Here is a 57,671-nt window from a genome sequence, read left to right as displayed (position 1 = left end):
ACATGATCGGGTCCGAGCTACCGTGCGTGATCGTGAACGTGGTCCGCGGCGGTCCGGGCCTGGGGAACATCGCTCCGGCCCAGTCAGACTACTTCCTGACCACCCGCGGCTGCGGCCATGGCGATGGCTCGGGCCTCAGCTTCGCACCCTACAGCGTGCAGGAACTGCACGACTGGACCGGCAAGGCGTTCGACATCGCCTTCCGCTACCGCACCCCGGTCACGATCCTGGCCGACGCCATCCTGGGCCAGATGCAGGAGCCCTGCACCCGGGCGCCCTGGGGCGACCCGCCGCCGGTCGAGGCCGACTGGTGCGTGGGTGGGGTCCGGGGCGACCGGCCACGGAACATCATCAACTCGCTCTACACCGTGCCCGACGAGATGGAAGCCAAGAACCTGACCATCTTCGAGCGCTACCGCGAGGCCGCCGCGCGCGAGACGGTGTGGGAAGAGTACGGGCACGACGAGCCGGACATCTTGCTGTGCGCGTATGGGATCAGCGCCCGCGTGTGCGAAACGGCCGCTGACTGGGCCGGCGAGGTCGGTCTGAAGGCCCGCTTGCTGCGCCCCGTCAGCCTCTACCCGTTCCCCGCGGCTCCCCTGCGGGCGTGGTCCGAGCGCGTCAAGATGATCCTGGTGGCCGAAATGTCCATGGGCCAGTTCATCCAGGACGTGCAACTGGTGGTGGAGGGCCGCTGCCCGGTCGAGCTGGTGTCCCGCACCGGGGGGAACTTCCTGACGCCCGAGGAAGTGCTGGCGAAGATACAGGCGCTGCTGCAGTAACAGACCCATGCCGCTGACAGGAACTACGCGATGAGCACAACATATGCCGCAGACGCGCAGGTGATCTACGAGCGTCCGAGCAGTCTGTGCGATGTCCAGATGCGCTACTGCCCCGGGTGCACCCATCCCATCGCCCACCGGCTGGTGGCCGAGGTGATAGACGAGTTGGGCCTGGGCGACCGGACGGTGGCCATTGCCAGCGTCGGCTGCTCGGTGTTCGGCTACGAGTACTTCAACCTGGATTCCGTGCAGGCCTCCCACGGCCGCTCCCCGGCGGTCGCCACGGGGATCAAGCGGGTGCGGCCGGACACGATCGTGTTCACCTACCAGGGCGACGGCGACCTGGCCGCCATCGGGATGGGGGAACTGATCCACGCCGCCAGCCGCAGTGAGAACATCACGGTCATCTTCATCAACAACGCCGTGTTCGGCATGACCCAGGGGCAGATGGCGCCGACGACGCTGCTGGGCATGAAAACCACGACCACGCCGCTGGGCCGCACGCCGCAGGTGGACGGCCTGCCCATGCAGATCTGCGAACTCCTGCGGACGCTGCCGGGGGTGAGCTACCTGGCGCGGGCCACGATGATTGATCCGAAGGCCATCCGCAACGCCAAGCGGCGCATCCGGCGGGGCTTCGAGACGCAGGTGGCGGGCAAGGGCTTCTCCCTGGTCGAGTTGGTCAGCACCTGCCCGACCTGGTGGCAGAAGCCGCCGCTCGAGGCGATGGAATGGCTGCGCGACCACATGCTGCCGGTCTATCCGCCGGGCGTCTTCAAGGACTGGGGAGAGGGGGATGGCCATGCGCAATGAGGTCTTCATGGCGGGCACCGGCGGGCAGGGCGTCCTGCTCATCGGCCAGCTTCTGGTGCAGGCCGCCAGCGAGCAAGGCCTGCAGGTGTCGTACTTCCCGATCTACAGCCCCGAGGTGCGTGGGGGCTCGACAACCTGCACGGTCGTGGCCTCCGACGGCGTGGTCGGCAGCCCGATCTCGGGCCGCCCGGCCTCCATGCTGCTGATGGACCAGCTCTCGGTGGATGGGAACCTGGCCCGGCTGAAGGACGGTGGGCTGGTGGTCCTCAACGCGACGCTGGTGCGCCAGGTGCCGCGTGAGGATGTGCACGCCGTGTGGATTCCGGCCACTGACAAGGCGATCGAGATCGGCAACGAGCGCATCGCCAACATGGTGATGCTGGGGGCCTACGTGGCGGCCTCCGGGATGGTGCCGGTCGAGGCCCTGGAGCGAGCCCTGAGCACCGTGCTCCCGGAACGCCACCACAAGTACCTGCCGCTGAATGTTCAGGCCATTCGCCTGGGTGCTGAGCTGGCCCGGTAGGGGCGCGATTCATCGCGCTGGACGTTGGGCCACACTGGACCGGGCGCGATGAACCGCGCCGCTACGAGGTGGACATGCTATCACGACTGGACGAGATTGTTGACGGGCTGCGCGAGTACTGCGATGCCCTGGACCATGCGCGCGAGCAGGCCTATGTGCTGTCGCGGCAAGTGGTGCGGGCATCGTCAGTGGCCATCAAGCACGCCCACCGGCAGGAGATGCCGCAGGCGCGCGAGCAGCTCGCCGAGGCGCGGAAGCTGACCCATGAGATGCTCGCCGCCGTGGCCGACTCGCCGGAGTTGCGTTTCGGCGGCTTCGTCCACGACTCGGAGAAGGAGTACTGCGAGGCGGCCATGGTGCTGGCGGCGCTGAGTGATGAGGCGCTGCCGACGCCCGAGGAGTTGGGCGTCTACCCCGTGGCCTGGATCAACGGCCTGGCCGAAGTCGTGGGGGAGCTGCGACGGCACGTGCTCGATCTGGTCCGCATGGACCGTGTCGAGGAGGCCGAGCGGTACCTCGAGGCCATGGACAGCATCTATCAGACGATCATGAGCTTCGACTACCCGAACGCGATCTCACAGGGATTGCGGGGTCGGTCGGACGCGGCGCGGGGGCTGATCGAGCGCACGCGCGGGGACCTGACGAACGCCCTACGGGGCAGCAGGCTTGAGCGCCGGATGAGGGAATTGCAGGAAAAGCTGGAACAATAGTGCCCATTTGGGAGTAAAATGGGGACGAGGGACAGAGCCTTCCCGGCGGCCTGGTGCGGACGTCAGCCGACGTTCGTCACGGGAAGTGTCTCTGCCCCTCATTCGTTTGCGGCTCTGGCGAGCCGCGCTCCTAACGGCTCCAGCGCGCCGGTGGCGGCGGCATGGCCGGGAAGGCCGCGTGCGGCTCGGACTGGTACCAGTATCGTACCGAGGCGATGTCATCGGTCAGCGGCTGGAACTGCCCGTTGGGCCACCAGCCCAGCTCCTGCATCGTGACCTTCAGGTCCTCGTCGAAGCGGATCGGGTCCATGACGTGCCAGCGGTACAGGCCATGCTTGGGGACCCGTCCCGGCTCCTTCTGCCACAGCGGGTAGCCCAGGAAGGCCGTGCTGAAGGTGTCCCCGAAGCCCCAGGCTCCCCCGAAGTAGTCCTCCGTGCCGGTACCGCAGATCGTCGGGAACTGCGTGTCGCCATCGAGATAGAACTTGATCTCCCCCTCGCCCCACCACCCGTCGGAAAGCTGCGTCCAGGCCAGATATGTGCCGACATACTGCCCCCGGCCGCGGATGCCGTCGAGGATGACATGCTCGGGGACCTCGCGCGTGCCCATGGAGCGGCGCCACTGGGCGTGGAAGGTCGCGGCCTCATCGGGCACGGGCGTCTCGGCCCACGTGATCTGGTAGAAGAAGCCCCCGATGTCCTCCCAGCGCTGGTTCTCGACCGTGACGCGCGCGCCCCGGCCGAAGGGCATGGGCCAGTAGCTGTTCATCCCGCCCGAGGGGTTCACGGCGATGGGGAGGGAGTTGACCTTCGCCCGCAGGCTGTGGCCGCAGCAGAACAGGTCGCCCAGGGGGATTTCGACCGAGGGGGTGTCCTCTCCGTCCCAGTACATGCGCAGCAGGCAGTCGCGATAGGCCTTCTCGCTGACGGTGATCCAGATGTGCTGGATCACACCCGGGCCGGCGATGTCGGCCAAAGTCACGGTCTCGCCGGCCTTGACGGTGATGCACGGGCGGACCTTCCAGCCCTGGCCGAGGGCTGCGGCAGCGCCCCCGTCGGGGATGGCCTGGGCCCCGGCCCCGGGGGCGCCAGCGGGATTCTCCGCCGAGATGGACCGGGTCTTGCCCGGGTGCAACATGTAGACCGCGCCGAGCCCGCAGTTGAAGGGTAGCCAGGACATGGCAGTTGGCTCCTTGGTCGCCGGAATGGGCGGAGGTTCGCCGCCGTTTGGCGGGCTCCTGCCTGTGGCGGCCCTCGGGTGAGGGCTGGCCTGTCAACCGCGGTTCGGGAGCACCTGCGGCTCACGGGCCACTGTGCCCCAAACATGCCGCCACGGCACGACTGGTGCACCTTGCGTTTGTATGTGACCTCTGGTATCATCACCTTGGTTTCAATGCGCTTCCCGCCATGGCGTCTCGTGGTCGGGGAGCCAACGCGTGCAGCCGAACTGACGCCCCGGCAGCGCCCATGCCGGAGTTGGGGAGATGACCATGCGTCACTGTTTGCCGCTGATGTGCCTCCTGCTCGTTGCACTCTGTCTACCCCCTGTGCTCGCCCGGCCCAGCCAGGACGGCCTGCTCACCCAGATCGCCAGCCACGCGCAGGCAGGGGAGCGAGTCCTGGTGGATGTCTATGATCCGGGCACCCGGCAGTTGCGCCAGGTGGACATGAGCGGCTTGACGGCGTATGCCATGGCAAACGCCGGTCGTGGGGGAGGGCCGGAGCTCATGCCGCCCCACCCGCGGTTGCTGCGAGATGGAGCGGTGGGCACCCGGGCTCTGGCTACGTACCGTCGGCTGGTCAAGAAGCCGGGGCTGGAGGCGCCCGGTTGGGGCCCCGGTGCCGCAGATCGACTGCATCCCCTGGCGGCCGGCGCGCAACCGGTGGCGGGGACATGGCGCGCGTTGGTCCTGCTCGTGGACTTCTCTGACAAGACGCCGACGCTCTACCCGGGCACGGCGGGCGCGACGCACTTCAACTCCATGCTGTTCGATAGCCCCGCGTATACCAATAGCCTGCAGGACTACTACAGGGAGGTCTCCCGCCAGGCCTTCACGCTCAACGGCAGCGCCGTAGGCGGCACTGCCGGTTGGTACCGCGCCCCCCAGACGAATGCCTACTACGTGAACAACAATGCTGGCCTGGGCACGTACCCACAGAACAGCCAGAAGCTCGTGGAAGACGTGGCCGCCCTGGCGGACCCGGATGTGGACTTCTCGCAGTACGCCAATGACGGCAGCGACTACATCAACGCGCTGTTCGTGGTGCACGCGGGGATGGGGCAGGAGGAGTCGGGCGACGCGACGGACATCTGGTCGCACAAGTGGCAGACCTACACCCAGCCGGTCCTCGATGGCAAGACGCTGAGCGTCTACAGCATCGAGCCGGAGAACGGTCTCGTAGGCGTGTTCGCCCATGAGTTCGGGCATGTACTCGGGCTCCCCGACCTGTACGACTATGGCTACGATTCGACGGGCGTCGGCGACTGGAGCCTGATGGCGTTCGGGTCATGGGGCGGCGGCGGAGCGCTGCCGACGCAGTTGGATGCGTTCTGCCGCGTGGAGTTGGGGTGGGTGGACCCCGTCGTGCCGACGAGCTCGCAGATCAACGTGTCCTTCCCGCAAATCGAGGGGAACCCCGTCGGGTCGTCAAGCGGGGTCATCTACAAGCTGTGGTGCGGCACCCCGACCAACGAGTACTGGCTCGTCGAGAACCGACAGCAGGTGGGCTTTGACGTCTCGCTCCCGAGCAGCGGCCTGCTGATCTGGCACATAGACGAGGACATGCCGGACAACGACACCCAGTGGTACCCGGGGCTGAACGCGCTCCTGGGGCACTACCTGGTGGCGCTCGAACAGGCGGACGGGCTCTGGGAACTGGAGCATTACTACAGTTTCGGGGATAGCGGCGACCCCTATCACGACAGCATCACGGGGTTTGGTCCCCTGACCACGCCGAACTCGAACACGTACGAGAGCCTCGATAGCCTCATTGGGGTCCGCAACATCAGCTCCTCGGGCACCGTCATGACCGCTGACCTGGACATCAGCGACCCCGCGCCGGGGGCGCCTCGTTCACCCATTGCCGCCGATACCGCTGGTGACAGCGGCGGCAGCATCACCGTGTCGTGGAGCAAGTCCACCGACGACGGGCGCGGGTACAACGATGTGGTGAAGTACGAGGTGTGGCGCAGCACTGCGGCCGACGGGACCTTCGAGTACCTGGGCGACGTGCTCGTGGGCGGGCGGACGTATGTGGACCTGGTGCCGGCGAACTACGTGGATTACTACTACAAGATCTTCGCCTGCGATGCGGTGAACAAGACTCCCTCGAAGGTCACATCGGCGGCACAGGCGCGCGACGACATCGCGCCTGATGCGGTGACCTGCACGGCGGCGGACACGCCGACCGACGACGGGGGCTCGATCACCATCTCCTGGAGCAGCTACGCGCCGCCGGCGGACTTCCTGCAGTATCGTGTCTACCGGTCGGAGAGTGACTTCGAGAACGTCACGGCCGACGGTGTGACGCTGCTGAAGACGTTCACCAGCGCCGGTACGAAGGGCTGTCTGGACGCGACCACCGAGGATGACAAGGACTACTACTACGCCGTCACCTGTGTGGACACGTCCATCCCAGGCAACGAGCGGACGGCCGTGGAGGCCGCCGGGCCGGCACGCTCCAACCCGAACTACGGCTTCTCCTTCCCCTCAGGCCTCTCCCTCATCGGGATCGGCCTGACGCTGCAGAACAACCAGCTTAGCGACGTCTTCGACCTGAGCACCGGCCTGCAGTTCGCACGCTGGAACCCGGCGCTGGGGACGGACGGGCAGTATGTGGTCTACACGTCCGGCTCAACGGACAGCTTCCTGCGTGTGTCGCCGGGGCGTGGGTTCTGGATGCGCGGCACCAGTCCGGTGGCCCTGAGCCTCAGCGGCTCGGCGGCCACGAGCGACGTGCGCGTGGACTTCAGCGTGGGCTGGAACCAACTGGGTAACCCTTACGTCAGCGATGTGGATGTGTCCGCCGAGGGCACTGGCGTGCGCATCGGCGGAACGTTTTACACGCTGACGGAGTCGAACGAGCGGAAGTACACCCGCGACTTCTTCTGGATCTATGACACTTCGGCCAACAGCTACAAGCTGGTCAGCCCGAACATGACCCTGGCCACCAAGGTCATCAAGAAGGGCGCGGGGTTCTTCTTCCTGTCCCAGCGGGCCGGGCAACTGGTCCTCAAGAAGCCGGACGCAGCGAGCGCCGCCGCGGTCGCGACGACAAGCACCCAGGCGCCGGCCGATGAGTGGTCCCTGCGCCTGGCAGCGGCGATTGACGGGGCGGCGGACACAGACAACTTCCTGGGCGTGAGCAGCCGGGCGGCGGCCCTGACGAACGTTGTCAGCCCGCCCGCCGCGGGGGACGGCCCTGACCTGTACTTCTCGGGCAGCGGTGGACGCACCGCAACCGACTATGTGGAGAGCCTGGGCGCGGGACACACCTGGACGGTGGACGTCGCCTGCGCCCGACCTGAGGCAGCCATCAAGCTGACCTGGCCCGACCTGTCAGCTTTGCCCAGAGACGTGCGGCCTGTCCTCACCGACACGGTGACTGGCCGCAGTATCTACATGCGAACCGTGAGCAGCTATGTCTTCACACTGGCGTCGAGCGAAACCAGCCGACGGCTCAACATCACAATCGGCGCTGGCGCGGGGAGCGCACTTGTCCTCCGGAGCACCTGCACCCAGGGCGCTTCGGGCAACGTGCGCGTTGCCTATACCCTCACCACCCCGGCGACGGTGGGTGTCGAGGTCCGCAATGTGGCGGGGCGACTGGTGCGGCAGTTGGGCGGCAGTTCCGTCAGCCCCGCTGGCAGCAGCGAGATCCTGTGGAACTGCACCTCAGCCAGCGGGCAGAGGGTGCCGGCCGGCCAGTACCTGGTGTGCGTCACCGGCACTGCCGAGGACGGACAGGTTGTCCGCGCGATCCAGACGGTGCAGGTGCGCCGCTAGCGAGACAATGATGACGCATGAACGCAGACTGCGCCGAACGCCGCCGTGGGCGGTGTTCGGCGTGTTGCTTGTGTGGGCCCTGGCCACGGCGACGTGGGCCGCTCCGGTACGGCTGAAGACGGTGATGGTGGGCCCGGTGCGGACCGTGCACACTCCGCACGGGATCATCCTGCGCGCTCAGGAAGCGGTGGCGGACCGGATCGTGGTGCAGTGGGCACCCAGCGTGCAGGCTGGCGCGGCCCAGGCGGCGGTGGCCCGGGTGAACGGCAACGTCGGCAGGCGCGTGGGCCGCAGGACGCAGATCATCGAGTTGCCGACCGGCGCCGACGTGGTGGCGGCCGCGGCCGCCCTACGGGCGCAGACGGGGGTAACAGCGGCGGAGCCGGACCTGCTAGTGTACCCGGCGCTCGTCCCGGACGATCCGAACTACAGCAGCCAGTACCATCTGCCGCTGATCGCCGCGCCGGCAGCCTGGGACGTGACCACGGGCAGCAGCAGCGTCGTGATCGCCATCATCGACTCGGGCGTGGACCAGGACCACCCGGACCTGGCCGCCAAGACCTGGTACAACAGCGACGAGATCGCCGGCAACCACAAGGACGACGATGGCAACGGCTTCGTGGACGACTGGCGGGGGTGGGACTTCCGCTACGAGGACAACGACCCGAGTCCCGTACCCAACGGCATTGATGAAGACGGGAAGTATGGCGCCGACGATAACGTGAACCATGGGACTCTGGTAGCCGGCACGGCGGCCGCCGTGGGCAACAACGCCTACGGCGTGGCCGGCGTGGACTGGGGCGCCAGGATCATGGCCCTGCAGGTCTTTCCCGATGACGGGAGCGCGTATCTGAGCGCCGTGATCGAGGCGATGTACTACGCCATCGAGAACGGGGCCAACATCATCAACCTGAGCATCGGCACGGCGTACACCAGCATCTTCACCGCGCCCGTCACGGACGCCTACGATGCCGGGGTCCTGGTGGTGTGCGCCGGAGGGAACGAGAGCACGGAGCTGACGGACTCCTCGGCGACCTGGGAATCGCCGGTGTGCAACGACGGCACCGACGTGTACTCGCAGAACCACATCCTGGGTGTCGGGGCGACGGACCGCTACGACGTCAAGTCCTACTACAGCAACTTTGACAGCAGCTCGGCCCATTTCATTGATGTGATGGCGCCGGGCGACGCGATCTACGGGACCTTCGTGTACTTCCCGACGGTCTCGGGCTTCGGCAGCTACTTCGGCACCATGAGCGGGACGTCGTTCTCATCGCCGATGATGGCAGGTCTGGCGGCGCTGGTCAAGAGTCAGCGGCCCACAGCGACGCCGGCTGACCTGATAGACGCCATCTGCACCGGCGCCGACAACATAGACGCCGCGAACCCCGGGTATGTCGGCATGCTGGGGGCGGGGCGCGCCAACTGTGCCGGGGCGCTCGGCGTGTCGGTGGCGCCGTCCGCGCCGACGAACTTCACGGCCGAGGACACGCCCGATGACGAGGGGGGCAGCGTCACCCTGACGTGGAAGAGGTCCAACGACGACGGCGGCGGCTCGGACACGGTAACGGGGTACGGGGTGTGGCGCCGCCAGGGGAGCACGGGAAGCTTCACCCAGATTGCCACGCTGCCCAGGGGCAGCGAAGGGTACGTGGACACGGACGTGACCACCGGCCTGAGCTACTACTACAAGGTGAGCGTCACCGACGGGACACTGACGAGCGAGACGAGCGTGGTCGGGCCGGTGCAGCCGCTCAACGATAGCCCCCCGCCGACCGTCAGCAACGTCATGGCGGTGGACCGCGAGGACGACAGCGGTGGGGCCATCGTCGTGTCGTGGAATCCCTATGTCGCGCCGGCTGACTTCTACGCCTTCGTGGTCTACCGCAGCACCCACAGCTTCACCAGCGTGAGCGGTATGACGCCCGTGGCGATGCTGGCCGACCCGAGCGCCGTGTCGCATGTGGACGCGACGGTGGGTGACGGGGTGGACTACTACTACGCCGTCGGCGTCCGGGACACGGCGGGCAATGAGACCAAGAGCCTGACGAGCTATGGGCCCGTGGAGGCCTACCCGAACACGCCAGTGAGCTTCGCGGCGGGAACGTACTTCATGGCGACCCCGGCGGCACCCACCGACGGCGACCCGGCCACGCTGTTTGGTATGGCGGCAGGTTCCTTCGCCTATGCGCGCTGGTCGCCGAGCACCGGCGTGTATCTGTATGATGCCGGGGCCAGGCCGCTGGCAGACGGGCTGAAGGTCGAGGTGGGGGGCGGGTTCTGGGTGAAGCTGCCGCAGGACGTCAGCGTCATGCCCAACGGCGTGTCCGCCCCGGCGGGCGATTTCGACCTGGCCCTGACGCCGGGCTGGCATCAGATCGGTAACCCCTTCTTCTCCACGACCAACCTGTCCGAGGCAACCGTGACGTACAACGGGGCTGCCATGGACCTGGAGAGCGCCGATAGCTCCGGGATCATGGCCGCCTACGCCTGGGTGTACGACCGGGCTGAGGGGGCGTACGTGCTGGCTTACCCGCAGTTGAGCAGCACGACGACGGTATTGGCGCCCTGGCAGGGCGCCTGGGTGCTCGTATACAAGGACTGCACCCTGACCCTGGCTCGACCGGTGGAGAACGCCAGCGTCAGCGCGACGACGGCCTCGGCCGTGCGCACCAAGGCGGTGCGGACGGCGGATTGGCAGGTCAACTGGTCAGTGCCGGTGCGGGTGAGCTCGGCGGGCGTCAGCGACAGCGCGTGCTACATCGGCACGGCCTCGCACAAGATGACGGGGGCCCGGCCTCCGGCCATCGCGGACGCACCGCGGCTGAGTCTCGCTGCCGCCGGCACGGCGGGGACAGGCAATTATGCGGTTTCCCTTGCACAGTCCGGCCAGACGAATATAATCTGGAACATGAGGGTGGAGAACCTTCACGAGGGGCAGGCGGTGGTCGTCACGACACCGGACCTGTCGGCGTTGCCGCGTGACTCGGTGGCGTTGCTGGAGGACCTGGCGACGGGCCGCACGGTGTACCTGCGGACCGTGAGCCAGTACTCATTCACGCCGGCCTCGGGGGAGACGAGCCGAAGCCTGCGGCTGACCGTGTCGCCCAGGTCGTCCGGGATGCTGACGGTGCAGGCCCTCAGCGCGCAGACTGTGCGGTCGGGCGGGGCCACGGTGAGTTTCACGCTGTCGAACGCGGCCACGTGCTCGGTGTCAGTCATGAACATCGCGGGCCGGATCGTCCGTATCGTCGAGCAGGAAAAGGTGCGGGCCGCGGGGAACAACAGTGTGTTGTGGGACGGGCGCAGCACCGCCGGGACGCTGGTGCCGGCGGGCACGTACTTGGTGCGGGTAACCGCGAACGGAACGTCGGGTGAGAGCGTGCAGGCGATGGGCACGCTCCATGTGCAGCGCTGACGGTGGACGGCCATCCCGGGCCCGGCTGCCGCGGTACGGTACATCCCGGCGCCGGCCGCAGGCACCTGTGCAGACACAGCCAGAAGGGATCAACCATCCATGACCCGATTGCTCGCCAGGCGTTCGCGCAGTGAAGTCAGCGCCCTATTCGCCGCTCTCGCGGTGCTGTGCTTGCTCTGCGGCTGCGGTGGGGGTGGCGACGGTGGCGGCGGGACGCCTGAGCCCGTGGTGGACACCGCCACGGTGCGGGGCACGGTCGTCGAAGCGGACAATGTGGCCATGGGCCTGGGTGGAGCGACGGTTCAGGCTCTGCAGCCTGTGGTTGCCGCCGGTGTCAGCCCGGCGGCCAGCACAGTGGTGGCCCAGACCACCACCGACTCCGGGGGCAACTTCGTCCTGCGCAACATCCCCGTCGGCACCGTGAGCATCCTCGTCGAGACCCCGGAAGAGGCCAGCTACGGCTCCCAGAGCATCACTGGGCTGCAACTGAACAAGGGCGATGATGTGCGACTGACGATCACCGTGCTGCCAGGCACGTCGGCCACGCCCACGGGCCTGAGCATCACACCGGCCGAGGCCGAGACGGACCTGCACGGCGAGCTGACCTTCACCAGCAGCGTGACCGGGTCCACGGGGGCGCTGGATGTGTCGCCCAGCTACTACGTCACCGGCGGGATCGGTGTGGTGAACAGGAGCGGCGTGTTCACCGCCACTCAGGCCGGAGCCGGGACGCTCGTCGCGGCGTGCGGCACGGCCCGCGCCTCGTCCAACATCACCGTCACGGCCCCCCGTGCCCCGGTCATCACGTTCTTCTCCCTGACCCCCGAGGAACTGGAAGCGACTGGCGGCAAGGTGAACATCACTGTGGCTGCCCGGGATGGCGACGGCATCGCGCAGGTGGTCGCGCGAGTATACAAGCCCGACTCAACCATCGAGACCGTCATCATGGAGCTCGACACGCGCACCGCAGGCACCTACTGGCTGCCCGAGGTACAGGATAGCGAGGGCGAGACCGGGCACTGGCTGATCTTGCCCGGCAACACCAACGCCTACGACGCTGACGGCGTGCAGGAGGCACAGCGCTACAGCATCCAGGTCATCGTCACCGACGGCAGCGGCGCGACCACCGCGACAGACTTCTACACCGTGACCGTTGCCGGCCTGGATAAGCCGCCGGGACCGTTTGACTGACGTCGGCGGGACGTGGCGCCCCAGCGGGTGTGCCCACGCAGTTCGGCGAGTTGGCACATGACGATCCGAGGCCGCTTGCCTGATCAGAGACCATCGCGGGGTGCCCGGCGCCGAGAGGCCGGACACCCCGTCTGCTTTGTGCCGTCCGTCAGTGTCGCTCGGTTGACCCCCACGGTGTCGTTCCGCGCGGTCGCCGGGATGCCGGTCACTGTGTAGAGATCCCCGCTCCCCAAGGAGGGCAAGATGCGTGTCCTGGTTGCCCTGTGCTGTGCTCTGCTGGTCTCTGTAGGCTCCGCGGCGCCCCCGCAGGTCATCTACGCGGAGAACGAGCCGGCTGCCGGCGCCAGCGCCGTCACGACGCAGCCCCACAGCGGGCAGCAGTGCCTGGAGTGGAAGCACGGCGCGAACGCGCGGATGAGCCTCGCGCAGGTCCCCCGTGACTGGACCCCCTGGGACACGCTGACCATGTGGCTGCGCACCGACACCCCGGAGGGGGCCTCGTGGATGCTCATCATCACCTCCGAGGACCCGGCCAAGGAGGGCGCGGACTACTACTCGGCGCACGTCAAGGTCAAGCCGGGCGACTGGCAGCGTGTGTCCCTGCGGCTCAAGGAGGACCTGGGCATCAACCGCTCGCCGCGCGGGTGGGATCAGATTGACAGCCTGGCCTTCACCGCCAGCGGCTGGGACCAGCAGCTCAACAAGGAAGCGGTGGTCTACGTGGACGATGTCCGGCTGGAGACACAGGGGCCGGTGGTCGGCCCCCGGCTCACCGACGAGGAGTTCTTCGGCGCGCTGAACTTCGACACGCCGGGGCTGGCGAAGGTCAAGGCGGCAACGGCCACAGGCGACTGGGCCGCCGCGCGCCGCGAGTACGTGGCGTACCTCAAGTCCCTGCCGCACCCGTGGAACTTCGACTGGAAGAGCAGGCCCACCCAGCCGCAGGCCAGGCCGAACACGCGCAGCGCCGATGAGGCGATGGCCCGGCGGTTCGTGGTCTGTAGCGTACCCTACGACTTCAAGGGCGGGGACATTGACTGGACCGTCAACCCGACCAACCCCGTGAACAACGAGTGGGTCTGGCAGTTCAGCCGCCACGGCTTCTGGACGACGTTGGGCCGCGCCTACTGGGACACGCTAGACGAGAAGTACGCCAAGGAGTTCGTCTGGCAGCTCGAAGACTGGATCCATGACTGCCCGGTGCCCGCGGGGCGGGTGGACAACGGGGCGGGCTCGCGCTGGCGCACCATCGAGTGCGGCATCCGCATGGCCGGCTCGTGGCCTAACTCCTTCTTCTACTTCCTGTCGTCGCCCAGCTTCACCGACGACGCGATCATTGACATGGTCAAGTCCATGGTGGAGCACGCGCGCTACCTGGCGCTCTACCCGACCACCGGCAACTGGCTGACCATGGAGTGCAACGGCCTGTACCATGTGGGGGCGCTGTTCCCGGAGTTCCAAGAAGCTGCCTCGTGGCGGGACACGGCTGTCGCGCGCTTGCACAAGGACCTCGACGTGCAGGTCTATCCCGATGGCGCGCAGATCGAGTTGGCGCCGGGCTACCACCAGGTGTCGCTCTACAACTTCCTGGGGCTGGTGCAGGTGGCCCAACTCACGGGGCAGACGCTGCCGGCCGACTACCTGGGCAAGCTGGAGCGCATGTGGGAGTACAACATGTGGCTGATGGGGCCCGACGGCGCCTCCCCGGCGTTCAATGACTCCGGACCGACCGACCTGAGGCGAACGCTGAACGACGGGCTGAAGCACTTCCCCGGGCGCGAGGACTGGAAATGGACCACCACGCGGGGCGCCGAGGGCAAGCCGCCCGCCGGGACCTCCCACGCCTGCCCGTGGGCCGGACAGTACATCATGCGCAGCGGCTGGGGCCCCGATGACCTGTGGTGCGTATTCGAGGCGGGGCCGTTCGGCTACGGCCACCAGCACGAGGACAAGCTCGGCTTCGTCATGAGCGCGTATGGCAGCCGGCTGGCCATAGACACCGGCGTCTACACGTACGACGCCTCGGACTGGCGGCGCTATGTGCTGGGGGCCACGGCACACAGCACAGTGTTCGTCGATGGGAAGGGCCAGGTGCGGCGCGGCGCCCCCCGCGAGACCTTCGTGAACAAGCAGGCCCAGACGAACCCGTGGTTCACGACGGAGGGGCTCGACTACGCCGTGGGGACGTATGACGAGGGCTTCGGCAAGGACAAGGAGCGCCTGGCGACCCAGCGGCGCGAGGTCGTCTTCGTCAAGCCCGACTACTGGCTGGTGATTGACACGCTGACGTCAGCCGACGCGCAGGCGCACGACTACACGGCATACTTCCACCTGCGGCCGGCGGCGGCGTCCGTTGTTCCGGGGACGCAGAACATCGTGACCGACAACGGCGACAAGGCGAACCTGGCGATCCTCCCGGTCCGCGTGGGCGCGGACGTCCCGGACGCGCTAACCGCCCAGGTCGTCCAGGGCCAGAAGGAGCCGTTCCTGCTGGGCTGGACGCTCAAGAGCGGCCTGGAGTGCGAGCCGATCCCGGTGGCGACATACACGTGGCGGGCGACCGCCCCGTCGCAGATCGCCTACGTGTTCTTCCCGCTGAAGCCGGGCGTGAAGGCGCTGCCGGTGGTGACGGCGATCCCGGGCGGGTTGGCTGTGAAGGTGGGGGAGAGAGTGGACGAGATCAAGCTGGGGGACAAGCCCCGCCTGCTCATCACGCGGCGACAGGGCGACCAGACAAGCGCGGCCATGCGAGTCGAGCTACCCTAGGGAACGCAGGACACATGGAGACACTCACCAACCAACTGACGGAACAGGGCGCAACTCTCGTCGGCTATGCCGATCTGTCTTCGGTGCCGGAAGAGGTCAGGCAGGGCTTCCCCCGGGCCGTCGCCATGGGTGTGGCCCTGGACCCCGGCATCATCGCGGCAGTGCGCGAGGGCCCCACACCAGAGTACTTTGCCGAGTACACGCGCACCAATGCGCTGCTGGACAGGCTGGCCGAGCGGGCGGCGAGCGTCCTGGAGGCGGCGGGCTTCGAGGCGACGCCCCTGACGGCCACGGGGGGCATCTCGATGGCCACGCTGTCGGCGCCCTTCCAGCACAAGACATCGGCCCGCCTGGCCGGCCTGGGCTGGATCGGCAAGTGCGCCCTGCTCATCAACCCGGACTATGGCTCGGCAGTCCGCTGGAACACGGTGCTGACCGATGCGCCACTGCCGACGGGTCCGGCGCCGCTGGAGGCGCGCTGCGGCGACTGCCAGGTGTGCATGGACGTGTGCCCGGGCCATGCCGCCTCGGGCCGCGTGTGGCAGGACGGCATGGCGCGCGAAGACTTCTGGGACCCGCGCGCGTGTGTCGAGGGCCTCAAGCGCGTGGCGACCGAGCGGGGGGTCACGCCGACCGTCTGTGGCATCTGCCTGGCCAACTGCCCGTACACGCTGGCGTACCTGCGGCGGGCCGGGGCGGTCTGAGCCAACCGCCAGTCGCTCCCGGCGGCGACGGGTTGCGCCAAAGCGCGCGGCGGGCTATATTAGAGGCACCCCCAGGTTTGTGCTCGAGAGGAACGATCCCTGAATGCAACTCGACGAACGACGTTTGCCGGTATCGCAGCTTGATGATGCAGGATTGCGCAAGTTCATGGATGGGCATGGCGTTGGCCTGACCGTGGAGGAGGCCAAGCAGATCGCCGGCTTCCTGGGCCGCGACCCGACCGTCGTCGAGATGTACATCTTCAACTCCGAGTGGAGCGAGCACTGCTCGTACAAGTCCAGCCGCTCGACCCTCAAGGAGTTCCTGCACACCACCGGCCCCAACGTCATCCTCGGCCCTGAAGAGGACGCTGGCATCGTCGAGTTCGCCTGGCTCGACGGCAAGCGCTACGGGATTGTCATGGCCCACGAAAGCCACAACCACCCCTCGCAGGTCCTGCCCAATGAAGGCGCGGCGACGGGCATCGGCGGCATCGTGCGCGATGTGGACTGCATGGGCGCGCGCGTCATCGCCACCGCCGACCCGCTACGCTTCGGCGACCCGGAGGGCAAGTGGTCCGACCGCACCAAGTGGATCGTCGGCGGCGTGGTGGACGGCATCTGGCAGTACGGTAACGCTCTCGGCGTGCCCTGCCTGGGCGGCGACGTGTACTTCTCGCCGACGTATGACGACAACTGCCTGGTCAATGTCGTGTCGCTGGGCCTCGTGGCCGAGGAGGACATCATCCACTCGCGCGTGCCCAGGGAAGCGGCCGACGTGCCCTATGACCTCATCCTGATCGGCAAGCCGACTGACGATTCCGGCTTTGGCGGCAGCGCCTTCGCCTCCAAGATCATCAGCGAGGAGGAGCAGGAGGAGAACCGGGGGGCGGTCCAGGTGCCCGACCCGTTCCTCAAGAACGTGCTGGCCATGCGCAAGGCCAATGAGGCCGTGCGACAGCGGGCCAAGGAATTGAGCATCCCCATCGGGATGAAGGACATCGGCGGCGGTGGGCTGGCTTGCGGCACGTCCGAGATCGTCGAGGCCGGCGGCTTCGGCGTGGATATCAACCTCGACGATGTCCACATGGCCCTGCCGGACATGCTGCCCGAGACCGTCTGCTGCGCGGAGACCCAGGAGCGCTATCTGCTGGCCGTGCCCGAGACGTTCACGCCCGAGGTCCTGCGCATCTACAACGAGGACTGGGACCTGCCCAACGTGTACGAGGGCGCGTGCGCGAAGGTCATCGGCAAGATCGTCACGGACCGGCGCTACCGGCTCATCATGGACGGGAAGATCGTCTGCGACGCGCCGATCGAGAAGGTCACCTCCGGCATCCAGTATCAGCGTGAGGAGAGCCCGAAGACCTACTCCGGTCAGGAGCCGGTCTTCCCGATGGTCAAGCTCCAGGAAGCGATCCTCAAGGTCCTGGCCCATGACAACGTGTGCTCGCGGCGGTACATCTACAGCGCGTACGACACCGAAGTGCAGGGCAACGCGGTCATCCGCCCCGGCGAGGCCGGCGCGGGCGTGTGCGCGCCGCTGGAGGGCAGCACGGCCGGCTGCGCGCTGTCCGTGGACGGCAACCCCTACTATGGCGACATCTCGCCGTACTGGGGCGGGGCCAATGCCGTGGCCGAGGCCATGCGCAACGTAGCTTCCGTGGGCGCGACGCCGGCGGCGCTGACGGACTGCCTGAACTTCGGCAACCCCGAGGTGCCCGAGCAGTTCTGGGAGTTCCGTGACGGTGTGCGCGGCCTGGCTGACGCCGCCAAGAACCTGTGGCTGAAGGGCTACGACAACACGCCGGTGCCCATCATCTCGGGCAATGTGAGCCTGTACAACGAGTCGGCGGCCGGCAGCGCCGTCTCACCCTCGGCGATCATCGCCTGCGTCGGCGTCATGCCCGACTACTCGAAGGCTGTGACGATGCAGTTCAAGCACGCCGGCGACAAGCTGTTCCTGGTCGGCCCGCGCAAGAACGAGCTCGGCGGCAGCGCCTTCTACCAGGCCATGGGCTTCGGCCTGGGCGCCAATGTCCCGCAGCTTGACTGGGAACAGGAGCGCAACATGATCTACGGCGTCATCGAAGCGATTGACGCCGGTCACGTCGCGGCCTGCACCGACATCTCGGATGGCGGCCTCATCACCGCCCTGTGCGAGATGGCCATCGGCGGGCACGCCAAGGGCCAGCTTGGCTTCGAGATCAAGCTCGATGAGATCGAGACGAACCTGCGGCCGGATGTCTTCCTGTTCAGCGAGTCCAGCGGCTTCGTGATGGAATGCCGCGCCGGTCACGACGACGCCCTGCGCGCGATCTTCGCGGAGAAGGGGCTGGGGTTGACCGAGTTGGGTGAGGTCGAGGACGAGCCGGAGATCGAGATCGAGATGGCCGATGGTGACGTCGAATTCGGCCTCGACGAGGCCCGTGAGGCGTGGACGAACGGGCTGGTGAAGGTGTTGAGATAGACGACGCAACCGGCCGTGGGTGTCGCGTCATGCGCGAGGGGACCCACGGCCGGCGCCACAGAAGGGGGAGGCGGCGGGACCTGCCGTGCTACGCCTCCACGCACGGCGAGCGGGGCTCGCCGTGGCACCCGCTGCCGCCTACGGGGCCAACCATGTGCACGGCACCAGCGCATCCTCGTCGGACTCGCTGCCGTGCGTGCCGCCCCGGTCGCAATCGTGCTGGCCGTGGTCGGCAGTGACGATGACCGCGTAGCCGAGGCCCACCAACTCCTCCACCATCCGCCCCAATCGCTCATCCGTTTCGCGCACGACAGGCAGGGCCTCGGGCGAGGACGGCCCGTGCTGGTGGAATACGTCGTCGGTGCTGCCGAGCTGCACGATGACGAACTCGGGTAGCTGCTCGCGCGCGAAGCCAAGGGTGATCTGCTCCACCTCGGCGTCGGTATTGCTCTCCGCAGTGCCCTGCAGGTCGGCGAAGCGGGCGAGGATCATCGAGCCGGTGTAGCCGACTCGGCCCACCCCGGCGCTGCGGCCGCCATGTGCCCGGACGGTGTCGAAGAGCGTCTCACACTGGAAGTCGCTCTCCCGGCTCTGCATGCCATGCACATCCAACTCCGCCCCCGTGACCATCGTCGAGAAGTTCACAGGAGTGATCGTGGGCATGACGGCCCGCAGCACCAGGCTGTGCTGCCGGTGCAGTCCGTCCAGGAACGGCATCTCGTGTCGCCATAGGGTGAACGGGTGCATCCCCAGCGCGTCCGGGGCCAGGACGGCCAGTCGCTCCGCCCCCTGCAAGTCGGCGACGATCTCGGGGATCGCCTTTGGAGCGCCAGCCACAGAAGCGCCGGCATCCTGCCGGCAGCCGTTCGGCGCCGGCAACCCCAAGACGGCCGCGATCGTCGGCGCCAGCTGCGTCAGTGAGTACTCAGACATGCTCGTGAATCCTCCGCAGAAACAGTAGTTGGCCTGGTTGCAGTGTGAGGCGCTGGGACGGCTGCGGGCTGGAGGCCCGCGGTCCCACTAACGACCACTGCCACGGCGACGTTACTGTCGCCGGGTTCTCGCCGTAGTTGGCCAGGACGAGATAGGTCTCGACATTGACGAAGAAGCTCGCCACGACCTCCGGCGGCAGGCGCCAGTCGAGGAGCGGGTTGGGCGGGACGTCCGTCCAGACGCGGCTGCCGGGCGTCACCATGGGCTGGTAGAGCGCGAAGGTGTCCATCCACGTCTGGCGCGCCTCGGCCCGCCCGGGGCAGCTATCCCACCAACCGTACGTGTGCGGCCCCTCCGGGCACTGGCGGAAGTGGCGCCCGATGGCGCGCATGTGGCGGGTCCAGAAGCAGCGCTCCTCGGGCTGGTAGGACACGCCGGGCACGGACGCCCGCTCGCCCGTCACCGGGCGTCCGTCCACCCGCAGCGGGAACTGCATGTACGGCACCGTATGCAGGTACAGGTCGTGCTCATCGGTGACCTGGGCGCGGCTCATGTCGGGACAGGGGACCACGTACGGCGGCAGGTCCTTGCTGTCATGGCGCAGCCTATCCAGCGACGCCACCGCTTCGCCGACCCAGAGGTAGTCGTACACCTGCGCACGGCCGGCGATCTGCGGCGGGAGGCCATGCACCTTGACGACACCCCCGCGCCGGTGGGCGAGGCTGTAGAGCTGCTCGAGCAGGTCGTCCACGGCGGCATGGGGCTGCGGGCCGGGACGCACCTGCCCCTCGGGCAGGGCCTCCGCGTCGCCACGGCGGTCGTAGCCCATGTCGTTGTAGAGCCCGTCGAAGCCGTGGCGGTCGAGCAGGCGCTCGACCTTGTCGAGCAGGTACGCCCGCCACTCCGGGCTGGCAGGCGAGCAGTGGGCATAGTCGAAGTACAGCTCCTGCAGGCGGTCGCGGTGCGGATCATACCAGCACTCCCGGAAGTCCGGGTCGCGCACATCGAAGTAGCCGCTGGAGATGTAGGGGATGATCTTCATGCCCAGGCTGTGCACGAGGTCCACGAACTGCTGGAGGCCCTCGGCGTCGTAGCTGCTGAACTTGTCGGCCCCCAGCAGGCGCTGAGAGTCGTTGAAGTCCTCGTGGATCTGGACCAGCTTCACCCCCGCCGCCGCCAGGCTGGCCAGTAGCTCCTCATCATACGGAGTAGGCGCGAGGGGCGTGGGGGCCGGGTACTCGCTCAGGTTGTAGACGACTTGGCCGGCCAGGTAGTCGGAGACGAAGTGCCCGGGCGCGTCGCCCAGGGCGGCGCTGATATCGGCGAGGTTCTGCAGGCGGCGGCGTTGCTCGGCGGCAGTCATGGCGATCACCTGGTGCGTGCGTTGGGAGTCACTTCGTTGCGGGGGTGCGACACTCCTGTCCGCACTGGCGGCGGGAGGTAGCCGTGCCGTCGAGGTCGAACCTTGGCCTTGTGAGGAAAGATACCCCTGCTCGTCCCCCCCGAGCCGGCGCCCTGGCTCATTTCTGGATCGGCGTGCCCGCCCTGGCGACGGCAGCCTGCCTGGTCGCCTTCGTGTGGCTGCTGATCGCCCGGCCGGTGCCCTCCCAGCCGCGCCTCTTTCTGGAGGCCGCTGCCGCCATCGGCTTCGTCGTCGGTAGCCTGGCCCTGGCCTCCGTCATCGGCGGGGCGGCGTTGCTGGAGGAACAGAGCGACGCCGAGCCCCTGCGCTTCCAGGAGGCCGGGTGGATCCTCGGTCTGCCCCTCGGGGTCATTCTGGCGCTGGCGCTGGTGTTCCCACGCCCGCCGACCCTCGAAGGCAGCGGCCTGATGGTCTATGCTCTCCCATTGGTGATCGCCACTGCGTTCACCGCAACGCTGTGGGCGGTCGTGACGCGGTTGGTGTTGCGCCAGAAGGGACTCACGCGCGACGACTACGCCTGCGCCGCAACGATGGCGCGCGAGCAGTACGCGCCGCTGGGGCGGCGCAAGCAGGCCTGGCGCGCGGCGCGCCAGCCCCAGAAGCTGACGGCGGAGGAAGCGCGGACGCACCTGCCGGACATCGTGTCCGCCCTGGCCGACCAACTGGACAGAGCGCGCGACGAGGCCGGAGGCAAGCACATCATCGAACTCCTGGGGCAACTGGGCGAGAAGACCGTCGGTCCGGAGCTGCTGGCCGCCTTGCAGTCCAAGCGGCCGGCGAACCGGCGCGCGGCGGCCGTGGCGCTCGGGAAGCTCAACCTGCCCGAGGCCGTGCCCGCCCTGGCCCAGGCCGCGACCGAGGACAAAGACACTGCGGTGCGCCGCGCCGCGGTGGTCGCCGCGGGCAAGCTGGAGAACCCGATGGCGCTGCCGGCGCTGCTGTTGGCCCTAGAGGACCGGGACATGGGCGTCCGGCAGTCCGCGTGCGTCGCGCTGGGGAAGCTGGGCGCTGTGGAGGCGCTCCCCGGGCTGGAGAAGGCCGTGCACGACGCGCGCCCGAGCGTGCAGACCTCCGCCGCCAGGGCCATCGAGCAAATCAGCGGTGCGGCGCCGCAGGTGGACGGCGAGACGAAGACGAAGTCGTAGACGACTCGTGCCGCACACAGCCTTCCTGTTGCGAGGTGCATGATGCCTACCGAGCCTCCGCAGATCACTAACGCCGAAATCGCTGCCTTCTGCCAGCAGTTCTCCAGCCTGACCCACGCCCAGCTCAACATCCTCGACATCTTCGAGGCCCTGCGGGAGCAGAGCGCCAACCCGCTCCTGCGCGAGATCGTCGACTCGGTGCGGGCCGATGTGGAGAACGGGCGGACCCTCGCCACGGCCTTCAGCCGCTATCCGAACGTGTTCTCGCCGTTCTTCATCAGCATGGTGCGGCAGGGGGAGCTGGAAGGCGAGCTGGACAAGTCCATGGGCGAGCTGGCCGAGCACTATGCCACGCGCCTGGAGGCCACGCCCGACACCAAGCGGCTGGAGGCCCCGAGCTATGACTGGGAAGCCGCCGCGCGCTCCTTCCAGTGGCTCTTCATCTGGGCCACCGCCCTCACGGCCTTCTGCCTGCTGGGCGCGGGGCTCATCTACTATGCCACGGTCCTGCGCGCGGTCGTCGGCGAGCCGCTGCCGAACGTCCTGATCCTCGTCTCGATCATCATGTTCCTCGGCGTGATCGTGTTTGCGGTGGGGAGGAAGAAGAGGTAGGGGGGAGGGTCGCGGTCGGTGACCGCTGCCACGGCATCGCGGTCGGTGACCGCTCCCACGGCATTGCGGTCGGTGACCGCTCCTACAGCCTGGGCTAACGTGGGGTGTGGGAGGGGTCACCGACCCCGACCGGCCACGCCTCACGCCTTCGGCGTCACCGCCGCGAGCATCCTCTCGTGGATCTGGCCCCCGGTGACCACCAACGCCGGCACCTTGGCCTTCGGGTCGAGGCCCTCGAAGCTCGCGAAGTCGCTGCCGTCGGTCTGCGTCACGACCGCCCCCGCCTCCTGGCACATCAGCAGCGCCGCCGCAATGTCATGGACATACCAGTGGTCGTGAATGACGGCGGCGAAGGTTCCGCCGGCCATCATGGCCAGCGCGTGGGCCGCGCTACCGTAGCAGCGCACCTTCTGCGGGAAGCTGAAGTGGTAGCGCTCGAGGATGCTGCTCGACAGGCACACGAGGTCCGTGCGGTTCATGTCCTCGGGGTCATACGCCTGCAGGCGCTGCCCGTTGTGATACGCCCCCCCGCCGCGCCAGGCCCACCACGTCTCGTCGGTCAGGGGCATGTAGAAGACCCCGGCCACCGGCTGCCCGCGGTGCGCCAGGCCGATGGACGCCCCCCAGATCGGCAGGCCGAAGACGAAGTTGCTGGTGCCGTCAATCGGGTCGAGGTACCAGACCCACTCGTTGTCCGGGGGCCCTTCGAGGCCCATTTCCTCGCCGTAGATCGTGTGGTCGGGCCAGTGGTGCCGCAGGTGGGCCCGGATGAGCTGCTCGCACTGGCTGTCGAAGCAGGTGACGAGGGTGCCGTCGTGCTTGTGCGTGCATGTGGCCGCGCCGAAGCCGGTCCGCGCATGGTCGCCGGCCTCGCGGGCCACGCCAATGATGATCTCCGTCGTGCGCTGCAAGTCCATACTCAGTGTCGCCTTCTTCAGTCTGCTGTGATCTGCCCCCACAGCCGCTCCACCACGGGGCGGACCAGCTTCGTCCACTGCGCGTACATCTCCGCCTTCAGGTGCAGCTTGTCGGGCAGGAAGCACTCGGGGCGCACTTGGCCCTGGGCGTCGAGCAGCGTGGGCGAGATGTCCACATAGGCCAGGCGCGGGTCGCGCGAGCACATCCGCTGCAGACGCCGGTTCGCGTCCTGGAACTTGTCCCAGTATGGCCAGCGCGCCGGGCTGGGCTTAGTCGAGATGAACCGCAGTTTTCGCCTCGGGGCGTGCGCAGACCTGCCGCCGGGGAGGTAAGTGCCTCGACGCCGCGAACCATGCCCGTTCGGGAGGGTCACCCATGGGATACACACGCCTGGCCATCATCGGCTACGGGCACATGTCGGCCAACACGTACTGTCCGCTGCTCCATCACTTCGCCGATCGCGTCAAGCTGACGGCACTCGTCGAGCCCGACGAGCAGAAGCGCGCGGCCGCGCTGGGCACGTATGCCTTCGAGCGGGGCTGCACGAGCCTCCAGGAGATGCTCAGCGCCGTGCGGCCCGACGCCGCCCTGGTGCTCACCCCGGCAGCCACGCACTACGGTCTCATCGGCCCGCTCCTGGAGGCCGGGGTGGACGTCTACACGGAGAAGCCGGACACGCCCGAGCTGGTCCACGCGCGGGAGTTGGTGGCGCTGGCCGAGCGGAAGCAGTGTGTCTACCAGGTCGGCCAGAACCGCCTCTTCATGACCGCCCTCGTACGCGCCAAGGAGTTCCTGGGCGACCGGCCCGTGGACTTCGCGCATGTCGAGAAGAGCAAGACCATCCGCCGCACCGACGCCGCCTATCTGCTGGACGACGGCCTGCATGTCATGTCGCCGCTGATATGGTTGGCCGGCGACGTGGCCGAGGTGCGGAGCGTCGTGCATGTGCCGCAGCGACTGCTGGCCGTGCAGTTCCGTCTGGGCTCCGGCGGGGCAGCCAACCTCGTGCAGCACGTGGACAGCGGCACATGGGTGGAGCGCTTCCTGCTTCACGCCGAGGCGCGCAGCGCCAACATCCTGAGCCCCGACACCGTGGAGTTGTACGAGAGTGGTCAGCAGGTCGGCGAGAGCCACGTCGGGCGCGTGAAGATGCTCTTCAGCACAGCGGAGCTGCTGGGCTTCCGGGACGCGTTGGCGCACTTCCTGGACTGCGTGCTGAGCCGGCAGGAGCCGCGCGGCTCGGCCAGGAGCCTGCTGCGGGTCCATGAGGTCATGGACGAGGTGTTCCGGTTGGGTGGGATTGAGTAGGGGACCGCTCCACAGCCTGGACGAGCCAGTCCGGTGGCGGGTGCGGCACGGCGCCCAGCTTGCAGAACTCACGTTCGGACATGAGTCGGAAGCTGCCATCGGTGAAGACCACGCCGCGGCGGCCCTGGAGGTATGGTCCCCCGGTCCACAGCATCGGCTGGCCCTGACCATCCGGCGCCAACCTGTCTGGAACTCCTCCGACTTGGTAGGGCGCCACCCACGCACGCCGCGACCACGGTAACCAGGGGGGAGCGACATCCAGGAGGGCTTTCCCGCGCGAGCCGACCGCAGCTCTGAACATCATGGGTGTGCTTGAGGTGTCGGTGACGGCGCTCCGGATGCTCCCACCATGCTTCGGTGCGGTGCTCCGCAGGAAGTACGCTCCGCCCGCGAGCATCCAGCCCTCGCGCCCGAAGATGGGTTGGGGCTCCGAGCCGTAGTTCAGTTGCAGAAAGCCAAAGCTCACGGCGGCGCTCAGGACGTTGGCGACAATGACCGCGATGAACGCCCAGTGGGCGCGGTGGGAAGGCCGTTCACTGGAGCTCCGAGCGCACGGCAGCACCACCGAGGTCTCGATGATGACACTGGGGATGACCAGGACGAAGAGCTGTTGGGGGTCGGTGAGCTGCATCGCCCCGACGACGGCGTAGCCGATCAGGCCCGACAGAGCGTTCGCCCCAACGGTGGTGATGAGAGCGGCCAGCCAGGACATGCGCGTCATCAGCCAGATGACGAGCCACTCGACCGCCAGCACCAGCACGACGATGGCGGCCTGGATACCCGGGCGGAACTGCCCCATCTGCCCCCAGGAATAGTTGGCCCAGACGGGTGTGCTGAAGAACACCAGCGCGGCAACGAACCACGCGCGTCGCCCCGGCGTACTCATCGTCCCCCTCCGTGCTATGCCAATGGGGCCGGACGGGCAGCAGCCGTCCGGCCCTCGAACCACTGCGCGCGCGGGGACACGCGCGCCCACGCGCCTGCTACGCCTAGAAGAGCCCGACGATGTTCCCTGCCTCGTCAATTCCCACGTCCACCGCCGCCGGGCGCGTGGGCAGGCCGGGCATGGTGCTCATCGTGCCGCACAGCGGGTACAGGAACCCCGCGCCCACGGAGGGGCGCACGTCGCGGATCGGCAGGCGGTATCCGGTCGGGCGGCCCTTCACGTTCGGGTCGTGGCTCAACGACAGGTGAGTCTTGGCCATGCAGATGGGCAGGTTGCCCAGGCCCTGCTCCTCGAAAGCCTTAATCTTCTTCTCGGCCTCCGGCTCGTAGTCCACGCCCGCCGCGCCGTAGATGCTCGTGGCGATCTTCTCGATCTTGGCCTTGATCGGCTCATCCAGCTCGTACAGATAGCGGAAGTCCGACGGCGCCTGGCAGGCTGCCTTGACCGCATGGGCCAGGTCCGCTCCACCCTCTCCACCGCGACCGTGCACGAAGCTCTCCACAGCCGCGAGCGCTCCGGCCTGCCTGGCCGCGCGGGCCACAATCTCGATCTCCTCGGGCGTGTCGTAGGGGAAGCGGTTGATGGCGACGACCACGGGCAGGCCGAACCCCACCATGTTCTCCACGTGCTTCACCAGGTTCTGCACACCCTTTTCCACCGCCGCCGGGTTGGGGGTCTCGATCTCCTGGGTCGGGGGCTTCTTGCCGGGCGGGAACTTGAAGGCCCCGCCGTGCAGCTTCATGGCCTTGATGGTCGCCACGATGACCACGCAGCTCGGCTGCATGTGCCCCACGCGGCACTTGATGTCCAGGAACTTCTCCGCGCCCATGTCCGCGCCGAAGCCGGCCTCGGTGACGCAGTAGTCGCCCAGCTTCAGTGCGATGCGGTCGGCGACGATGGAGTTGGTGCCGATGGCGATGTTGGCGAAGGGCCCCGCGTGGACAAAGCAGGCGCCGTTGTCTAGCCCCTGGATGAGGTTGGGCATCAGGGCGTCCTTCATCAGCACTGTCATCGCCCCGCCGAAGCCCAGATCATCGGCCGTGACCGGCTCGCCGTCGGTGGTGGAGGCCACCTGGATCCGCCCGAGACGCCGGCGAAGGTCCTGCAGGTCGCTCGACAGCGCCAGGATCGCCATGACTTCCGACGCCACGGCAATGTCGAAGCCTGTCTGGCGAGGCCGGCCGTCGTTCTTCGTCCCCAGGCCGCCGACGATGTTGCGCAGGAAGTTGTCGTTCATGTCAATGACCCGCCGCCAACTGATGGAGTACGGGTCAATGTTGAGCGGGTTGCTATGCCAGATGCTGGCGTCAATGCCGGCGGCCAGCAGGTTCGTCGCCGCAGCCACGGCGTGAATGTCGCCCGTGAAGTGCAGGTTGAGGTCCTCCATGGGGATGACCTGCGCATATCCGCCCCCGGCCGCGCCGCCCTTGATGCCGAAGACCGGGCCCATGCTCGGTTGGCGGATGGTCGAGATCGCCCGCTCGCCGATGTGGCGCAGCCCCTGGGTCAGGCCGAGGGTCGTGACTGTCTTGCCCTCGCCCAGTGGCGTGGGCGTGACGGCTGTCACGAGTACGAGCTTGCCATCCGGGCGATCCGCCAGGCGGTCCAGGACCGATAGGTGGACCTTGGCTTTGTAGCGGCCGTAGAACTCGAGTTCGTCGTCCTGCAGGCCGATGCCGGCGGCCACCTCGGCAACGGGCTTGATGGTGGCCTGTTGGGCGATTTCCAGGTCGCTGAGCATAGACAGAACCTCTGTTGTAGTCTCGCGTCGGTCTGACGCGGTCGCGATTGTACGATAGGGGCGGCCTGGGGCGCAAGGCGGAGGGGACTGTCCCGAGCCGTATCCGGGGCTGTCCCCGTCTACGCTGGTGGGGTCAGCCCCCTGCCAATCGGCTGCGCCGTCGCTGCGGGGACAGACCCCAGCGGTTAGTCCACGATCCCGCTCAAGTCCATCCAGTACACGCCGCGGAAGCCCTCGTGGATGCTGTCGAAGCTGACCGACTTGCCGTCGGGCATCCAGCGCGGGTGCAGGTCGCAGCGCAGGTCCACGTTTTCGCGCGTGTAGGCCTCAGCGCGGAAGCGGCCCAGCGTGATCAGCTCATCGCGCTCCACGGAGTACACGTAGAGCGTCCGCAGGTGATCCGGGGACGAGTCCGGGTAACTGTCGTAGAGCATCCACTTCAGGTTCGGCGAGTACGAGCAGTGGCCGTCGGCGCGGAACAGCTCGGCGTTGATGAGCTGGTGCTCGCCCGTCACGTCGTCCACGAGGATGAGTTGCGGGTCCTTCGGGCCGGCCATCATGTAGAAGAGCATCGTGCGGTCATCGCGCCAGTGGTAATGGGACGCCATGCCGTGGCAGTTGTGGTAGCGCAGGTCGCCGCCGTTGCTGTCGGCCGTGACCAGCCACGTGTCCCAGCGCCCGGCGGGCTCGGGGAAGTTGCGCAGCAGGAACAGGTAGCGATCGGCGGAGGGGTTGAAGGTGATGTGGTTGATGACGACCTTGCGGCCGACGATCTCCTCGCCGTGGGCGGCCAGGAAGTCCACGGCCTCGGCCAGCGACAGGATCATGCGGCTGTCGCCAGTGGCCAGGTCCATCAAGTACACGCCATCGTCGGCGGGGGCGGCGATGTCCGTGAAGGGGTCCTTGATCTCCTCATAGCCATAGCCGGGGCGGAAGTCGTAGATGCGCGGCATGTTGACACACACGGCCTTGGTGCCGTCCTGCGCGACGTTGGTCACCGCGCGGGGTAGATGACGCTGCGCGCCGGTGGCGAGGTTGTGGATGCAGCAGCCGAAGGCGCCGTCGCCGAAGGTGTTGTACAGGCAGACGTCGGGCTGCGGGAGCCACTGCAACATGCAGCTTTGCTGGAAGTTCCAGGCGACGGTCTCGCCGAAGACGTCGAGGTGCGGCTCGGCGGCTAAGCCGCCTGCCGTCGGCAGCGGCAGCCACCCGAGCAGCGCCTTGTCCTCCGGGGTGGGGAAGTGGTCGCGGAACGGCACCTGCAGGCACAAGTGCCGGCCCCGGGCGTCGGCCGCGGGGAGATCATAGTAGCCGAAGAAGAACTGCCCCCCGGTGGGGGACAGGCGGACCAGCGGCGCGGCGACATCGAGAGCTTCAGGCATCGTCAACGGACTCCTTTGAGGGCCTCGGCCAGCCTCGCCACGCGATCCCCGAGGGCCAAGCAGATGGCGCGCTCGTCCTCGGTCAGGGGCTGGTCGGAGTTCGGGCCGGCCACGTGGCTGGGCCCGTAGGGGGTTCCCCCCATGGTGGTAGTGAAGAGCTGTGTCACCGAGTAGGGCACCCCGGCCACGACGTAGCCGAGGTGGATCAGCGGTGCATAGCTGGCGACGATCGTCATCTCCTGGCCGCCGTGCAAGGTGGAGGTCGAGGTGAAGAAGGCGGCCGGCTTGTTGATCGTCGCGCCAGACAGCCAGAGCTTCCCCGTCTGGTCAAAGAAGGCCTTCATCTGGGCGGCCATGTTGCCATAGCGGGTGGGGGCACCGAAGATCGCGCCGTCGGCGGCACCAAGCTCGTCCACCGTGGCGGCCGGGTACTGCTCCCGCAGCCGGTCGAGGTTCTGCTGCCACCGCGCGTCGGCGGCGATGACTTCCGTCGGGGTGATCGGGTCGCCGACGAAGGCCACGGTCGGCTCGCCGCCGCCCTGGCGCACCCCCTCGGCCACCGCCAACGCCATCTGCTCGACATTGCCGTAGCGACTGTAGAAGGGGACGTAGATGGTTGCCATGTGGCCGACCTCCAGGGAGGGGAGAGGGCCGCGAATGAACGCGGCCGGCGAAAGAGTTCGCCGGCGGTGCGTGGAGTCCTGCGGGCAGGGGGGGAGGGATCAGACTTCCGAGGCGGCCGCCGGGCTGAGTTCGTCGCGCGCCTGGCTGACGAGGCACTCGCCGACATGCTCCACGCCGCAGCGCAGGCAGACCTTCGAGACGACCTGCTCGTGGTCGAGAGCTGCCTCGACGAAGGCGTGGAGCCCGCGTCGCAGGTCGTCGGCGTCGTCGCTCTCCAGGCGGCTCATGATGCGTTCGAGGCCGCGGGCACGCTGGTCGCGCACGAAGTCCGCGCAACGCCGGCCGGTTGCACTGAGCTGCAGTTCCACCACGCGCCGGTCGCTCTCACTCTCGTGGCGCTCGATGAGGTCCTTGCGGACCAGACGCTCCACCAGCTTGACGGCCGCCGGGTGACTGACTGCGAGCCCCTCGGCGAGGTGCCGGATGGAGCACTTCTGATGGCGCTGGATGAACAGGAGGCCCTGCCACTGCGAGTCCGACAGGTCGAAGCAGGGCGCGCCCTCCAGGGCACGCTCGGTCAGCACGCGCTCGATGACGTTCACGAAGATGTCGCAGAGCTTGTTGAAGGGGATGCGGCTGGGGCCGGAGCCTCTGCTGGCCATGGCAGGTCGTCCGTTCGTGGGATTGTCAGACCGGGTGAGTATAACACAGTCACATACCCGGCGCAAAGGCATACCCATGCCGCATCGCAGCCAGATAGTGACTTGACGAAGCACTCTATTCCGGATATCCTGCCGCCTGACCTGCAATCCAGATACAAGGAGAAGGCACAAGCATGAAGAGAGGTTTCACACTCATCGAGCTGCTCGTCGTCATCGCCATCATCGCCATTCTGGCAGCGATCCTGTTCCCGGTCTTTGCCAAGGCCCGGGAGAAGGCGCGTCAGACGTCGTGCCTGAGCAACCTCAAGCAGGTCGCGCTGGCGCAGATGATGTACATCGAGGACTATGACGAGATGCTGCCGTACGCGCAGAACTGGGACCCGGCGCTCGGCTCCATGCCGATCACCGCATACTGGTTCATGGTCATCCAGCCCTACATGAAGAACACCCAGGCGCTCAAGTGCCCCAGTGCGAATTCGGTGGCCGGCACCATCACGGACTACGGTCGGTGCCAGCATCATCTGCCGTACCGGCAGCCGGGCGGATCGATCTCGCTGGCCGTTTTCAAGTACCCGGCCGAGGTCAACATGTTCTGTGACGCCTACCCGACCGCCGGCTGGAACTGGATGTACACCTACTGCCCCATCAACAGCCCCGACCTCACCCAATCCATCTCCAACCGGCACAACGGAGGCGCCAACATGGCCTTCTTCGACGGCCACTGCAAGTGGCTGTCGTGGACCACGATCACGGGCGATTCGCAGGTAGCCATACGGTTCTTCCACACGAACTAGCGGCGGCCCAGACGCTCCCGGACTCGCGAACCAGGCCCGGCAACTGCCGGGCCTGGTCATGTTCTGGGTGGTAGATCCGGCCTACTCCACGGACGCCTTGGCGGCCGCGATCAGCGGCACGAAGCCGTCCACCTTCAGCGAGGCCCCGCCCACCAGCCCGCCGTCAATGTTCGGCTTGGCCATGAGGCCCTCGACGTTGTCGGCCTTGACGCTGCCGCCGTACAGGACGCGGAGGCCGTCGGCGACAGTCTGGCCCGCGACCGCGGCGACCGTGGCGCGGACGATGCCGCAGATGCGGTCGGCCTCGTCCGCGTCGCAGACCTCGCCCGTGCCGATGGCCCACACCGGCTCGTAGGCGATGACCATCTTGGCGACGTCCTCGGGGGCGAGGCCGTCGAGCATGGCCTTGACCTGCCCGGCGACGACGGCATCAGCCTGCCCGGCCTGGCGCTCGCTCAGCAGCTCGCCGCAGCACACGATGGGCTTGAGCCCAGCCTTGAGTGCCTGCTTGGTCTTGGCGTTGACGGTCACGTCGCTGTCGGCGAAGTAGGCGACATGGGCGTCGGTCCAGCCGTCTTCGAGCTTGCCGAAGCGGCCGCGGCGCTCGGAGTGGCCGATGATGACCCACTGGGCGCCGGTGGACAGGATCATGGCGGCCGAGATCTCACCCGTGTAGGCGCCCTTGTCCGCCCAGAACATGTTCTGGGCCGCGACCTCGACCGGCGAGTCCTTCGTGCAGTTGACGACGGTGGTCAGGGCGGTGGCGGGCACGCCCAGCACGACTTCGGCCTGCCCGGGACAGCCCATGTTCTCCACGACGCCACAGGCGAGCTTGCACGCTTCCGCGTTGTCGCAGTTCATCTTCCAGTTTCCGGCCATGATTGGCTTGCGCATATCGTCTTCCTCCGTTGGAGGGGCCGGCTAGCAGCCGGCCCGTCGTTGGTGACATCAGTTGCGATGTGGCTAGCGGAGCAGACGGCGGGCCGGCTGATAGCCGGCCCCTCCAACGGCTCCGGTGCTCCCCCTACTTGTCGTCCAGCGCGTCCACGCCCGGCAGGCTGCCCTTCTCGAGGAACTCGAGGGAGGCGCCGCCGCCGGTCGAGACGTGATCAATCTTGTCTTCCAGGCCCATCTGCGTGACGGCCGCGACCGAGTCGCCGCCACCGATGACGTTGAAGCCCGGGCAGTCGCCCATGGCCTTCGCCACTTCCAGCGTCCCCGCATCGAAGGGCTTGACCTCGAAGTGGCCCATCGGGCCATTCCAGAAGACGGTCTGGGCGGCGCGGACGATGTCGGCGAACATCGTGGCAGACTTCGGGCCGATATCCTGGGCATCCCAGCCCGGCTCGATCTGGTCGGCCGCGGCGAACTTGCTGCTGTGGTCGCCGGCCACGTTCTGCATGTTGACATCCACCGGCAGGATCATCTTGCCGAGGTAGTCCTTCATGTCCACGTCAATCTGCTTAGCCTGCTCGACGGCATCGTCGGGGCAGTAGCTCGCACCGACCTCCAGGCCGCGGGCCTTGAAGAACGCCCACGTCATCGCGCCGCCGATGAGCATCTTCTCGCAGCGCGGCAGCAGGCTCGTGATGACCCCGATCTTGTCCTTGACCTTCTTGCCGCCCAGCACCACCACGAAGCCTTCACCGGGGGCGTTGTAGAGCTGCTCCAGCTTGGAGACCTCGAGCTCGACCAGCAGTCCCGCCACGTTCGGCGACAGGAACTGCGTGACGCCGTAGACGCTGGCGTGCTTGCGGTGCGAGCTGCCGAAGGCGTCGTTGACGAACGCCTGGGCGGGCGCCGCCAACTCCTTGGCGAAGGCGAGCATCTGCTCCTTGTCCTTGCTCTCCTCGCCGGGGTAGAAGCGGGTGTTTTCCAGGAGGATGACATCGCCCGGCTGCATCTTGGCAACCGCGTCGGCGACCTTGGGGCCGATGCAATCGTCCACGAAGGGGACGTTCTTGCCGAGCAGCTCGGCCAGCCTCGCGGCACAGGGCGCCAGGCTCTCCTCGGGGTTGCGCTTGCCCTCGGGGCGCCCCAGGTGCGAGCACAGCACCAGCTTGCTGCTCGACAGCGCCTTGAGGGTAGGGAGGGCAGCGCTGATGCGCGTGTCATCGGTGATGCGGCCGCTGTCCAGCGGCACGTTGAAATCCACGCGGACCAGCACGACCTGTCCGCTCAGGTCCACGTCCTTGATGGTCTGCTTGTTCATGTGCCATTCCTCCAGCCTGAACCGAGAATGGGGCAGGCCCACGGAGGCCCGAGGCCTCCGGCCCGCGACGGTTAGTGGTGCATCATCTTGCTGAAGACAAAGGCCTGTAACAGATGCAGGGCCACTGTCGCCGAGATGCCTATCAGGATCAGGTTGCGAATCATGCGCCCCAACATGGCAGGGCCTCGCCTTCAGCCTCGCACGAAAACGGCGGAGTCGTTGCCGACTCCGCCGTATCATTCGTCGCGTGGGTCTAGAGCCCCTTCTCGCCGATCAGCTTCATCAGCTCAGCGGTGCGGTTGCTGTAACCCCACTCATTGTCGTACCAGCCGAGGACCTTGACGAAGTTGCCGTCAATGACCTGGGTGATCAGGCCGTCAATGATGCAGGAATGGGGATCGGCCACGATGTCGGACAGGACGATGGGCTCGTCGGTGTAGGCCAGGATGTTCTTGAGCGCGCCCTCAGCGGCCGCCTTGTACGCCGCGTTGATCTCCTCGGCGGAGGCGGGCTTGGCCAGCTCAACGGTCAGGTCGGTGGCCGAACCGGTCGGGGTCGGCACGCGCATGGCATAGCCGTTCATCTTGCCCTTCAGGGACGGGAGGACCTCACCGATGGCCTTGGCGGCGCCGGTGGTGGTCGGGATCATGTTCAGGGCCGCGGCGCGGGTGCGGCGCAGGTCCTTGTGCGGGAAGTCCAGGATGACCTGGTCGTTGGTATAGCTGTGGATGGTGGTCATCAGACCGCGCACGATGCCCCAGTTCTCTTCCAGCACCTTGCACATCGGGGCCAGACAGTTGGTCGTGCAGGAGGCGTTCGACAGGATGTGGTGGGACTTGGGGCAATACGTGTCGTCGTTGACGCCCAGAACGATCGTCTTCACGTCGCCCTTGGCCGGGGCGGAGATGACGACCTTCTTGGCGCCGGCCTGCAGGTGCATGCCGGCCTTGTCGGCCTCGGTGAAGCGGCCGGTGGACTCCAGGACCACTTCGACGCCCAGCGCAGCCCACGGAAGGTTGGCGGGGTTCTTGTCGGCCAGGCTGTAGACGGCCTTGCCGTCCACGAGCAGCGTGCCGACGGGGGCCTCGCTGGTGTAGCCGTCGATCTTCACGTCGTCGCCGACGGCGATGCAGCCACCGAACTTGCCGTAGATGCTGTCATACTTGAGCAGGTGAGCCAGCGTCTTGTCGTCAGTGAGGTCGTTGACGGCGACGACTTCGACCTCCCCCTGGAAGCGCTCCCAGATGGCCTTGAAGACCTGCCGGCCGATGCGTCCGAAACCGTTGATGCCTACCTTAACAGCCATGTCTATATCCCTCCTCCGCAGGTGCGGGGCAGTATTGGACCCGTCTGAAGCGATGTCCGGGGACGGCGCAGGGGGGTAGTCGGAGCACCGCGATCAAACAGTATGTCATTATACTGTTTGCCAACCCACTGTCAACCGCTCTCTGCAACCACGTCAGCCGTGCAGAACGCCCATGGCGCTACTGCGCCAGGTCTACGAGCAGCCGCGCCAGTCGCTGCGGATCGTGGCGGACGAACCCGTCCTCCTGGAGCAGCGAAGCCGTGATCGGGATGTACCCGAGTTTGGCGATCTGCCGCACATCCGGCACGATGAACTCGGCGCCTGACGCCGCGTAGCGCTCCATCACTTCCCGGCGCGGCCGCTGTTCGTTGAGCACCACATACTCGAAGATGGGGACGTCCACATGCCGCCGCAGAGCCTGGGCGTGGTCCACAGCGGTCATGTGGTCGGTCTCGCCGGGCTGGGTCATGATGTTGCACACATAGACCCGGGCGGCGCTGGAAGCAGCAATGGTCTGCGCCAGCCGGGGCACAAGCAGGTTCGGCACCAGACTGGTGTACAGGCTGCCGGGGCCAATGACGATCAGGTCGGCGGCCGCGATGGCCTCCAGCACCTCGGGCAGCGGCTCCGGATCCGGCGGATCCAGGTACACATAGTCAATGGCGCAGGGCGACTGGCTGATGCTGCTCTCACCCCGGAGCTGCTGCCCGTCCTGCAGGCGCGCGCACAGCCGCACGCTGTCGAGGGTGGGGGGGAGCACCTTGCCGCGAATGGCCAGGACGCGGCTGGTCTCGAGAATGGCCGCCTCAAAATCGCCGGTGATGTGCTCCAGGGCGGCGATGAGCAGGTTGCCCAGGCTGTGCCCGCCCAGCTCCGGGGCCCGCTCATCGAAGCGGTACTGGAGCATCTGCGTCATCAGGGGCTCTTCATCGGCCAGGGCGGCCAGGCAGTTGCGGATGTCGCCGGGAGCCAGCGTGAGCGAAGGCATCTCCTTGCGCAGGCGGCCGGAACTGCCACCGTCGTCGGAGACCACGACGATCGCCGTGAGGTTGGTTGTGAAGGCCTTGAGGCCGCGCAGGAGGGACGACAGGCCGGTCCCACCACCCAGGGCCACGATCTTCAGGCCGCTGCCCAGGCGCCGCTGCTGCCACATGCGGTCCACCAGTTGCGTCTCGTCAGGCAAAAGCGCCCGGGCGATGTTGCGCACTACGGCCACGAACGACACCGCGACGACGATGAGCCCGACCAGCAGCACCAGCAGCCCGACCCGCGCCGCCTGATCGGTGCTGCCGATGCTGGCGATCAGCTCGCCAAGCAGCAGGTTGAAGCTCAGCAGGGCCCCCAGGCCCACCAACACCAGGCCGAGGATGAGCAGCAGGACCCAGCGTTTGACGCCGAGACCGGGCTGCAGCCAGCGAAGGGCGCGACGGAAGCTGCTCATGGATCTCCGATCACAACGCCTTCATGGACGACCATCGTTAGGTTCGCCCTCAGCCGGCGCGGGTCCTGCCGACGGCGCGGCAGGCGGCGTGTCCTCGGCGAGCGCGTGGCGTACTGTAATGAGAACCGCGTTGGGACGCGAGCGCAGGGCGAAGGAGAGAAGGATGGCGGATTGGTTGTGCAGGAAAGCGTGGCGCCAGTGCTGCGGGACGAACTCCGGGATGATGACAGCCACGAACGACTGCGGGTCGGCCGCCAGGAGGGCATCCACATAGTCCAGCAGCGGCCCGCTCAGGGACCGGTATGGCGAATCCACGATCTCCAGCGGGATGTCGAGATCAAGCTGCCCCCACTGCTGCTTGAGCTTCTCGGCCTCTTCGGGGTTGGTGGCGATATGCACGGCCCGGGCAGGGGTGTGCAGCCCGGCCGCAAACCGCAGGGCCCGGATGACGCCCTTGTGCAGGCCGGCCACGGGGATGATGACCGTTGTGGGCCGCACGGGCACCTTCTCGATCTTGTCCAGCTTCAGCAGGCGCCCCACCCCGGCGTAGTGCTGCTTGATGGCCCGGAACTCCAGCACCAGCAGCGGCAGCAGCACTGCCACCATCCACGCGCCATGGGTGAACTTCACCATCAGAATGACACACAAGACGACACAGGTCGTGACGGCGCCGATGCCGTTGATGACCATGCCCGCCTGCCAGCCGGGCTCGCGCTTCCGCCACCAGCGGACCACCATGCCGGTCTGCGACAGGGTGAACGCGAGGAACACGCCGACCGCATACAGAGGGATGAGGTAGTGGGTCAGGCCCTGGAAGAGCAGTACCAGCACGCTGGCGGCCAGTGCCAGGATGATGATGCCATTGCTGAAGACCAGGCGGTCGCCCAGGTGAGCAAACTGGCGCGGCATGAAGCCGTCGCGGGCGAGCAGGGAGCTGAGCCGGGGGAAGTCGGCGAAGCTGGTGTTGACCGCCAGGAACAGGATCATGGCGGTGGCGGCCTGGATGACGTAGTAGACCAGCCCCCGGCCAAAGACCAGGGCCGCGATCTGCGACACCACCGTCTCCTTGAGGGTCGGGTCGGGCACGATATGGTAAGCATGTGCCAGCCAACTGATGCCGATGAACATCGTGAACAGCAGCGCGGCCAACGCCGTCATGACCCTGATGGCGTTATGCGCCGCGGGTTCCCGGAAGGCCCGCACGCCGTTAGCGACGGCCTCGATGCCGGTGAGAGCGGCGCAGCCCGACGCAAACGCCCGCAGGATGAGGAAGAAGGTCAAGGCGTGGAGTTCCTCGCGCTGGCCCCACTCCATCAGCCAGTCCGAACGCGCCCCCTCCGGGATCGGGCCGTGAAGATTGCGGATCAGTCCGGCGGCGATCAGGCCCAGCATGGACAGGATGAACAGGTACGTCGGCACGGCGAAGAATGCGCCCGACTCGCGTGTTCCTCGGAGATTGACCAGGGCCACGAAGGTGATCATCACCAGCGCGATGGCGACCCGGTGTTCGGCCAGACCGGGCGCCGCGGACACAACGGCGGCCACCCCCGACGTGACGCTCACCGCGACGGTCAGGACATAGTCCACCAGCAGCGCCGCCCCGGCTACGAGGCCGGCACGGGTGCCCAGGTTGTCCTTCGCCACAATGTACGCTCCGCCGCCGTCCGGGTAGTGCAGGATGGTCTGGCGATAGGAGAAGGCGACGATGGTGATGAGGATCGCGATCCCGATGGCCGGGTAGATCGAGAGCTGCAGCCCCGCGCTACCGGCCACGACCAGCGCCAATAGCACCTCTTCAGTGCCATAGGCGACCGAAGAGAGAGCATCGGCTGAGAAGACCGAGAGCCCCACGGCAGGACCGATCCGTTCGTGCATCATCCGACTAGTCGCCAGGGGTGTGCCCAGCAGCAGGCGGCGCAGTGAATGCGGCATCGGCTATTGCTCCTCCAGGAGTGCGTCAACAGTACGGGAAGTGGGGACGGCGATTGCCCTGTGGCTAGTCGGTGGCGGAGGGCGGCGGATCGTCCTCCGAAGGTCCCGCCGCCGCGACCCCTGTGCTGCCTGGCGGGGGCGCAGCGGCCGGGGCGGGGGCAGTATCAGGCGCCTGGACCGGCGCCCCTGAGGCGGCCTCGGGGCGGTTGGACTCCTGCTTGGCGCGCGCAGCCTCACTGAGCAGGTAGCGGATGGAGATGAGGACCGCGTTGGGCCGCGAGCGCAGGGCGAACTGCAACAGCACGGCCGACTGGTTGTGCAGCACCGCGTGGCGCCAGTGCTGGGGGACGAACTCGGGGATGACGACCGCCACGAAGGCTTCCGGGTCGGCTGCGAGGGCCGCGTCCACGTAGTCCAGCAGCGGCGCGGCCAGCGAGCGGTAGGGCGACTCCAGGATGACAAGGGGGATGTCTACCTGCAGCTTCTCCCACTGTTTCTTCAGCTTCTCCGCCTCATCCGCCAGTGTCGCCACATGCACCGCCTGCACGGGGCAATTGAGGCCCACAGCGAAGCGCAGGGCCCGCAGCACGCCCTTGTGCAGGCCCGCCACCGGGACGATCACGCGGGTGGGGCGCACCGGCAGCTTCTCGATGACGTCCAGGCGCAGCAGCTCGGCCACGCCGGCGTAGTGCCGGTGGGTGGAGATGAACTGGAAGACCATCACAGGGAGGAACAGGGCCACCATCCACGCCCCGGCCATGAACTTGACAGCCAGAATGATCGAGAGAACCAGGCAGGTGGTCAGGGCCCCCACGCTGTTGACGATCAGGTTCAGTTGCCAATGCTGTCCCTTCAGGCGCAGCCAGCGGACCACCATGCCCGTCTGCGAGAGGGTAAAGGCCAGGAAGACGCCCACTGCGTACAGCGGAATGAGCGCGTGGGTCAGCCCGCCGAAAATGATGACCAGCGCGATGGCCGCGCTTCCCAGCAGGACGATGCCGTTACTGTAGACCAGGCGGTCGCCGAGGTGAGCCAGTTGGCGCGGCACGTAGCCATCGCGGGCCAGCAGCGACAGCAGCCTCGGGAAGCCGGCGAAGCTGGTGTTGGCCGCCAGGAACAGGATGACGGCCGTCGAGAACTGGACCACCATGTAGATCGGGCCGCGCCCGAAGACCGCCTCGGCGATCTGTGACACGACCGTCTCGCGGGCGTGGGGATCGGGCGTGACATGATACACGTGTGCGAGCCAACTGATGCCGATGAACATCACGAATAGGAGCGCCGCCAGGGCCACCATGACCTTGACGGCGTTCTGGGCGGAGGGCGTGCGGAAAGCCTGCACGCCGTTGGCGACCGCCTCGATGCCGGTCAGGGCCGCGCAGCCGGAGGCGAACGCCCGGAGCACTAGAAAGAGCGTCAGCGGCGCCGGCACCGCGGGCAGCCACGCCGGGTTCATGACCTCCGGCACCGGTGGGTAGGCAGTACGCACGAGCCCGACGGCGATGAGTGCGAGAATTGAGAAGATGAACACGTACGTCGGCACGGCGAAGAAGAACCCCGACTCGCGGGTGCCGCGCAGGTTGACCAGGGCGACGAACGCAATGACGACTACCGCGAGCAGCACACGGTACTCGAGTAGAGCCGGACAGGCCGAGATGACGGCCGCGACCCCCGAAGTGACGCTCACAGCCACGGTGAGGATGTAGTCCACCAGCAGTGCAGCACCGGCGATGAGACCGGGCATCACCCCGAGGTTCTCGCGAGCCACGATGTATGCGCCGCCGCCATCGGGGTAGGCCAGGATCGTCTGGCGGTACGAGAAAGCCACGATGCAGATGAGAATGGCGATGGCGATGGCGGGGTAGATGGACACCTGCAGCCCGGCGACGCCCGCCAGCGCCAGGGCCAGGAGCACCTCCTCGGTCCCGTAGGCGACGGAGGACAGCGCGTCAGCGGAGAACACGGAAAGCCCGACCACGGGGCCGATGCGCTCATGCGTCATGCGGCTGGTGGCCAGCGGTGATCCGATCAGCAAGCGGCGCAACGAATACGGCATGAGTTGACCTCAGTGGGAACAGATCGCCCCGGGCGCGGACGCTGCGACGGCTTGCGGGGGATGAACAGGCGGAATTGTAGCGCACGGACCGCTTCGACGCAACTTCCGCGAGACCCGCCGTTGCGGGCAGGTCCTCCTGCCCCACGTCTCGAAGGAGCCACGCCTCTCCTACTATGTAGCACAGGATGGTTCGCATGCGCAGGAGCAAGATACTCGAGGTCATTCGCGGGGGCGGCGTCGCCCTCATCACCAACCCCAGCTTCACCTACTCGTGGCGTCTGACGGAGATGGCCGCCCGGATGGGGTTCGATGGCGTGTGGGTGGACATGGAGCACCGCGACTTCAGCTACCAGGACGCAGCGGTGATGACGCTGGCAGCCCGCGCGGGTGACTGCGACTCGGTGGTCCGCATCCGCAAGGACTCCTATGCCGACTACTTCCGCCCGCTTGAGGACGGCGCCGCCGGCATCATGGTCCCGCACATCAAGACAAAGGCCGAGGCCGAGTTCGCCGTCTACAACGCCAAGTATGCGCCGGTGGGCCGGCGGGGCATGGATGGCGTCGGCGCCGACACGCTGTTCGGCCTGCACGAGGACGACCTGGCGGGCCTCAACCGCGAGACCTTCATCCTGGTGCAGATCGAGGACTACGAGGGTGTGGACGTCATCGAGGAGATCATCGGGGTGGACGGCATTGACGGTATTCTGGTGGGGCCGGGCGATCTGTCGCAGAGCTATGGCGTGGCCAAGCAGTACCGCCATGAGAAGGTGCTGGCGGCGCAGGAGCGGGTGGGGCAGGCCTGCCGCGCGGTGGGCAAGTGGTGGGGGGCGCCGGGGCTCAACCCCGAGCACACGCGCTGGCTGATCGAGCGCGGGGCGCAGTTCATCGCCCTGGCCTCCGACTATGGCATCCTGTTTCAGGGCTTCCGCAAGACCCTGGACGACTTCCGGGATTTGCTCAAAGACATGGGGCGGTGATCCGCAGAAGCGGAATGCTCTGCAAAATGTTGCCAGACCATGAAGGTGTGGATGGCAACGACGGGCAATCTCCCGCCCGTGGCGGCTTGTTTCGTTGACACCGTTCTAGGCCGCAACTATAATTGCTTCACTTCGCTGCCACGGTCCACGTGACTTGTCGGTCCCCGAAGCCCTGATCAAGTAAGGAGGCGCCGGAGTCCATGCTCAGGCCCAATGTGGAGGAATACGCCAAGATCCGAGTGGTGGGTGTCGGCGGCGGTGGCTCGAATGCCGTGGACCGGATGATTGAGTCCGGACTCATGGGTGTGGAGTACCTGGCGGTCAACACCGACAACCAGGTGCTTGACCTGTCGGCGGCGGACTGCAAGCTGCAGATCGGCGCCGAGCTGACCCGCGGTCTGGGCACCGGCGGCAACCCCGAGCTGGGCCGCAAGGCCGCCGAGGAGAGCCGTCAGGACATCATGATCGCCCTCGACGGGGCCGACATGGTGTTCATCACCGCTGGGATGGGCGGCGGCACCGGCACGGGCGCCAGCGCCATTGTGGCGGAGATCTCCAAGGAGCTGGGCGCCCTCACGGTTGCCGTCGTCACCAAGCCCTTCTCCGTCGAAGGCAAGAAGCGCACCAAGCTGGCTGAAGAGGGCCTGGCGCGCCTGAAGGCCAACGTGGACACCCTCATCGTCATCCCGAATGATCGCCTGCTGTCCCTGGCCGAGAAGGAACTGACGCTCAAGGAGGCCTTCGCCTTCGCGGACACCGTGCTGCAGCAGGGCGTCAAGGGCATCAGCGAAGTCATCGTTGTGCCGGGTCTCATCAACCTCGACTTCGCTGACGTGCGCGCCGTGATGGCGGACGCCGGGACGGCCATGATGGGCATTGGCGAATCCTCCGGCCAGAACCGGGCCACCGACGCCGCGCAGGCCGCGATCAACAGCCCGCTGCTGGAGACCAGCATCGCCGGCGCCGGCGCCGTCCTGCTCAACGTCACGGGCGGTCCCGACCTGACGCTCGACGAGATCCATGCCGCCGCGCGCATCGTGCAGGAAGCCGCCAGCGGCGACGGCGATGAGACGGACCTGACCCTCGGCGCGGTGATTGACGACAAGATGGAGGGCACCGTGCGGATCACGGTGCTGGCGACCGGCTTCGAGCAGCGCGAGCCCGCCGCGGAAGCCCCGGCGACGAAGGAAGCGGCTGCCTCGAGTCCAGCCTCAGCGCCCGCGGCAGCGGCCACGGCCGCCCCCGCCCAGCCCGAGACCGCGTCCGAACAGACCCAGCCACGCCGCGCTACCCCGTACCAGGAAGAGCCGACCTACGACGAGGACGACATAGACATCCCGGCCTTCCTCCGGCGCCGCTAGACGTGGGCTAACAGAAACGACACGAGCCGCGATCATCCTGGTCGCGGCTCGTTGCATCTCCTGGAGACCTGTCCTAGCGCCCGAGGATCTCCTCGTAGACCTCCTGCACCTCGCGCGCGACGCGCCGAATGTCGTAGTAGCGGTTGGCCCGCCGCCACCCGTTCTGCCCCATCTCATGCGCGAAGCGCCGGTCGGCCAGCAGGCGGCTGATGGCGTCGGCGAGGTGCCGGGTCTGGCCGGGCTCGATCAGCAGGCCGCAGACGCCGTCGCGGATCACTTCCGGCACGCCCCCGCTGCGCATCGCGACGACAGGCTTGGCCGCCGCCATGGCCTCGACGAGCGCGCGCCCGAAGGGCTCGTTGATGGAGGGCAGCACGAAGACATTACAGAGACGCAGCAAGTCAGCGATGTCGGTGCGGAACCCGAGCCACTGCACGCAGTCTCCCAGCGACAGCGCTTCGGCCCTGGCGCGCAGGTCCTGCTCGTAACTCTTCTCCCAGAAGGTCGTCGTGCCCACCACCAGGAGTCGGGCCCGGGGACGCTGCTCGCGCACGAGTTGCATTGCCTGCAGCAGCATCTCGTGCCCCTTCCAGGGCGTGAGGCGCCCCACCACTAGAACGACCTCGTCCTCAGGGCCGAGCCCCAACTCCTGCTGCAGCGCGCCCGACGGCTGTCCCGGCCAGAACTTGTCCAGGGGAATGCCGTTCTGAATGACGCGCAGGTGCAGCAGGTGGCGCAAGGGGTGGAACTGCTCCGCGACGGCCTCGGAGATGGCGATGATGTAGGGCTTGAAGGAGCGCGCCGTCTGCAGCAGCCACTTGCGCGCCGGGGGTTCGGTCAGGATGTCGCGCACATGCCACACGAGCGGGACGCGCGCCAGCGTGGCGGCAAAGCCGCCCAGCAGGTGGCTCTTGAGGGCGTTGGTGTGCACCAGGTCCGCCCGCTGCTCGACGATGGCGCGGCGCAGTTCGGCTACTGGCCGCCGCGAGGCGATCAGGTGGTCATATGAGGCGATGACACCGGGCTTCAGCTCATCGCGCTTGGCGACCAGCAGCGGCGAGGGCGTGAGGACCGGGAGACGGGGGACATCGGCCAGCTCCACGCGGTCCGCCCAGTGCGCGCCCGCGGTGTGCAGCAGGAGCGGCTGGTAGCGGCGCCGGTCCAGGCGCGGCAGCAGCTCGAGCAGACTCTGCTCGGCCCCGCCGATGTCCTCGGCCTGGTCCACGAACACAATGCGCCGCGCCTGTCTCAGCTTGCTCTTGGCTGACATAGCTCCTCGAACGCGGCGTCCACGCGCCGCGCCACTTGCCCCCATGCGAATTGCGTGCGGGCGCGCTCCTGACCGTAGCGACCCATGGCGCGCGCCGCCTGAGGGTCGCCCAGCAGGCGCTCAATCGCCTGCGCGAGGGCCCTCGGATCGCGCGGGGGTACCAGCAGCCCGCTGCACCCCTCCTCGATGGCGTCGGGGATGCCGCCGGTGCGGCTGCCGATCACGGGCGTCCCGCAGCAGTTCGCTTCCAGATACGTCAGCCCAAAGCCTTCGGTCGGCTTGCCGGGGATGTCATAGCTGGGCATGACCATGGCGTCGGCGAGCGTGTAGTAGCCGCACAGCTCGTCGTCACCGGCACGGCCGGCCATGATGACCTGGCCCTGCAAGCCGTTCGCGACGATGCCCTGCTCCAGCCGGGCGCGGAACTCGCCCTCGCCGACGATCAGATAGGCGACGTCCGGGAACCGCTGCTTCACCGTCCGCAGGGCCTGCATGACCGTCAGGTGTCCCTTGCGGGGGACCAGGCGGGAGACGGTCAGCAGCACGGGCCGTCCCTGCAGGCCGAAGCGCTCCCGCAGCCGCGCCGCGGTGGTCGGGTCCGGCTGGAATAGCTCACTCTCGATGCCGCAGCCGACCATACGGATGTGCGACGCGGGGGCAAAGCCCCGGCGGAAGCTGTCCGCGGCATAGCTGCTGATGGCGAAGCAGAGGTCGGCGCGGGTGAGTAGGTAGCTCTGCAGCGCCCACTTGATGACATTGGCGGCGTGCAGGATGAACTCGCGGTCGTGGCCGAACACGCCCCACGGCACGCCCAGCCGCCGCGCCGCCTGCAGGGCCCCCAACCCTTCGGGCGACCACTTCGTCGCGACGATGCCCCTCAGGGGCCGGCTGAGGCCGTTGGCAAGCGCGAGGGCCTGATCGCGCATGCGCTGCGTCGTCCGCAGCTTGCTCAGGCCCCCGGGAATGCGGGTCACCGGCACCTGTGCGGCGGCGTCATGCTCCTGCCAGCCCGACGACTCCGTGGCCACCACGTGCACCTCCCGCCCCAGGGCCTGCAGGGCCAGCGCGAGGTTGCTGTGGTAACGCTGGATGCCGCCGGTCTGGGGCGGGTAGTCGGTGGCGAAGAGAAGGTAGCTCATGGCAATGGAACGCGGGCTTTCCAGCCCGCGGTTGGGATGGCACGGCGCGGGCTGGAACGCCCGCGCTCCTACGGCTGTCGGCTGGAAGCCGGCGCTCCTACGGCACTAGGCCCAGCCGATGCCCTCGAGGACCCACCGGAAGTACTCGATGTCGGCCTTGGCGAAGAAGTCGCGGTCGCCCTGGCGTGGGGCCTCGAGACAGATCGGGCTGCGATTCCCCGTGTCCTTGAGCGTCTGGGCCCACACGCGGTTGTCAATCACACCGTCGGACAACCCGCAGACGATGTAGCCGCCCGTCGAGGGCTTGAAGATGTTCTTAAGGTGGTTGTAGTAGACCTTGTCGCCCAGGATGCTGAGCGCGTCACGCAGCGGCTCGCCGTTCTTGTTGAGCACGATGTTGCCCATATCCAGGTTCGCGCCGATCGCGGGCGAGCCGATGCGCCGCAGGAACTCGGCAGTGGGCTTGGCGAGGTCGTGGATGTAGCCGTTATGGGTCTCGAAGGCCATGCGGACGCCGAGTTCCTCGGCGACGGCGCCCAACTGCTGGAAGCCCTCCACCGCCCAGGCCCACTGCTCCCACGTCGCGGCCCCCGAGCCGTGCTTGTCAAACTCGGTGTAGGGAATGCCGGCGACGGTCAGTGAGCCGGCCATGGTGTTGAACAGCTTCACGCCGATGGCCGCGGCCTTCTTGAGCAGGTCGGTGGACTGCTCCACGGCGGCGGCACGCTCGTCAGCCTTGGGGTTGTTGAGGTTGCAGGGGCAGGCCATGACGACGCAGAGGCCGGTGCGGGCCATCTCCTTCTTGACCTGGGCGACGTACTTGGCCGGCGTCAAGCCCTCGCGCGTGCCGCGCAGCTCCACGCCGTCGTAGCCGTAGAACTTGGCCTCGTCGAACAGCGTGCTAAGTGAGTAGCCAGCCTCGAAGTAGTTGATGTGCATGAGCACGTCAGGCATGATCGGGGTCCTCTCCAGTCAGATAGGAGTGTCTTCCCTGCAGTCGCGACGGGTTCCTTCTTCTTGCCTTCGTCCCACCCCGGCATTACAATCAGGTCCAGTCGCTTCGCCAGGAGATCGCCGTGCCAGACCCCGCTCGACCACTCATCGTCCTCCACAGTGCCTCGTATGTCCTCAAGCGCCGCGAGCTACAGCGCCTGGTTGGCGAGTTACTGCGGCCGGAAGACCTGGAGTATTCGCTCGAGCAGTACTGGGCGGGCGAGGACAAGCTGGAGGTCATCGCCGCCGCCATCCCGTCGGCCTCGCTGCTGGCGGATGAGCGGGTGGTTGTCGTGCACGAGCTGCAGGCGGTGGGCGCGAAGGACCAGAAGCTGCTGACGCGCCCGCTGGAGAACACGCCGCCGGGCACGACGGTCATCATCACCACCGCCCCCAAGAGCGATCGGGACAAGAAGAAACCCCCGCTGGCCGCGGAGCTGCTGAAACTGGCGCAGAAGGTGGGGGAGGTGCGCCAGCTCGCCGAGCCAGGCGACCGGCAGATCGCCGGCTGGGTGGCCCAGGAAGTCGCCGGCTACGACAAGCAGATCGACCGGGCGGCGGTCGAGACGCTGGTGAACACGACCGGCAGCGATGTGGATCGTCTGGCCAATGAGATCGCCAAGCTGGCGGTCTACGTGGGGGCGGCGCCGCTCATCACCATCGCCGATGTCCAGGCGGCCTCGTCCGCCGGTGATGATCGCGGCGTGTTCGACCTCGTGGACGCCATCGGCCGCCGCGATGCGCCGACGGCCATTGACATCGTCCGTACGCTCATGCCCGCCGGGACCAAGCGCGGGGCCGCCATCGGGATTCTGGGGATGATCGCCCGCCAGGTTCGCCTGCTGTGGCAGGCCGTCTACGCGCTCAAGTTCTGCCGCTCCCTGGACAGCCTCCCCGACGAGATCAAGGCCGCCTTCCCTGAGGACACCTCGCTGGCCACGGCCCATTCCTTCGTGCAGGGGAAGCTGGCCGCCCAGGCGCGGAACTTCACCGAGCCCCAACTGGCGCGGGCGATGGTGCGGCTGTATGAGACCGACCTGGTGCTCAAGGGCATGTCCGATCAGAAGGCGGATGAGCGCACGGTGTTGGAGTGTCTGGTGGTATCGTTATGTCAAAAGTGAACGATGAACTCCCGATGTGGGTGCAGATCGTCGGGGGCCTCTGGTGCCTGCTGGCGGTGATCCTGTTCATCCGCCAGATCATGGTCGCCTATCTGGCGGCCCTCACGGGCGGATAGCGTCTTGGGCTTCCTGATCTTCCTTATCATCACCTGTGTAGCCGTGCCCGTCGGGGCGCAGTTGCTGCGCCTGACGCGCCTGGCGCCGGAAGCCCTTCCCGAGCGACTGCTCAGCGGCGCCGCCGTCGGCACCGTGCTCATCGGCTACGGGACGCTGGCTCTGGGCCTGGCGCACCACCTGACCGCCTGGTCCGCCGCCGTGATGCTGGCCGTGTTCGCGGTGGCCGGACTGGGGAACTGGGACCTGCTGTGGGAGGGGCTGCTGCGGGTCCTGAGCAGCTTCCTGCGGGCCTTCCGGTCGGAGTTCCACGCGCCCCTGGCGGCGATTCTACTGCTGCTACTGCTCGGCTCGCTCATCACCGCCCTGGAGCCCCCCGCGGGGCGGGACTTCGACGGGCTCGCCGAGCATCTCGCACAGGCCTCGTTCTACGCCCGCCACCACGAAGTCGTCCCGCTCTGGCATGACCACCACTCGCAGTTCCCGTCGAACATGCAGATGCTCTACAGCCTGGGCCTGCTGTATGGCTCGGCGACCGCCGCCAAGCTCTGTCACTGGTTCCATGGGCTCATCGCCCTGTTTGCGGTGTTCCTGATCGGGCGCCGGTTCCTGGGGTCACGCACATGCACGGCAGGGATGCTGGTGCTGGCCACCTGTCCCATGTTTGTGTGGCTGGCCAGCGTGGCGTATGTGGACCTGGCGCTGCTGGCGTACGTCCTGCTGGCGGTGTTGGCCTTCCTGCACTGGCGCGAGAGCGGGCGGACGCCGGACCTGGTGCTGGCCGCGTTGCTGGCCGGCTGCTCCATGACCGTGAAGATGCAGGGATTGGCCGTCTTCGGGGTGCTGATGGCCGCCTCGCTGCTGGTGAAGCCCGCGGGCGCCAATGGGGGCGTGTCGTTCCGGACACGCCTGGTGCGCACGGCCTTCGCCACGATGGTCGGCCTGTGCCTGGCCGCCCCCTGGTATGTGCGCAGCGCCGTGAACACCGGCAATCCCTTCTACCCGTTCGCCTACGGGGTGTTCGGGGGCAAGCACTGGTCGGCCGACCGGGCACTGGCCTACCAGCGGCACCAGCTCGAGTTCGGCCTGGGGGAGCTGCCGCCACAGACCGAGTTGGACGCCATGCCGCGCTGGAAGCGGCTGCTGGCGGGCCCCAGAGAGCCCTGGAAATGGCTGTTTGCGCCCCTCGGGCTGACGTACCTGCCCTCGGAGTATGAGGTGAACCTGGGGGCGCTGCAGAACCTGCTGATGACCTCCATCGGCCCCCTGTGGCTGGCGCTGCTGCCGCTGCTGCTTCTGCTGCGACCGCGCCCGCCGGCCGTCCGGCTGACCTGCTGGCTCTTCCTCCCGATGTGGCTCTGGTGGTTCGTGTCCATGCAGCTCGGGCGCTATCTGCTGCCGATGCTGGCGATCCTCGCGCCGGCGGCGGGATATGTGATCGTGCGGTATACGCGCGGCGGGCGCCTGGGCTCGTACTTCGTCATCGCGGCGATCGGGCTCCAGTCGGTGGCGACCCTCGGTGTCGTCGCCATGCTGGCGGTGCCGGCACTCCCGGTCGTGTTCGGCCTGCAGTCGCGCGAGCAGTACCTGCTGGAGACCCTCGATGTCTACGAGCCCAGCGCGTACATCGCCCAGAACACCCCGCCTGACGCGCGCATCGCGACCTATGGCGAGGTGCGCACCTTCTACTTCAACCGCGATGCCTTCTGGGCCGAGTACGGGCACTCCGACCTGATCCCCTACGACAGCATGAGCGCGCCGTCGCAGCTCATCACCCGCTACCGGGAACTGGGGATCACGCACGTGCTGCTGAATGCCCGGTACCTCCCCGACCTGACCAACTCGCAGGACAAGTCCATGAGTTTGCTGCGCGAGGCCGTCCAGACGGACCTGCTGCAACCCGTGACGACCTTCTCGCTCCACCCGGAGTTCATGCTGTTCGCCGTGGTCGGGGGCAGTAGCCCATGACCGCTTCCAGGCCACCGCTGAAGCTCGGGCTGCTGCCGGTCGCCGTGTTCGTCATCTTCGGGACCATCGCAGCGCTGGTGGTGCCGACGAACTACAGTGACCCGCGCCCGACCCCGCCCGATGAGGCCTGCCACGCCGGGTACGTCATCTGGCTGGCGCGGCACCATACCCTCCCCGTGTTCCTGTCGGCCAACGACAACTACGAGGCCCACCAGCCGCCCCTGTACTACCTGTCGGCGCTGCCGTCTCTGGCCGTGCAGGAGCTGCTGAGCGGCCAGACGGCCACCGAGGCGACCTATGGGCCGGTCGTGGCGCTGCGGCTCTGGAGCGTCCTGGTCGCGGCGGCTGGCGTCTGGCTGGCGTGGCTGCTCGGGCGGCGCGTATTCGCCCAGAGTCGCTTCCTGGCGCTCGCGCCGGCGCTGCTGCTGGCGCTGTGGCCGGGGCGGACGCTGATACTGTCGGCCGTGACCAACGACGGCCTGGCCGAGGCGCTCTGCCTGCTGACGTTCCTGCTCTGTGCTGTCATCGTGGAGGAGGGGCTCACGACGCGCCGTGCGGCGTGGCTGGGGCTGTCCTGGGCGCTCGCGCTCATGTCCAAGAGCACGTCGCTGGCGCTGGCCCCGGTCGTGCTGCTGGCGGTCGTGATGGCCGTCTCCCGGCGAGAGCAGAGCGATGAGGAGCGCGCCACGGCCACGCGGCAGGCGCTGACGGCGCTGGCGATCATCGCCGCAGTGGTCGTCGTTGTCGCCGGCTGGTGGTTTGTGCGCAACCAGATCATCTATGGCGATCCGCTGGCGGCGGCAGTCTTCAACCGTCTGTTCAAGGTGGATCGGGCGACCCCGGAGTACTTCTTCAAGCTCGGGCTGAGCGGAGGCGCGTACTTCTCCCTGGTTGTTATGAATACGGCGCTGAGCTTCTGGGGCGTCTACGGCCAGGCGAACGTGTGGAGCCCCGCGTGGTACTACCTGCTGGGCTTCCTGGTTTGGTTGCTGGTGTTGGCCGGGCTGGTGCGGCAGCGTGTGCGGCCGGTGGAGGTGGGGGAGGGCTCCCCGGAGCCTAGCCCTGCCAGGTCCGGCGGCAAGCGCAGCCCACGCCGTGCCCAGGAGAGCCCTTCGGTCGCAGCGCCTGACTGGCGCCGGCAGGTGTGGACGCTGGCCTGGATCCTGCTCGTCGTTGTCGTCGTGTTCTTCCTGCGCTTCAACACCGAGTTCTACCAGGCGCAGGCCCGCTACCTATTCACGGCGAATGGACCCCTAGCCCTGCTGACGGTACTGGGACTGTGGGACGTGGGGCGGCGCCGCGCCGGACAGTGGGCGGTGGCGCTAGCGCTGGTGGTGGTGCTGGCCATGGCGCTATGGTCCGTGTGCGGCTACGGCGCGCTGGTGGCGGCGCACTACCCGCCACCCTTCGTGGGGAGCATGTGATGAAGATCGCCATTCTGGCCGGGGGACGCGGCACGCGGCTGCTCGGCGGCGAGACCGCCCACCCTAAGGCCCTGTTTGAGGTCGGCGGCCGGCCGATCATCTGGCACATCATGAACATCTACGCCGCGGCGGGCATGACGGACTTCCTGCTGCTGCTGGGCTACAAGGCCGACGAGATCGTGGACTACTTCGTGAACCGCCTGCCGTTCCAGGGGCGGGACTTGAGCCTGACGATCGGGAACGGCGTGGACCGGCACTTCGTCGAGGAGGAGCAGGCGCCCCGCTGGAACGTGACGCTGTGCCACACCGGCCTGGACTCCGAGAAGGGCGAGCGCATCCGCCGCATCCGGGCCCATGTCCAGGACGACGACTGCTTCATGGTGACCTACGGGGACGGTCTGATTGACCTGGACCTGCGGGTGCTCGCCGACTTCCACCGCGCCAGCGGCAAGGTCGCGACCCTGACCGCCGTGCGGGCACGGTCGCAGTTCGGGCACGTGACGCTCAACGGCGCCGACACGGTCACAGAGATGGTGGAGAACCCGTCCTTGCCCGACTGGATCAACGGCGGCTTCTTCGTCTTCAGTCGCGAGGTCTTCGACTGGCTGGAGCCCAACGACCCGCTGGAGACGGGCTGCCTGAGACGGCTGGCGGCGGCGGGGCAACTGGCGGCGTACCGCCACGAGGGCTTCTGGGCGTGTATGGACACCTACAAGGACAACCTGCGGCTCAACGAGTTGTGGGAGAGCGGGCAGGCGCCGTGGCGGCGGCTCGCAGCGACCGAGGGAGCATCGGATGACTGATTGGCAGGGCCGCCGCGTGCTGGTGACGGGCATCTACGGCTTTCTGGCCTCGCATCTGGCCGAGGAGTTGCTGGCCCGTGGCGCCGCGGTCATCGGCCTCTACCGCGACCGGCCGGTGGACAGCTACCTGCAGCTGTCCGGGCTGGAAGAGCGCGTCGCGCTGGTCCAGGGCGACATCACCGACCTGGAGGCCTGCCGACGCATCGTCAATGAGCACGAAGTGCAGGTCGTGTTCCACCTGGCGGCCCAGGCCATCGTCGGCCTGGCGAACCGCTCGCCGTACAGCACCCTGGAATCAAACGTGCGGGGCACGTACACGCTGCTGGAGGCCTGCCGGGAGCTGCGGGAACGGGGCCTCGTGGAGGCTATCGTCGTGGCCTCCAGCGACAAGGCCTACGGCGACCAGCCGGAGCTGCCCTACCAGGAGCAGGCGCCGCTGCTGGGACTGCACCCCTACGACGCCTCCAAGTCCTGCGCGGACCTGCTGGCCCGGATGTTCGCCCACACCTACGGCCTGCCCGTGGCCGTCACGCGCTGCGCCAATCTGTACGGGCCCGGCGACCCGAGCCCCTCCCGCATCGTCCCGGCCACGATGCTGTCGCTGATGCGAGGCGAGCGGCCGATCATCCGCAGCGATGGCTCGCCGCTGCGCGACTACCTCTTCGTCCGCGATGCCGTCGGCGCATATCTGGCCCTGGCGCAGGCGGTGGCCGAGGGGCCGGCGGCCGGGCGAGCGTACAACATCGGCACCGGCGTTCCCGTGTCCGTGTTGGAACTGGTCAAGCAAATCGTCGCTGTCAGCGGCGTGGACCTGCCGCCCGAAGTGCAGAACACCGCCAGCGGCGAGATCGTGCACCAGTACCTCGACGTGCGTCGCGCCGCCGAGGAGATCGGTTGGCGGGCCACAACGCCGCTCGCCGAGGGCCTTGGCGCCACCTACACATGGTACAAGAGCATCCATGACCGACATTCCTGACCCGCAACTTTCCATTGTCGTCCCGGTCTATAACGAGAGGCCCACGGTTCTCGAGGTGCTGCGGCGCGTCCGTGAGTTGCCCATAGCCAAAGAGATCATCGTGGTGGATAACTGCTCTACTGACGGCACGCGCGAGATCCTCCAGGGCCTGCAGTACAACGATGTCCGCGTGGTCCTGCAGCCCTCGAACCTGATGAAGGGCAACTCCGTCCGGCGAGGCATCTCCCTGGCCCAGGGGCAGTACGTCGTGGTCCAGGACGGGGACCTGGAGTACGATCCGAATGACCTGGTGAAGCTCCTGGAGACGATGCAGCAGGAGGGGGTGCTGGCGGCCTTCGGCTCGCGGGTGTTGGGGGCCGAGGCGCGCGGGGAGGCGATGAAGCGCACGATGTTCCGCGTGGGCGGGAAGTTCGTCAACGTGTTCTTCCAGCGCCTGTTCAAAAGCAAGCTGACAGACATCGCCACTTGCTATAAAATGGCCCCGCGCGAGGTGTTGCAGAGTCTGGAGCTGTGCTGCAACGGCTTCGATCTGGACTTCGAGACGGCGGCCAAGCTGGAAATGGAGGCGCGGCGCCGCGGCTTGAAGATCGTCGAAGTACCGATCCACTACAACCCCCGCACCGTCGCCGAGGGCAAGAAGATCCGCTGGCAGGACGGCTGGCGGGCCATCGTGGCCCTGTGGCGGACACGGTGGGGTCGGCAGAAGCCCTGCCGGTCGTAGCACGGCAGAGGCGGAGGCGTCATGTCCAAGCACGTTCCCCTGTTGGTAGTCGCGGCGGTGCTGCTGATCACCGTGGGCGCGATCTACCTCGGCATGAGACATTCCCAAGAGCCGGCCGACACCGCCCCGCCGGGCCCGCCGGCGCCCGTGGCGGAGGCGACCAAGCCGCAGCCGGGCAAGGCTGCGCCGGGCCTGGCGGTCGAGGGGGCGAAGATCGAGCAGCGCGACCCGCAGGGGCAGCTTGAGTGGTCGGTCATCGCCCGGGGCGAGTTGGAGTTCGACAAGGACCAGCAGACCGTCACCGGCCGCAACGTGCAGTTCGAGATGACCAGCAAGGCCAAGATGCCCTGCATCCTGCAGGCCCCCGTGTTCCACGCCGACTACGCGGCGAAGGTGCTGACCTTCGACGAGGGCGTGTACGGGCGGATGACCGAGGGCGGCGCCACCTTCAAGGTCAACCACGTGGTCTACAACTTCAGTACCCAGAAGCTCGTGGGCTCCGGCGGCGCCCGGTTTGTGCAGGGGCAGTATGTGGCCACGGCGCGGGAGATCGTCGTAGACCCGAAGGCCAAGAAGGTGCGCCTGCGCGGCGGCGTGCGCTTCGAGCGCCGCGGTTAGGCCGGCGCCGTAGGAGCGCGGCTCTCCAGAGCCGCCCTCGCGCTCCCGGGCCGGCAGGCAAGTCGCATCACAGCGAGGTGTTCGCGTTGAGCAGAAAGCTGATCGTTTCGGTCCTCGTCGGCCTCATGTTGGTCGCCACCGCGGTGGCCGTGGCCCAGCAGGTCAAGAAGGCGCAGAACGCCGTTGTCACCGCCCAGACCATGGAGTACGACTGGGCGGCGAACACCGTGGACTTTTCCGGCGGGACGAAGCTGGTGCTGACGGGTAACTATGATGCCACGATGGTCGCGCCGACCATGGCGGTGAAGCTCAGCCCCAAGTCCGACCGCGTGCTGTCGGTCGTGGCGGCCGGACCGGTGAACTTCACCATCACCACCAAGCCCGACGCCAGCGGCCAGCGCCGCAAGATCGTGGGCTCGGCCAAGCAGCAGGCCACCTACACCGACGATACGCAGATCGTGAAGCTCATCGGCGGCGCGACGGCCGACCTACTGCCGGTCGAGGGTGAAGGTGGCGCCGGTGCCGAGGGCGGCCTCGCCCGCGCCGAGGCCATCCACTTCACCGGCGAGACCATCACGGCGAACCTGAAGACCAGCAAGCTGACCGTGGACAACGCCAACCTGACGGTGGAAACCAAGACGCAGTAGCCGCGTGGGCGGGCATGGAAGCCGTGTGGGCGGGCGTGTCCCCACGCCCGCGCCCCCGCAACGATCGAGGAACCATGTCTCTAGTCGCCGAGGGTCTCGTCAAGTCATACGGGGGGCGCCGGGTCGTGGACGGCGTCAGCGTCTCGGTGAACCGGGGCGAGATCGTCGGTCTGCTGGGTCCCAACGGGGCGGGCAAGACCACGAGCTTCTACATGATGATCGGGCTGATCCAGAGTGAGGCGGGACGGGTGCTGCTGGACGGCCGCGACCTCGCCGCTCTGCCCATGCATCAGCGCTGCCGCGAGGGCCTGGGCTACCTGGCGCAGGAGCCCTCGGTCTTCCGCAAGCTCAGCGTCCGCGACAACCTCCTGCTGATCCTGGAGATGCAGAACCTGACCGCCCAGCAGCGCCACGAGCGGGCTGATCACCTCATGGAGAAGCTGGGCCTGACGCACCTGGCCAACCGCGCGGGGGTGCTGCTCTCGGGCGGCGAGCGCCGCCGGGTCGAGATCGCGCGGTCGCTGTGCACGAACCCCTCCTTCATTCTCCTCGACGAGCCCTTCACCGGCGTGGATCCCATCGCCATCGAAGAGATCCAGGCCATCGTCACGCACCTGAAGGATGACAACATCGGGATCCTCATCACCGATCACAACGTGCGCGAGACGCTGGGCATCACGGAGCGCGCGTACATCATCTTTGAGGGCCAAATCCGCGTGGAAGGGCTATCCGCCGACATCCCCAATGACCCGCTCGCCCGGAAGTACTACCTGGGCGAGAAGTTCCGGATGTAGTCAGACCTCATGCGCCTGCTTGACCGCTACATCACCAAGGAGTTCCTGGGCCCCTTCCTGTTTGGCATGGGGGCCTTCACGGTCGTTCTGATCGGCATGCAGGTCGCCCCCACGGTGCTCAAGCTCCTCGTGCGCGACCATTTCCCTGCCGGGGCCGTCATGCGCATCTTCTTCCTGCGCCTGCCCCAGGTCTTCGTCTTCTCCTTCCCGATGGCCACAGTGTTCGGCGCGCTGATGGCCATGGCCAACATGTCGGGCAACGGGGAGATCATCGCCGTGCGGGCCGGCGGCGCGAGTCTCCCGCGCGTGGCCACACCGATCCTCGTCATGTCTCTGCTCATCTCGGTGGTGAACCTCGGCTTCAACGAGTCGCTGATGCCGGCGTGCCTGGACGAGGCCTTCAGGATCCAGGGCGAGTACGCCCGACGCAGCAAGCCCATCGAGAACCTCTTCTTCGCGGTGCCGCCGGCCAAGCCGCAGCGGTTGGTGTACGCGCGGCTCTACGACCCCCGGCACATGCGGCTCGAGGACCTGGTCATCATGGAGCTGCGCAACGGCGACTTGTGGCAGACGCTCAAGGCCCAGGAGGCCTCCTGGCAGAACAACGAGTGGGTCCTGAGCAACGTGGAGTACAAGACCCTGGACGCCGAGGGTCGCGAGACGAGCGTCAGCTTCAACGTGCGGGTGCACGACCTGGGCAAGACGCCGCAGGAGCTGGCCAAAAAGCCGAAGATCCTCGATGAGATGAGCCTGCGCGAGCTGTGGCGGGAGCTGGCCAACCGGCGCCGGATGGGTATGGCCTTCCGCCCCTACCAGGTGCAGATCATCCAGTATATCCACATGCACTGGGCGTTGCCGTGGCTGCCCACGTTCTTCGCTTTCGTGGGCATTCCCCTGGGCCTGCGGCCCGCCCGGGCCACTGCCGGCATTGGGTTGGGCCTGTCGCTGGTCATCGCTCTGGCCTACTACGTCATGTTCTACTCGCTGGTCCTGGTCGGGCAGCAGGGCGCGATCCCGTGCGTGGTGGCGGCGTGGCTGCCCAACACGGTGCTCTTTGGAGCCGGCATCGCGCTGTTTGCCAAGGCGCAGTAGGGGCCCTCGGCTCCGCTCTGCGTGCAGGTGACGCCGGCCATCGCCGCGAAATGCCGGACGGTTCCCCATCATGTCCACCTTCGGCTGGTTTGCCCTTATCGTGTTGCCGATCCTGGGCGGTCTCATCGCCTGGGCCGGCGACGTCATCGGCTATCGCCTCGGCAAGGGCCGCCACAGCCTCTTCGGCCTGCGCCCACGCACGACGGCGCGGCTCATCGGCATCGCCGTGGGCGTGGCGCTGCCGCTCATCGGTGTCGGGGCGGCCCTGCTCGGCAGCTCCGAAGCCCGGGACGCCCTGTTTCACATTGACGAGCTGCGCCAGCGCCAGACGGAGCTACTGCAGCAGAACCAGGAGCTGGAAGCGCAGCAGCAGCGCACCGAGGCCCAGGCGCACCGCAGCGAGCAGCGTGCCATGGAGTTGCGCGGCTACCTCACCACCACCCAGAACAGCCTGGGCGAGGCCCGGCAGCATGTCGCGGCCACGAACCGGCAGCTCGGCGCCGCCCAGCAGGAAGTGCGGCGGGCCGCCGGCAGCGCCAGCCGCCTGCGGGGTCTGATCGAGAAGCTCCAGGGGCAACTGGACGGTCTTCAGGACCGCCTGACGGCGCTGAACGAAAGGCTGACGGAGACGTCGGCGCGTCTGGCGGAGAGGCAAGATGAGGTGACCGTGAAGGGGTCGGAGGTCACTGCCCTCCAGGCGCAGGTGGATGGCCTCAAGTCGGACTTCGCCGATGTCATCCGCCTGATCAACAGCCCGGTGGAGCTGGAAACCGGCCACGAGTTGGTGCGCACCATCGTGGAGGTGGGGGATGATCTGGCGGAGACGGAGGACCGGGTGCTGCGGGTGCTGATCACGGCCGGGCAGGCCGCGGCCGGCCGGGGCGCAGAGCCCGGACCGAACGGCCTGGCAGTGCGGCTCATCCGCCCCCTGCCGCCCAACATGCAACCCGGCGGGGCCCTGCCCGATCAGGCCGCCATCGTCGAAGCCTTCTCCAAGCAACTGCAGGCGGCCGGCAAGCGCACCTTCGTCATCGGGGTGCGGGTCGCGCGCCGCATGTACCACGACGAAGTGGCCCCGGTCGGGGTGGAGCTGTGGGCGCTGCCTTACGTGCGGGTGTTTCTCGAGAACCAACTCGTCTACAAGGTCGAGATCGACGGCTCGCTGCCCCGGCCCGAGGTGTTCAAGCAACTGTGGAACCTCGTGACCAAGATCGTCCGGCGCGAGGCGAAGGAGAATGGGCTGCTGGCCGACCCGGTGACCGGTGAATACGGCGGCGTGAACTTCGTGCAGCTCTTCGAGGCCCTCGACGCTGTGACGGCCCACAAGGGCCCCGTGCTCGTCCGCGTCGTGGCGGCCGCCGATACGTACATCACCGACCCGCTGCTCATCCGTATCGAGGTGGGGGAGGAGGGGGCGGAGACGAATGGGCAGGACCGTTCTGGCGATTGATCCCGGTCGGGACAAGTGCGGTCTGGCCCTCGTCACCGACGAGGGCGTCCGTTTTCGCGCCGTCGTGCCGACCGCCGAGATCGGCCTGACGTGCCACTACCTGCTCCAGCAGCAGACCGGGGCGACGGTCATCATCGGGGAGGGGACGGGCGCGCGCGACGTCGTCGCGGCCATCCGCCAGATCGTCCCCAACCTCGCGGTGACGCTGGTGCCCGAGGAGCACTCGACCCTGCGGGCCCGCGCGCGGTACTTCCAGGAGCAGGCCCCCCGCTGGTGGCAGCGTCTCCTGCCCCGCGGGATGTGGACCCCGCCCCGGCCGGTGGACGACTACGCCGCGGTCGTGCTGGCGGAAGACTACCTGAGGCGCTGACGCCGTCGGAGCGCGGGT

At 67.6% G+C, this 57,671-nt stretch carries 47 protein-coding genes (1 of these 47 running past the window's edge); 28 read left to right on the top strand and 19 right to left on the bottom strand.

The annotated features are described in order from the left end of the window. The 4 genes from vorB to LLH23_19445 form a co-directional block, all read left to right on the top strand. On the top strand, window positions 1–782 hold the 3' portion of the coding sequence (gene vorB, locus LLH23_19460) for a 3-methyl-2-oxobutanoate dehydrogenase subunit VorB (GenBank protein MCE5240644.1). The gene continues 274 nt to the left of window position 1, outside the view; the window shows 782 of its 1,056 coding nt (coding positions 275–1,056); its start codon lies off the left edge, out of view; the stop codon is at window positions 780–782. 30 nt (window positions 783–812) lie between these two features. Further along, the gene (locus LLH23_19455; GenBank protein MCE5240643.1) at window positions 813–1,595 is read left to right on the top strand and encodes a thiamine pyrophosphate-dependent enzyme; all 783 of its coding nucleotides are present in this window, start codon (window positions 813–815) and stop codon (window positions 1,593–1,595) included. Next, window positions 1,579–2,118: a 2-oxoacid:acceptor oxidoreductase family protein gene (locus tag LLH23_19450; GenBank protein MCE5240642.1), complete on the top strand. Its 540-nt coding sequence runs from the start codon at window positions 1,579–1,581 to the stop codon at window positions 2,116–2,118. The genes LLH23_19455 and LLH23_19450 overlap by 17 nt, the downstream gene beginning before the upstream one ends. Window positions 2,119–2,192: 74 nt before the next feature. Further along, on the top strand, window positions 2,193–2,828 hold the full coding sequence (locus tag LLH23_19445; protein ID MCE5240641.1) for a hypothetical protein: 636 nt from the start codon (window positions 2,193–2,195) through the stop codon (window positions 2,826–2,828). A gap of 130 nt (window positions 2,829–2,958) precedes the next feature. Here the strand turns inward: LLH23_19445 and LLH23_19440 are convergent, their stop codons facing one another. Continuing rightward, complete coding sequence (locus LLH23_19440; protein MCE5240640.1) at window positions 2,959–4,008, bottom strand: DUF2961 domain-containing protein; 1,050 nt, start codon at window positions 4,006–4,008, stop codon at window positions 2,959–2,961. Between the two features lie 310 nt (window positions 4,009–4,318). Between LLH23_19440 and LLH23_19435 the strand changes: the two genes are divergently transcribed. The 6 genes from LLH23_19435 (at window position 4,319) to purL (ending at window position 18,380) form a co-directional block, all read left to right on the top strand. Continuing rightward, the gene (locus LLH23_19435; GenBank protein MCE5240639.1) at window positions 4,319–7,834 is read left to right on the top strand and encodes a M6 family metalloprotease domain-containing protein; all 3,516 of its coding nucleotides are present in this window, start codon (window positions 4,319–4,321) and stop codon (window positions 7,832–7,834) included. Between the two features lie 10 nt (window positions 7,835–7,844). Then, window positions 7,845–11,252: a S8 family serine peptidase gene (locus LLH23_19430; protein ID MCE5240638.1), complete on the top strand. Its 3,408-nt coding sequence runs from the start codon at window positions 7,845–7,847 to the stop codon at window positions 11,250–11,252. 99 nt (window positions 11,253–11,351) lie between these two features. Further along, window positions 11,352–12,443, top strand: coding sequence for a carboxypeptidase-like regulatory domain-containing protein (locus tag LLH23_19425; GenBank protein MCE5240637.1), 1,092 nt, complete (start codon window positions 11,352–11,354; stop codon window positions 12,441–12,443). A gap of 243 nt (window positions 12,444–12,686) precedes the next feature. After that, entirely contained in the window at window positions 12,687–15,209 is a 2,523-nt protein-coding gene (locus LLH23_19420; protein ID MCE5240636.1) for a heparinase II/III family protein, read from the top strand. A 14-nt stretch (window positions 15,210–15,223) separates the two neighbouring features. Next, complete coding sequence (locus LLH23_19415; protein ID MCE5240635.1) at window positions 15,224–15,913, top strand: epoxyqueuosine reductase; 690 nt, start codon at window positions 15,224–15,226, stop codon at window positions 15,911–15,913. Between the two features lie 103 nt (window positions 15,914–16,016). Continuing rightward, window positions 16,017–18,380 carry a phosphoribosylformylglycinamidine synthase subunit PurL gene (gene purL / locus LLH23_19410; GenBank protein MCE5240634.1) on the top strand — a complete coding sequence of 788 codons (2,364 nt, stop codon included), beginning with the start codon at window positions 16,017–16,019 and terminating at the stop codon, window positions 18,378–18,380. 138 nt (window positions 18,381–18,518) lie between these two features. On the opposite strand, the gene LLH23_19405 is transcribed toward purL, so the two are convergent. Then, window positions 18,519–19,313 carry an alkaline phosphatase family protein gene (locus LLH23_19405; GenBank protein MCE5240633.1) on the bottom strand — a complete coding sequence of 265 codons (795 nt, stop codon included), beginning with the start codon at window positions 19,311–19,313 and terminating at the stop codon, window positions 18,519–18,521. Next, on the bottom strand, window positions 19,306–20,676 hold the full coding sequence (locus LLH23_19400) for a hypothetical protein (GenBank protein MCE5240632.1): 1,371 nt from the start codon (window positions 20,674–20,676) through the stop codon (window positions 19,306–19,308). Before LLH23_19400 ends, LLH23_19405 begins: the two co-directional genes overlap by 8 nt. A 173-nt stretch (window positions 20,677–20,849) precedes the next feature. Here LLH23_19400 and LLH23_19395 point away from each other — a divergent pair, with 173 nt between their 5' ends. Together LLH23_19395 and LLH23_19390 are read left to right on the top strand one after the other, a co-directional pair. After that, a complete protein-coding gene (locus LLH23_19395) occupies window positions 20,850–21,881 on the top strand; it encodes a HEAT repeat domain-containing protein (GenBank protein ID MCE5240631.1) in 1,032 nt (343 codons plus the stop codon). Window positions 21,882–21,923: 42 nt separating this feature from the next. After that, the gene (locus LLH23_19390; protein MCE5240630.1) at window positions 21,924–22,493 is read left to right on the top strand and encodes a type II secretion system F family protein; all 570 of its coding nucleotides are present in this window, start codon (window positions 21,924–21,926) and stop codon (window positions 22,491–22,493) included. A gap of 140 nt (window positions 22,494–22,633) precedes the next feature. On the opposite strand, the gene LLH23_19385 is transcribed toward LLH23_19390, so the two are convergent. Beyond that, window positions 22,634–23,410: an inositol monophosphatase gene (locus LLH23_19385; protein ID MCE5240629.1), complete on the bottom strand. Its 777-nt coding sequence runs from the start codon at window positions 23,408–23,410 to the stop codon at window positions 22,634–22,636. A gap of 17 nt (window positions 23,411–23,427) precedes the next feature. Further along, entirely contained in the window at window positions 23,428–23,616 is a 189-nt protein-coding gene (locus LLH23_19380) for a hypothetical protein (protein ID MCE5240628.1), read from the bottom strand. Window positions 23,617–23,786: 170 nt separating this feature from the next. Here LLH23_19380 and LLH23_19375 point away from each other — a divergent pair, with 170 nt between their 5' ends. Continuing rightward, a complete protein-coding gene (locus tag LLH23_19375; protein ID MCE5240627.1) occupies window positions 23,787–24,719 on the top strand; it encodes a Gfo/Idh/MocA family oxidoreductase in 933 nt (310 codons plus the stop codon). Here the strand turns inward: LLH23_19375 and LLH23_19370 are convergent. The 5 genes from LLH23_19370 to LLH23_19350 all read right to left on the bottom strand — a co-directional run bounded on the left by LLH23_19370 (window position 24,682) and on the right by LLH23_19350 (window position 30,074). Further along, window positions 24,682–25,605: a hypothetical protein gene (locus LLH23_19370; GenBank protein MCE5240626.1), complete on the bottom strand. Its 924-nt coding sequence runs from the start codon at window positions 25,603–25,605 to the stop codon at window positions 24,682–24,684. The two genes, LLH23_19375 and LLH23_19370, sit on opposite strands and share 38 nt — an antisense overlap. A 103-nt stretch (window positions 25,606–25,708) precedes the next feature. After that, window positions 25,709–27,406 (bottom strand): formate--tetrahydrofolate ligase, encoded by a 1,698-nt coding sequence (locus LLH23_19365; GenBank protein MCE5240625.1) that lies wholly within the window; start codon window positions 27,404–27,406, stop codon window positions 25,709–25,711. Window positions 27,407–27,591: 185 nt separating this feature from the next. Continuing rightward, window positions 27,592–28,788 (bottom strand): hypothetical protein, encoded by a 1,197-nt coding sequence (locus LLH23_19360; GenBank protein ID MCE5240624.1) that lies wholly within the window; start codon window positions 28,786–28,788, stop codon window positions 27,592–27,594. A gap of 2 nt (window positions 28,789–28,790) precedes the next feature. Next, the gene (gene wrbA / locus LLH23_19355) at window positions 28,791–29,411 is read right to left on the bottom strand and encodes an NAD(P)H:quinone oxidoreductase (GenBank protein MCE5240623.1); all 621 of its coding nucleotides are present in this window, start codon (window positions 29,409–29,411) and stop codon (window positions 28,791–28,793) included. A gap of 99 nt (window positions 29,412–29,510) precedes the next feature. After that, complete coding sequence (locus LLH23_19350) at window positions 29,511–30,074, bottom strand: MarR family winged helix-turn-helix transcriptional regulator (GenBank protein MCE5240622.1); 564 nt, start codon at window positions 30,072–30,074, stop codon at window positions 29,511–29,513. A 173-nt stretch (window positions 30,075–30,247) separates the two neighbouring features. On the opposite strand from LLH23_19350, the gene LLH23_19345 reads away from it, so the two are divergent. Beyond that, the gene (locus LLH23_19345; protein MCE5240621.1) at window positions 30,248–30,868 is read left to right on the top strand and encodes a DUF1559 domain-containing protein; all 621 of its coding nucleotides are present in this window, start codon (window positions 30,248–30,250) and stop codon (window positions 30,866–30,868) included. A gap of 81 nt (window positions 30,869–30,949) precedes the next feature. Here LLH23_19345 and tpiA read toward each other — a convergent pair whose 3' ends face one another. The 6 genes from tpiA to LLH23_19315 form a co-directional block, all read right to left on the bottom strand. Then, window positions 30,950–31,762, bottom strand: a complete 813-nt coding sequence (gene tpiA, locus LLH23_19340; GenBank protein ID MCE5240620.1) for a triose-phosphate isomerase — start codon at window positions 31,760–31,762, stop codon at window positions 30,950–30,952. 130 nt (window positions 31,763–31,892) lie between these two features. Then, window positions 31,893–33,080, bottom strand: a complete 1,188-nt coding sequence (locus tag LLH23_19335; protein MCE5240619.1) for a phosphoglycerate kinase — start codon at window positions 33,078–33,080, stop codon at window positions 31,893–31,895. A 253-nt stretch (window positions 33,081–33,333) separates the two neighbouring features. Then, window positions 33,334–34,386 (bottom strand): type I glyceraldehyde-3-phosphate dehydrogenase, encoded by a 1,053-nt coding sequence (gene gap, locus LLH23_19330; protein ID MCE5240618.1) that lies wholly within the window; start codon window positions 34,384–34,386, stop codon window positions 33,334–33,336. A gap of 178 nt (window positions 34,387–34,564) precedes the next feature. Next, entirely contained in the window at window positions 34,565–35,827 is a 1,263-nt protein-coding gene (locus tag LLH23_19325) for a YvcK family protein (GenBank protein MCE5240617.1), read from the bottom strand. A gap of 21 nt (window positions 35,828–35,848) precedes the next feature. Continuing rightward, on the bottom strand, window positions 35,849–37,759 hold the full coding sequence (locus LLH23_19320; protein ID MCE5240616.1) for an APC family permease: 1,911 nt from the start codon (window positions 37,757–37,759) through the stop codon (window positions 35,849–35,851). Window positions 37,760–37,823: 64 nt separating this feature from the next. Further along, window positions 37,824–39,815, bottom strand: a complete 1,992-nt coding sequence (locus tag LLH23_19315) for an APC family permease (GenBank protein MCE5240615.1) — start codon at window positions 39,813–39,815, stop codon at window positions 37,824–37,826. A gap of 194 nt (window positions 39,816–40,009) precedes the next feature. On the opposite strand from LLH23_19315, the gene LLH23_19310 reads away from it, so the two are divergent. Both LLH23_19310 and ftsZ read left to right on the top strand, forming a co-directional pair. Continuing rightward, complete coding sequence (locus LLH23_19310) at window positions 40,010–40,792, top strand: hypothetical protein (protein ID MCE5240614.1); 783 nt, start codon at window positions 40,010–40,012, stop codon at window positions 40,790–40,792. Between the two features lie 200 nt (window positions 40,793–40,992). Next, complete coding sequence (gene ftsZ / locus LLH23_19305) at window positions 40,993–42,153, top strand: cell division protein FtsZ (protein ID MCE5240613.1); 1,161 nt, start codon at window positions 40,993–40,995, stop codon at window positions 42,151–42,153. Between the two features lie 73 nt (window positions 42,154–42,226). On the opposite strand, the gene LLH23_19300 is transcribed toward ftsZ, so the two are convergent. The 3 genes from LLH23_19300 to LLH23_19290 all read right to left on the bottom strand — a co-directional run bounded on the left by LLH23_19300 (window position 42,227) and on the right by LLH23_19290 (window position 45,516). Next, entirely contained in the window at window positions 42,227–43,423 is a 1,197-nt protein-coding gene (locus LLH23_19300) for a glycosyltransferase family 4 protein (GenBank protein ID MCE5240612.1), read from the bottom strand. Further along, window positions 43,402–44,562, bottom strand: coding sequence for a glycosyltransferase family 4 protein (locus LLH23_19295; GenBank protein ID MCE5240611.1), 1,161 nt, complete (start codon window positions 44,560–44,562; stop codon window positions 43,402–43,404). The genes LLH23_19300 and LLH23_19295 overlap by 22 nt, the downstream gene beginning before the upstream one ends. Window positions 44,563–44,667: 105 nt before the next feature. After that, a complete protein-coding gene (locus LLH23_19290) occupies window positions 44,668–45,516 on the bottom strand; it encodes a sugar phosphate isomerase/epimerase (GenBank protein ID MCE5240610.1) in 849 nt (282 codons plus the stop codon). Between the two features lie 122 nt (window positions 45,517–45,638). Between LLH23_19290 and holA the strand changes: the two genes are divergently transcribed. From holA to LLH23_19230, 12 genes are all read left to right on the top strand, one after another. Continuing rightward, entirely contained in the window at window positions 45,639–46,676 is a 1,038-nt protein-coding gene (holA, locus tag LLH23_19285; protein MCE5240609.1) for a DNA polymerase III subunit delta, read from the top strand. A 120-nt stretch (window positions 46,677–46,796) separates the two neighbouring features. After that, window positions 46,797–48,758 carry a glycosyltransferase family 39 protein gene (locus tag LLH23_19280; protein MCE5240608.1) on the top strand — a complete coding sequence of 654 codons (1,962 nt, stop codon included), beginning with the start codon at window positions 46,797–46,799 and terminating at the stop codon, window positions 48,756–48,758. Continuing rightward, on the top strand, window positions 48,755–50,182 hold the full coding sequence (locus LLH23_19275; protein MCE5240607.1) for a glycosyltransferase family 39 protein: 1,428 nt from the start codon (window positions 48,755–48,757) through the stop codon (window positions 50,180–50,182). The genes LLH23_19280 and LLH23_19275 overlap by 4 nt, the downstream gene beginning before the upstream one ends. Next, entirely contained in the window at window positions 50,182–50,985 is an 804-nt protein-coding gene (locus LLH23_19270) for an NTP transferase domain-containing protein (GenBank protein MCE5240606.1), read from the top strand. The genes LLH23_19275 and LLH23_19270 overlap by 1 nt, the downstream gene beginning before the upstream one ends. Continuing rightward, window positions 50,978–51,961, top strand: coding sequence for a GDP-mannose 4,6-dehydratase (locus tag LLH23_19265; GenBank protein MCE5240605.1), 984 nt, complete (start codon window positions 50,978–50,980; stop codon window positions 51,959–51,961). Before LLH23_19270 ends, LLH23_19265 begins: the two co-directional genes overlap by 8 nt. Beyond that, window positions 51,945–52,682, top strand: a complete 738-nt coding sequence (locus LLH23_19260; GenBank protein ID MCE5240604.1) for a glycosyltransferase family 2 protein — start codon at window positions 51,945–51,947, stop codon at window positions 52,680–52,682. The genes LLH23_19265 and LLH23_19260 overlap by 17 nt, the downstream gene beginning before the upstream one ends. Window positions 52,683–52,703: 21 nt before the next feature. Next, window positions 52,704–53,300, top strand: coding sequence for a hypothetical protein (locus LLH23_19255; protein ID MCE5240603.1), 597 nt, complete (start codon window positions 52,704–52,706; stop codon window positions 53,298–53,300). 86 nt (window positions 53,301–53,386) lie between these two features. Further along, the gene (locus LLH23_19250) at window positions 53,387–53,947 is read left to right on the top strand and encodes a hypothetical protein (protein ID MCE5240602.1); all 561 of its coding nucleotides are present in this window, start codon (window positions 53,387–53,389) and stop codon (window positions 53,945–53,947) included. A 74-nt stretch (window positions 53,948–54,021) separates the two neighbouring features. Beyond that, complete coding sequence (lptB, locus tag LLH23_19245) at window positions 54,022–54,741, top strand: LPS export ABC transporter ATP-binding protein (protein MCE5240601.1); 720 nt, start codon at window positions 54,022–54,024, stop codon at window positions 54,739–54,741. 9 nt (window positions 54,742–54,750) lie between these two features. Continuing rightward, on the top strand, window positions 54,751–55,833 hold the full coding sequence (locus LLH23_19240; GenBank protein MCE5240600.1) for an LptF/LptG family permease: 1,083 nt from the start codon (window positions 54,751–54,753) through the stop codon (window positions 55,831–55,833). Window positions 55,834–55,903: 70 nt separating this feature from the next. Next, window positions 55,904–57,283, top strand: a complete 1,380-nt coding sequence (locus LLH23_19235) for a DUF3084 domain-containing protein (protein ID MCE5240599.1) — start codon at window positions 55,904–55,906, stop codon at window positions 57,281–57,283. After that, window positions 57,258–57,653 (top strand): hypothetical protein, encoded by a 396-nt coding sequence (locus tag LLH23_19230; protein MCE5240598.1) that lies wholly within the window; start codon window positions 57,258–57,260, stop codon window positions 57,651–57,653. Before LLH23_19235 ends, LLH23_19230 begins: the two co-directional genes overlap by 26 nt. Window positions 57,654–57,671 lie beyond the last annotated feature (18 nt).

This window comes from bacterium, from assembly GCA_021372615.1.
GTDB lineage: Bacteria > Armatimonadota > Zipacnadia > Zipacnadales > UBA11051 > JAJFUB01.
The sequence above is the reverse complement of the archived record's forward strand: the minus strand, read 5'-3'. Positions and strand labels throughout refer to the sequence as shown.

Coding starts and splice junctions, on each gene's coding strand:
- LLH23_19365 (MCE5240625.1), bottom strand. CDS start 27,406: ATGCTCAGCGACCTGGAAATCGCCCAACAGGCCACCATCAAGCCCGTT.
- LLH23_19370 (MCE5240626.1), bottom strand. CDS start 25,605: ATGAGTACGCCGGGGCGACGCGCGTGGTTCGTTGCCGCGCTGGTGTTC.
- LLH23_19255 (MCE5240603.1), top strand. CDS start 52,704: ATGTCCAAGCACGTTCCCCTGTTGGTAGTCGCGGCGGTGCTGCTGATC.
- LLH23_19310 (MCE5240614.1), top strand. CDS start 40,010: ATGCGCAGGAGCAAGATACTCGAGGTCATTCGCGGGGGCGGCGTCGCC.
- LLH23_19405 (MCE5240633.1), bottom strand. CDS start 19,313: ATGTCTGAGTACTCACTGACGCAGCTGGCGCCGACGATCGCGGCCGTC.
- LLH23_19390 (MCE5240630.1), top strand. CDS start 21,924: ATGCCTACCGAGCCTCCGCAGATCACTAACGCCGAAATCGCTGCCTTC.
- LLH23_19315 (MCE5240615.1), bottom strand. CDS start 39,815: ATGCCGTATTCGTTGCGCCGCTTGCTGATCGGATCACCGCTGGCCACC.
- purL (MCE5240634.1), top strand. CDS start 16,017: ATGCAACTCGACGAACGACGTTTGCCGGTATCGCAGCTTGATGATGCA.
- LLH23_19300 (MCE5240612.1), bottom strand. CDS start 43,423: ATGTCAGCCAAGAGCAAGCTGAGACAGGCGCGGCGCATTGTGTTCGTG.
- LLH23_19325 (MCE5240617.1), bottom strand. CDS start 35,827: ATGAGCAGCTTCCGTCGCGCCCTTCGCTGGCTGCAGCCCGGTCTCGGC.
- LLH23_19385 (MCE5240629.1), bottom strand. CDS start 23,410: ATGGACTTGCAGCGCACGACGGAGATCATCATTGGCGTGGCCCGCGAG.
- LLH23_19350 (MCE5240622.1), bottom strand. CDS start 30,074: ATGGCCAGCAGAGGCTCCGGCCCCAGCCGCATCCCCTTCAACAAGCTC.
- ftsZ (MCE5240613.1), top strand. CDS start 40,993: ATGCTCAGGCCCAATGTGGAGGAATACGCCAAGATCCGAGTGGTGGGT.
- LLH23_19235 (MCE5240599.1), top strand. CDS start 55,904: ATGTCCACCTTCGGCTGGTTTGCCCTTATCGTGTTGCCGATCCTGGGC.
- LLH23_19230 (MCE5240598.1), top strand. CDS start 57,258: ATGGGCAGGACCGTTCTGGCGATTGATCCCGGTCGGGACAAGTGCGGT.
- LLH23_19455 (MCE5240643.1), top strand. CDS start 813: ATGAGCACAACATATGCCGCAGACGCGCAGGTGATCTACGAGCGTCCG.
- LLH23_19320 (MCE5240616.1), bottom strand. CDS start 37,759: ATGCCGCATTCACTGCGCCGCCTGCTGCTGGGCACACCCCTGGCGACT.
- LLH23_19380 (MCE5240628.1), bottom strand. CDS start 23,616: ATGTGCTCGCGCGACCCGCGCCTGGCCTATGTGGACATCTCGCCCACG.
- LLH23_19440 (MCE5240640.1), bottom strand. CDS start 4,008: ATGTCCTGGCTACCCTTCAACTGCGGGCTCGGCGCGGTCTACATGTTG.
- LLH23_19240 (MCE5240600.1), top strand. CDS start 54,751: ATGCGCCTGCTTGACCGCTACATCACCAAGGAGTTCCTGGGCCCCTTC.
- LLH23_19415 (MCE5240635.1), top strand. CDS start 15,224: ATGGAGACACTCACCAACCAACTGACGGAACAGGGCGCAACTCTCGTC.
- LLH23_19290 (MCE5240610.1), bottom strand. CDS start 45,516: ATGCCTGACGTGCTCATGCACATCAACTACTTCGAGGCTGGCTACTCA.
- LLH23_19435 (MCE5240639.1), top strand. CDS start 4,319: ATGCGTCACTGTTTGCCGCTGATGTGCCTCCTGCTCGTTGCACTCTGT.
- LLH23_19400 (MCE5240632.1), bottom strand. CDS start 20,676: ATGACTGCCGCCGAGCAACGCCGCCGCCTGCAGAACCTCGCCGATATC.
- lptB (MCE5240601.1), top strand. CDS start 54,022: ATGTCTCTAGTCGCCGAGGGTCTCGTCAAGTCATACGGGGGGCGCCGG.
- LLH23_19430 (MCE5240638.1), top strand. CDS start 7,845: ATGACGCATGAACGCAGACTGCGCCGAACGCCGCCGTGGGCGGTGTTC.
- LLH23_19375 (MCE5240627.1), top strand. CDS start 23,787: ATGGGATACACACGCCTGGCCATCATCGGCTACGGGCACATGTCGGCC.
- tpiA (MCE5240620.1), bottom strand. CDS start 31,762: ATGCGCAAGCCAATCATGGCCGGAAACTGGAAGATGAACTGCGACAAC.
- LLH23_19360 (MCE5240624.1), bottom strand. CDS start 28,788: ATGCCTGAAGCTCTCGATGTCGCCGCGCCGCTGGTCCGCCTGTCCCCC.
- LLH23_19420 (MCE5240636.1), top strand. CDS start 12,687: ATGCGTGTCCTGGTTGCCCTGTGCTGTGCTCTGCTGGTCTCTGTAGGC.
- LLH23_19270 (MCE5240606.1), top strand. CDS start 50,182: ATGAAGATCGCCATTCTGGCCGGGGGACGCGGCACGCGGCTGCTCGGC.
- LLH23_19450 (MCE5240642.1), top strand. CDS start 1,579: ATGGCCATGCGCAATGAGGTCTTCATGGCGGGCACCGGCGGGCAGGGC.
- LLH23_19345 (MCE5240621.1), top strand. CDS start 30,248: ATGAAGAGAGGTTTCACACTCATCGAGCTGCTCGTCGTCATCGCCATC.
- LLH23_19260 (MCE5240604.1), top strand. CDS start 51,945: ATGACCGACATTCCTGACCCGCAACTTTCCATTGTCGTCCCGGTCTAT.
- LLH23_19335 (MCE5240619.1), bottom strand. CDS start 33,080: ATGAACAAGCAGACCATCAAGGACGTGGACCTGAGCGGACAGGTCGTG.
- LLH23_19265 (MCE5240605.1), top strand. CDS start 50,978: ATGACTGATTGGCAGGGCCGCCGCGTGCTGGTGACGGGCATCTACGGC.
- LLH23_19445 (MCE5240641.1), top strand. CDS start 2,193: ATGCTATCACGACTGGACGAGATTGTTGACGGGCTGCGCGAGTACTGC.
- LLH23_19295 (MCE5240611.1), bottom strand. CDS start 44,562: ATGAGCTACCTTCTCTTCGCCACCGACTACCCGCCCCAGACCGGCGGC.
- LLH23_19425 (MCE5240637.1), top strand. CDS start 11,352: ATGACCCGATTGCTCGCCAGGCGTTCGCGCAGTGAAGTCAGCGCCCTA.
- LLH23_19275 (MCE5240607.1), top strand. CDS start 48,755: ATGACCGCTTCCAGGCCACCGCTGAAGCTCGGGCTGCTGCCGGTCGCC.
- wrbA (MCE5240623.1), bottom strand. CDS start 29,411: ATGGCAACCATCTACGTCCCCTTCTACAGTCGCTACGGCAATGTCGAG.
- gap (MCE5240618.1), bottom strand. CDS start 34,386: ATGGCTGTTAAGGTAGGCATCAACGGTTTCGGACGCATCGGCCGGCAG.